Below are 42,663 nucleotides of genomic sequence, written 5' to 3'. Positions count from 1 at the left end.
AGGTTCCCCTCGGGAACGGTCGCCGCCTCAGGATGCTCGGTCGGCATGATCCGCACCGCGTACGCGTTCGGGCCGGCCGTCGCGTCCGGGGTGCGAGGCGGCGCGAACGTCAGCTCCACCGACCCCGTCGTCCCCGGGTACAACCGCAGCGTCTGCGGCTCCACGGTCGTCCACGGCGCGATGTCACCGACCGGCTCGAAGCGGTACTCGTCGACCACGTCACCGGTGTTACGCAGACGCAGCCGTACCGTCGTACTGCTCCCCGGGTCCACAGTCGCGGAGGCGGGTTCGAGAGAAGTCCAAAGGCTCACATAGGGACGCTACCGGGAGTGCGGGAGCCGGGTCAGGAGGAGAAGGTGCACGGTCGCACTGCCCGAAAGGGCATCGTGCGCGGGCACGGGGTGCTCACGGGGGTGCTGCCACCGGGTGGGCGTGAGCAGGCCGCCCGGGAGCGTTTCCGCCGATCGGCCGGACTGCCCCTGGGGGCAACAGACATGCCCCCGATCAGGTACCGGAGGACGTTTCGGGGGACGCGCTTCGCGCGTGAGGGTGAGAGGCGACCTGTCTCGTACCCCAAGGAGAGCAGAGCATGCCGTCCTACCTGTCGCCGGGCGTCTACGTCGAGGAGGTGGCCAGCGGCTCGCGTCCCATCGAGGGTGTGGGCACCTCCGTGGCCGCCTTCGTCGGCCTGGCCCCGACCGGTCCGCTGAACGAGCCGACCCTGGTGACCAACTGGTCCCAGTACGTCGCGGCCTTCGGCGAGTTCACCGACGGCTACTACCTCGCGCACTCGGTGTACGGGTTCTTCAACAACGGCGGCAGCGCCGCGTACGTCGTCCGGGTCGGCGGCACGGAACAGGGCGCCGCGTCCGCCGCCGGTCCGGCCGCCGTCACGGGTTCCGCCGCGCCGGCCGCGCTGCCGCCGGGCGAGCCGAAGCAGCTGGGCACGTTCAGCGTGACCGCCATCGCGGGCGGTTCGCTGAGCGTCGAGGTCGCCGACCCCGAGGGCGAGGGCCCGGCCGAGCGGTTCAAGCTGATCGTCAAGGACGGCGACAAGGCCGTCGAGACGTTCGACGTGACCGCCAAGAAGGGCGGCCGCAACTACGTCGTCACCCAGGTCAAGGAGCGCTCCAAGCTCATCACGGTCCAGGAGACGGCACCGGCCGCGCAGCTCGCGCGCCCCGACAACCAGACCGTGGCCCTGGCGGCCCCCGCCGCCCCCGCCGCCGTCGCGCCCGCCGCGACGGACGACGGCCACCCCGGCCCGGCCAAGTATCTCGGTGACTCCGCCGACCGCACCGGCTTCGGCGGTCTGGAGGCCGTCGACGAGATCTCCATGGTCGCCGTGCCGGACCTGATGGCCGCCTACCAGCGCGGCGCGATCGACCTGGAGGCCGTCAAGGCCGTCCAGCTCGGTCTGATCGCGCACTGCGAGCTGATGGGCGACCGCGTCGCCGTCATCGACCCGCCGCCCGGCCTCAACGCCCGTCAGATCCGGGTCTGGCGCCAGGAGACCGCCGGGTACGACTCCAAGTACGCGGCCCTCTACTACCCCTGGATCAAGGTCTTCGACCCGGCCAGCGGCCAGTCCCGCGTCGTCCCGCCGAGCGGCCACGTCGCCGGCGTCTGGGCCCGCAACGACTTCGAGCGCGGTGTGCACAAGGCGCCCGCCAACGAGGTCGTACGCGGCGCGGTCGACCTGGAGCTGCAGATCACCCGCGGCGAGCAGGACCTGCTCAACCCCATCGGCGTCAACTGCATCCGCGCCTTCCCGGGGCGCGGCATCCGCGTCTGGGGCGCCCGCACCATGTCGTCCGACCCGGCCTGGCGCTACCTCAACATCCGCCGGTACTTCAACTACCTGGAGGAGTCGATCCTGATCGGCACCCAGTGGGTGGTGTTCGAGCCGAACGACCACGCGCTGTGGGCCCGGATCCGGCGCAACGTCTCCGCGTTCCTGGTCAACGAATGGCGCAGCGGCGCCCTCTTCGGCCAGCGGCCCGAGGACGCGTACTACGTCAAGTGCGACGACGAGACCAACCCGCCGGAGTCGGTCGACCTCGGCCGGGTCATCTGCGAGATCGGCATCGCCCCGGTCAAGCCCGCCGAGTTCGTGATCTTCCGGCTGGCCCAGTTCTCCAGCGGCAACGGGGAGCTGGAGGAGTAGAACCTCCAGGACTTCCGGAACTTCCGGGACTACCAGGACTACCAGGACTACCGGGGCTCCCGGGACTTCCGTGCCCGTCCGCCCTCGTACGCCATTTCTCAAGACCCCTAGAAGGACAGAGAACAGATGAGTCTCGCGCCGGGTGACGCCCTTACCTCACACAATTTCGGCCTGCAGATCGACGGGGTGATGGTCGAGTACCTCGCTGAGGTCAGCGGCCTCACCCTCGAACAGGACGTCATCACGTACCAGCAGAACTCCGCCCAGGGCCGGCCCGAGGTCAACCTTCTGCCCGGTGTGCAGAAGAACGGGCAGTGCACCGTGGTCCGCGGTATGACCCAGTCGGCCGCGTTCAACACGTGGATCAACGACTCCATCAACGGTCAGATGGGCTCGGCCCGCAAGAACGCGTCCATCATCATGATGGATTATCAGAACAATCCGGTGAAGCGGTACAACATGCGCAACGCCTGGTGCAGCAAGATCGACGCGAGCACCCTCAAGGCCGGCGAGGCCTCCGCGCTCACCGAGACCGTGACCATCGTCTTCGAAGAACTGGTCATCGAGTAATGCGGCGTACGGCTGCCAGGGCGGGCGCGGGCGCGGGCGTGGGCGCGGGCTCGATCGTGGACGTAACGGGTCCGGAGCCGGTGACGGGGCCGGGCGCGAGCATGGGCGCGGAAGCGGCTGCGGCCGCCTCCGCCCCCGTCTCTGCTCCCGCGCCGGCTCCGGCCGTCGCGCCGGTGGCGCAGCGGCTGCGGACGGAGTTCCCGTTCGAGCTGCCGCGCGGCTACGTCGACGAGGCGGGGAACGTCCACCGGGAGGGCGTGATGCGTCTCGCGACCGCCCGGGACGAGTTGATCCCGCTCCGCGACGTCCGCGTCCAGGAGAACCCGGCGTATCTGTCGGTCGTGCTGCTCGGCCGGGTCATCACCCTGCTGGGCAACCTGCCGATGGTCCACGACGGGATCGTGGAGAACATGTTCGCGTCCGACCTTGCGTTCCTGCAGGACTTCTACCGGCAGGTCAACGCGGAGGGTCACACCCGTGCGGCCGTGGAGTGCCCCCACTGCTCCGAGCCCTTCGAGGTCGAACTCGGCGGGAGCCGCCTGGGGGAATCGTGACGTACGCGACCGACCGGCTGCACGAGGAGATCGCGTACGTCGCCTACCACTTCCACTGGAGCTTCGAGGAGATCCTCGACCTCGAGCACCACGACCGCCGCCGCTACACCGAACAGATCGCGTCCCTCGTGACACGGGGCGGGGCGGAGGGCTGACACGTGGGGTTCTTGGATCGCCTACGGGGTGCCGCCGGGTCGGCGGGGCGCCGGGGTGGGGCCGATGGGGGTGGCTCGGGTGTGGGGAGTGACTTGGGTCGTGGGAGTGGCTCGGGTGACGGGTCCGACTCCCCTACTGGGGTGGGCTTCGTTGCCGGGGATGGCTCGGGCGGTGGGGTGAGGCCTGCCGCCGGGCCTTCCGGGGCCGGCGGGGCCGCTTCGGTCGGTGGTGTCACTTCCGTCGGTGGTGTCACTTCCGTCGGTGGTGTCACTTCCGTCGGTGGTTGGGAGGGGCTCGCTCCGATTCAGCGGGCCACCGGGGGGCGGGCCGTCGTCGCGGACGCCGGGTTCAGCGGACGGTTGAGCACCTGGCAGAACCCGTCCTTCACCGGGACCTTGTCCCATGCTGTCCTGCCCGGAGCGCCGGGCGGGCTGGTCAGAGACGTCCTCACCACGTCGGCGGTACCCGTCGCCGGACTCGAACTGCCTTCGCGCACCCTGCCGGTGGCGAACGACGAGTCCGAGGCCCCCGCCAATGTGCCGGGCGACTCACGACCGGTGCAGCGCGCGCCCTACCAGGTCACGCCGTCCCGCCCGACCGGCCCCCGGGTGACCCCCGTACCGCCCCGCGCCGACCGTCCGACCCCCTTGACCAAGGCCGCTGCCGCGCCTGCCGTCCAACGACGGACCCTGCCGACGGCACGGCCGCAGGCTTCTGGGGCCACCGGGGTGTCGGCGGGTACGGCTTCGGGCGGTACCTCAACCGGGCACACGGCTTCGGGCGGTTCTTCGTCCGTGCATACGGCGTCGGGCGGTTCTTCGTCCGTGCATACGGCGTCGGGCGGGGCCTCGGGCGGTTCTTCGTCCGAGGACTCGATTTCCGGCGGCGCCCTGTCCCGGCACACGCATTCCGGCGGCGCCTCGTCCGGGCACACGGCTTCCGGCGGCGCCTCGTTGCAGCGTTCGGCGTCGGGCGAGACCGCGTCGGGGCGTACGGCGTCCGGGGTTAGCGCGTCGGGCTCGGCCAGTTCGGGTGCGAGTCCGGTCGGCGCGCCCGGCGGCCCGCGTGGGGCGACGGCGCCCGCCGGGGCGGCTGTTGGCTCCGACGCCTCCGGGGGCGGCTTCGCCGACACGGCTGGGGGCGGCTTCGCCGACACGGCTGGGGGCTCCAGCCACGCAGCAGCCGACCTCGGTCGCGCGGGACTCGACATCCAGCGGGCGGCAACCGACTCCGGCCGTACGGCAGCCGACCCAGCCGGGACGGCAACCGGACCCGGCGGCACGGGCACCAGCCCTGGGGGTGCCCCCGTCACCTTCGGACCCGCCGAGGTCAGCGTCCAGCGGGCGGCGACGGAGTCCAGCCGTACGGCAGCCAACGTCGGCGCAACGACCACCGGCTCCGCCGGAGCAACGGCCGGCCCTCGCGGGACCTCGGGCGGCTCCGGCGGCACGACGAACAGCCCGAGCGGCGCGGCGGTCAACGCCCAACGGTCCAGGGCCGGACTCAGCGACACAGCGGGCGAGGCAGCCGGTACGACGACAGGTCACGGCGCGACAACCAACGGCCCTGACGCGCGGGCGACCGCCCCCGGTAACCCGGCGGCCGGCATCCAGCGCGCGGCGGTCAACCCCAGCGGCACGCCGACCCGCCCCACAGGCCCCACGACCAGCCCCTCCGGCTCCGGCTCCGGCTCCGGCTCCGGCTCCGGCTCCGGCTCCGGCGGGACGGTAGGCCGTCCCGGCCGTACAGCAACCGGACCCTCCGGCGGAGCCGTCGACGTCCAACGGGCGACGGCCGGTCCCAGCCGTACTGCAGCCGCGCCCGCCGGAGCCCCGGCCAACCCGTCCGCAACGCCGACCGGCCCCAGCACGGCGGCGGGCGGTCGCGGCACGACGGCGAGCGGTCGCGGCGTGGCGACAGCCGGCTCCGGCAGTGCGGCAGATGGCCCGAGCGGCGCACCCTCCAGCACCGGTGACGCTGTGACGGGCGTCCAAAGGGCGACCCCCGGCCGCAGCGGCACGCCGCACGCCTCCCCCGACGCGGTCTCCCGTCCCGGCGGTACGGCGGCCGCAATCGGCCACACAGCCGTCAACGTCCAACGGGCAAAGGCCGACCCCGGCGGTACGGAAACCATGTCTGCCGCACCCAGGGCGCACTCCCCTGGTGCGGCGAGCAGCCCCGGCAACCCAACCGCCGCCGCGCCCGTACGCCCTGCGACGCCGGACCACGGAACCCCTGCGGCACGCCCGAGTGGAACCGCGGCCGGCCCGGCCGGACAATCAGCTCGTTCCACTCACAAGGCGACCACCACCAACAGCCCATCGACAACCCCCAGCCCCAGCCCCGGCCCGGGCACCGGCATGGGAAGCAGGCCCTCCGCCAGTCCATCAGGCGGCACCCCTGTCGGCCCGCCGGCCCACATCCAACGGGCCGCAGCCAGCCCCAGCAGCCCCAGCAGCCCCACGGCGGCAACGACCGGCTCCGGCGACAACCCCGCAGCCCCAATTGCCCCGCCCGCAACACCCGCCACCGCGAACGCGCCTGCACCCGACCCGATTCGCCCCGCTCCCGCCACCGCCGCCCCCACGCGGGCCCTTCCCCGCACGCCCCCCGCCCCAAGCACCCACCCCGTACAGCGGAGCACCTCCGGCGGAGCAAGGCGCATGGGCCTCGGCGCGCCCACCTCCGGGAACGTACCGACCCCCGGCGCCGCGCCCGCGCACCCGAGTCCGGCACCCTCACCCCCCGCCGCGACCACCCCTCCGCCGTCGCCCCCCTCGCCTCAGCCGACCGGACCGACCACACCCACAGACGGGCCCTCGGCAAGCCGATCCCATACCGCAGCCACCAGCCCGGCCACCCCCTCGGGCCCCCCGGCTCCCCCGATCCAGCGCACCGCCACCACCCCCACCCCCACCCCCCGTCAGCGCCCCCTGCTCGGCGCTCCCCTCTCCACCCCGCCCCGGGACGCGAAGCCCATCTCCGGGCTCACCGCTCCCGGCGGTGCGGGCCCCGCCGGTCCCCCTCCCGTACAGCGAGCGGCCACGGCGCACCAGGCAAAGGCGAGCCACACCTCAGGCCCGCCCCCTCAACTCCTCTCACCTTCCGCACCCACACCGGCAGCCCCGGCCGCACCACTGAAAACCACGGGCCACGGGCAGCAGCGCCACGAAGGAACGCGGGGAACTGCGCGACCAGCCACACACCTGCCCGCCCCCACCCCCGCACGCCCTCTCACCCCCACCCGCGCCCTCGCCCCAGCCCTGCCCACCACCACGCCCCCCGCCGTCCAGCGTCAGGCGACGCCGCCCGCCGTACCCCTGCGCCGTCCCACCCCCACACACGGCCGCCCCTCATCCCCGGGCACCGGCCCCGCCGTACAACGCCTCACGGCCGCCAAGCCCAAGCCCATCTCCCCGTCCCGAACGGCGCTCCCCCTCACCGTCGCCCCCACGACGACCCCGCAGGCGCCCCAGCGACCGAGCACGCTCCCCGCCAGGACAGTCGCCCAGCGCCACGCCCCCAACACCCCCAAGGCACCAGGCACCGCACCCCCCACCTCCCACGCACCCGCACCCGCACCCGCACCCGCAGTCACACCCGCCCCGATCCAGCGAGCCCCAGAGATCTCCCTCCGCCCCACCCCCGCCACCACGACCACAGCCGTCTCACCCGTAACAGCGACCGCAGCCACCACGGGCAGCACGGCCAGCGCAGCTCACCGCACCGCGTCGGCCGACTCCCCACCCCCCTACTCCGCACTGGACAACAACGCCTCCCCCGGAGCCCAGTTCGACCCCCGCGCACTCACCGAGTTCCAGCTCGACGAACTGACGCACAAGCTCATCGGCCGGATCACCCGCCTCGTCCGCACCGAACTCCGTCTCGACCGCGAACGCATCGGCAAGCTCCGCGACCCCCGTCGCTGACCATCCCCGACCCACCGCCGCCCCAGGCACCGACCCACCCCTGACCCGCCACCGACCCGCCGCCCACCCACACCAGCCCCACCGGCCGCCCCGCACCACCAGAAAGGCCCTCCCCGATGCCCCGCGATCTCGACCCGGGCTCCACCATCTTCTTCACGCTGACGATCGACGGCGAGAGCCTCGGTTACTTCAACGGGTGTGAAGGACTGTCTTCGACGGTGGAGATCGAGCACCGCCAGGAGGGCGGGAACAACGGGTTCGTCTGGCAGTTCCCGTCGCGTGTGACGTTCTCGAACATCCGGCTGACGCGGCCGCTGACCCCGGACACCGCGAAGGTCGCGGCGTGGATCTCGTCCGTGGCGACGGGCGTGAAGCGGCCGACGGCCCAGATCGCGGCGCTGCGCGCGGACGGCTCCGAGGTGGCGCACTGGGGACTGATCGACGTCCTGCCGGTGAGCTGGCAGGGACCGTCCCTGGACCCGGCGAACCCGAGCGTGGCGACCGAGGTCCTGGAGATCACGCACCACGGGTTCACGGACTGAGGGGCGGGGACAGAACATGGCGAAGGGCAGCAAGGGCGGCGCGGGCAAGAGTCTCGTGCGGGCCACACTGGCAATTCACGAGCCGCCGGTCGGGACGAGCACCACACCGGGCGCGCTGAAGAAGACGTTCAAATTCGAGTTCAACCCGGCCGAGTTGACGCTGCGCCAGGGCGCCCAGTGGAAGCGGACGACGAGCGCGGCGGTACGCGACGGCGCTCTGCCGGAGTTCATGGGACCCGATCCCCGGGAGATGAACGTCGAGATCTTCCTCGACTCCTCCGACAAGCCGAGCGGCACCACGGTGCTGAAGAAGGTGGACACCCTGCTGTCGTGCTGCGAGGTGACGGCCAAGAGCCTCGCCGCGGACCAGCCGTCGCCGCCCTGGGTGGTGTTCCAGTGGGGGTCGTTCTCGACGGCCCGTTTCACGGCGTACGTCAGTTCCGTGGACGTCACGTACTCCCTGTTCGGGACGACCGGTGTGCCGATCCGGGCCGCCTGCCGGATGACGCTGCACGAGATCCCCGGTCGGGTCGAGGGGCAGAACCCGACGTCGGGCGCGCTCACCGCGCGGAGTGTGCACCGGGTCGTGGCGGGCGACTCGTTGCAGTCGCTGGCGTGGCGGGAGTACGGGAGCGCGTCCGCGTGGCGGGCGATCGCGGAGGCCAACGGCATCGACGACCCCACGCACCTGCCCACCGGCACCGAACTCGTCCTCCCGGCGGCCGGAGAGGTGGGCTACTGATGGGCGCGTCCCAGGCCGGAAACCCGTCTTTCTCCAACATCATCAAAGTCACCATCGACAGCAAGAAGCTGCCGACCGACTGCGCCGATCTGCTGGTCGGCGGCTGGGTCGATCTCGGGGCCGGGGTGCCCGGCGCGTTCCGGCTCACCTTCCGGGACCCGCACGGGCTGGTGCTGGGCAAACTGAACGTCAGGTTCGGCTCCAAGGTGGTCATCTCGCCCGTGGCCGGCGGGAAGGGCGCGGCGTCCCCGGTGTTCACCGGCGAGGTCACCGGCATGGAGACCGACTACGACGGCACGGGCACATTCACCGTCGTGCGCGGCTACGACGCGGGCCACCGGCTGATGCGGGTGCGCAGGGTGGCGGCGTACCGCAACCAGACGGCCGCCGACATCGCCCGCAAGCTGGCCGCGATGAACAGCGTCCCGATCGGCCAGGTGCAGTCCACCAAGACCGTCTACGACTTCATCAGCCAGTCCAATGTGACGGACTGGGACTTCCTCGCGCGGCTCGCCGACGAGAACGAGATGGTGATGTCGCTGGACGCCAAGGGGAAGTTCCAGTTCGTCAAGCCGAAGCCGGCGTCCGGCGCGGCCGCGCCGAGCCCTCCCGGCCAGAAGAGCCCTTACGAGCTCAAGGCCGGTGTGGACATCCTGCGCTGCCGGGCCGCCGTCACCGCCGCGGACCAGGTCGACAAGGTCGAGGCGCGCGGCTGGAACGTCACGACGAAGAAGAAGCTCACCGCGATGACGAAGGCGAGCGCCAACCCCGGTATCGCCATCGGCACGACCCCGCAGAAGGCGGCGAACCCGTTCAAGGCCGCCAAGCTGGTGGAGACCGACACCCCGTACGACCTGCAGAGCGAGGTCACGCACGCCGCCGGTTCCCTCGCCGACGACATCACCTCCTCCTTCGCGGAGCTGGAGGTCATGGTGCGCGGCAACCCGCTACTGCGCCCCGGTGTGCCGATCACCCTCTCCGACGTGGGCGTCCCGTTCGAGGGCAAGTACACCTGTACCTCGGTGCGGCACTCCTTCGGTGACGGCAGCCACTACGAGACCTCGGTGACCGTCAGCGGCCGGCAGTGGCGCTCCCTGTTCGGGCTGACGTCGGGTGGTGGTTCGGCGGCCCCACGGCTGCCCAGTGTGGCCAACGCGCTGGTCACCGACGTACAGGATCCGCTGAAGCAGGGCCGGGTGAAGCTGCAGTTCCCGTGGCTGGACGACACGTACGTCAGCGACTGGACGCGGACCGTGCAGATGGGCGGCAAGGGCGGCGGCGGGATCTTCCCGATGGACGTCGGCGACGAGGTGCTGGTCGCCTTCGACCGGGGCGCGCTCGACCATCCGTTCGTCATCGGCGGCCTCTACAACGGCGTCGACAAGCCGACCCCCGTGAAGGACGTGTGGCTGCACGACCCGGTCAAGAAGAAGGCGATCCGGCACACCCTGTCCGACCGGGAGGGCAACCGGGTCGACCTGCTCAGCCAGCAGACCGGCCTGCGCAAGCAGGGCGTACGCCTCGCCACCGGCAACGACCGGCTGATCATCAACCTGGACCGGACGAAGACCGAGATCACGGTGGACAGCAAGGGTGCCGTCTCCATCACCGGCGGCACCTCGGTGTCCGTGCGGGCCGGTACGGATCTGTCCCTGACCGCGGGCCGGACCCTGACCCTCAGGAGCGGCGGTCCGCTCAACATCCAGGGTGGGGGGCTCGTCAGCGTCAGGGCGGCCGGCGCGGTCAACGTCAACGCGGCGGGCGCCATCAACCTCACCGCGCTCGGCACCGTGCAGGTCACCGCCGCGGGCTTGTTGAACCTCAAGGGCATCAAGGTCGACCTGATGGGCGTGTTCTCCGTCAACACGATCAAGTACCCGTTCGGGTGACCGCCGAGAAGCGCGCCGGGACCCACTCATTTCAGACACTCACACCACTTCAGGAAGGAAGGGTGGCCCACTGATGGCCGAGCAGTTCGTCGGATCCGGCTGGGCGTTCCCGCTGCGCATCGGGCCCACCGGGGGCATCGCCCTCGTCAGCGGGGAGCGCGAGGTCGAGGAGGCCATCCGGCTCGTCCTGGCCACCGCGCCGGGTGAGCGGCCGATGCGCCCCGAGTTCGGCTGCGCCATCCACGACCTGGTGTTCGCGCCGGTCAACGAGGCCACCGCCGGCCGTATCCAGCACGAGGTGTACGCGAGCCTCGACCGCTGGGAGCCGCGGATCGAGGTGACCGACGTCGACGTGACGGCGGGCGCCGACCAGGGCGTCCTCTTCATCGACGTCCGCTACGCGATCCGCGGCACCAACAACCCGCGCAGCCTGGTCTTCCCGTTCTACGTCATCCCCTCCCACGACGAGCCGGACCTCACTTCCGAAGGCTCCGACCGTCCCGAAAGCGACCACTGATGGCCCTGCCCTCCCCGAACCTCGACGACCGCCGCTTCCAGCAGTTCGTCGACGACGCCAAGCGCTACATCCAGCAGCGGGCCCCGGAGTGGACCGACCACAACGTCTCCGACCCCGGCGTCACCCTGGTGGAGACCGTCGCCCACATGGCCGACCAGATCGTCTACCGGCTCAACCGCGTGCCGGAGAAGAACCATCTGGCGTTCCTGGACCTGGTGGGCATCACCCTCTTCCCGCCCTCGGCCGCCCGCACGGATGTGACCTTCTGGCTGTCGGCGCCGCAGGAGGAGCCGGTGCCGCTGCCGGTGGGCACGGAGGTCGCCACCGTGCGCACCGAGAGCGAGGAGGCGGTCGTCTTCGCCACCGAGCGCGAACTGAGCGTCGTACCGTGCGAGTTGCGGCATCTGGTCACCCAGCGGCCCGGTGAGCCGGTCGCCGACCGGACGGCCGACCTCGCCGAGGGCAAGGACCTGATGTGCTTCGCCGAGTCCCCGCGGCCCGGCGACTGCATGCTGTTCGGCCTGACCGCCGCCGTCCCGCACTGCGCGATCGTGCTGGAACTGGACAGCGTCGTCGACGGCGTCGGCGTGGACCCGCGGCAGCCGCCGCTGGTCTGGGAGGCGTGGACCGAGGACGGCTGGACGGAGTGCGAGGTCGACCGCGACGGCACGGGCGGCCTGAACCGCCCGGGCGAGGTGGTCCTCCACATGCCCGGCGGGCACACCCTGTCCCGCACCGGCGGGCAGGAGGCCGGCTGGCTGCGCTGCCGGGTCACCGAACCCCTGCCCGGCCAGCCCTTCTACACCACCTCGCCGACCGTCCGCGCCGCCGAGGCCTTCACCATCGGCGGCACCACCACCGCCGTCCACGCCGAGACCGTGTACGACGAGGCCCTCGGCGAGTCCACCGGCCTGCCCGGACAGCGGCTGCGCCTCGCCCACTTCCCGGTGGTGGGCGACACCCCGCCCGTCCTGCTCCAGACCGCCGAGCACGACGGCTGGACCGACTGGGACGTCGTCCCGTCCTTCGCCGCGTCCACCTCGTACGACCGCCACATCACCCTCGACTCCGCCACCGGTGAGATCGCCTTCGGCCCGGCGGTACGGGAGCCCGACGGCACCCTGCGCGAGTACGGGGCCGTCGCGCCCAAGGGCTCCGTCATCCGCGCCGTCCGCTACCGCACCGGCGGGGGCCGGGCCGGCAACGTCGCCCGGGGCGCCATCCGGGTGCTGCGCACCTCCGTCCCGTACGTCTCCGAGGTCGTCAACCGCGAGGCCGCGCGCGGCGGGGTCGACGCCGAGACCGTGGAGGAGGCGAAGGTCCGGGCGCCGATCACCCTGCGCGCGCAGGAACGCGCGGTGACCCTGCGCGACTACGAGGAACTCGCCCGCCGCGCGGCCCCCGAGACCGCGCGCATCACCTGCCTGGAGGGCGAGGAGGGCGAGCACGGGGCGTACGCGGTACGGGTGTTGGTGGTCCCGCAGGCCGTTCCGGACCCGGGCGGCCGCCTGCGCTTCGAGCAACTGGTCCCCGGCGACGCGCTGTTGCGCCGCATCACCCGTCACCTGGACGAACGCCGCCTGATCGGCACGCGGTTGGCCGTCGGCCCGCCCTTCTACCAGGGCATCACGGTCGTCGCCACGCTGCACGCCTTCCGCGGCACCGACACCGACCGGGTCCGCCGCCAGGCCCACGACGCGCTCTACCGCCACCTCGACCCGCTGACCGGCGGCGCCGACGGCCGGGGCTGGCCCTTCGGCCGTCCCGTGCAGTCCGGCGAGGTCTTCGCCGTCCTCCAGCGCGTCCCCGGCGTCGAACTCGTCGACGACGTCCAACTCCACCCCGCCGACCCCCTCACCGGCAAACGAGGCGACCCCACCAACCGCATCGACCTCTCACCCCCGTCCCTCGTCTTCTCCTTCGACCACCGCGTCCGAGTGATCGGGGACAAGCCGTGAGGCCCGCGCCCCATAAGGGGCGCGGGGCTGTGACATGTGCGGCTCCGCCGCGTGGGCGCCAGCAACCACGGACAACCCGCGGCCGCCGTCCAACGGCAAGCCCCGAGCCAGTGGGCGCATCACCGAGAGGAGGCCGTACATGAGAGGCTCCATCGACGGCCTGGGATCCTCCACCCCCATCGGCACCATGCTCCCCGCCGTGTTCGCCGACGACGACCTCGCCCAACGCTTCGTCGGCGGCCTGGACGACGTACTCGCCCCGATCCTGTCCGTCCTCGACTGCCTCGACTCCTACTTCACCCCGTCGCTCGCCCCCGTGGACTTCACCCAGTGGCTCGCCGGCTGGGTCGGTGCCGAGACCGACGGCTCGGAACCGGAGGCCCGGCTGCGCGCCGCGGTCGCCGCCGCCGCGTACCTGCACCGCGTACGCGGCACCCGGCGCGGACTGTCCGAGGCCGTGCGTCTGGTGTTCGGCGTGACCCCGGAGATCACCGAGAGCGGCGCCGCCACCTGGGACGCCCGCCCCCTCGGCCCGGTCCCGGGCGATGCCCGCCCGCGCCTCCACGTCACCCTGCGCCTGCCCCACCCCACCCCCGCGGACGAACACCGGCTGGACAGCCTCGTGGCCGCCGCCCGCCCCGCCCACATGCCCTACACGGTCCAGGTGACCGCCGCCGAAAGGATCCCCGAGAGATGACCAGCCAGACCCCCGGCACCGGCCAGGCCCAGAGCTGCGCCGAATGCGGAACCCGCGGGGAGCCCGGCCAGTCCTTCTGCGACGCCTGCGGCGCGGTACTCGGCTGGTCCGGAACCCCGGCCCGAGCGACCACGGGCGGCACCAGGAGCGAAGCCACCGACCGACCGGACGCGGGGCGCCCGCGCAGCGAAGCCCCGGCCCCGGCCCCGGCCCCGGCCCCGGCGAACGCCGCGCGCACGACAGACGCGGCCCCCGACCACGCCGCCGCCGGACACCCGAGGGCCGAAGCCCCGGCCCCGGCGAACGCCGGACGCACGACGGCCGACGACGAGCGCGGCTGGGACGCCTTCGCCCTCCCGGGCGCCGGCACGGGTACGGCCCGCACCGGCCACGACCCGGACCAGCCGGGAGCGACCACAGCAGCCGCCACCAACGTCCGCGCCCCGGAGGCCGGCCCGGCGGTCCGCACGGACGCGCCCACCCCCGCCACCCACCCCGGAACCGATCCGTCGCCCGCCGACAGGTCACCGGCGCCCCCCACGGCCCAGGCCGTGACCCAGGCCCCGACCGTGACGGCCACCCCGGCATCCACGCCCGCCGCCCCGCCCACCCACTCCTCCGCCCCCACCTCCGAACCGCCCCACCCGGCCCCCCACCCCCACCACGACGACGAGGCCCCCACCACCCCCCTCCCGACGCCGGCTTCCCCCTACCCCTCCCCCTCCGCCGCCGACCGGGCCAGGTCCCTCCTGGTCCCGGTCGCCGACCCCGAATCCCGTGCCCCGGCGGAGCCGGCCGTCGCGCCCGTGCTACCGGGCCGCCCCGATGTGCAGCGGCCCCAAGTCCGCACTCCCGGCCCGGAGTTCGGCACGGAGGGCGGCGTGCCCTGCCCGTGGTGCGGGACCCCCACCCGACCGGACCGGCACTTCTGCGCGCGCTGCGCGATGCCGATGGCCGGCCGCACGGAGGCACCGGGACGGCTGCCGTGGTGGCGCCGGATGCTGAACGGCCGCGACACGGAGACCCCGTGGGCGGGCGACCGCCCCCGTCTGCGCCGCGGCTTCGGCGCGATCCTCAACTGGGTGGTCGCCGCCCTCGTCCTCACCCTGATCGTCACCCTCGCCTTCCAGGCCGACGACGGCTACCAGGCGGCCCGCGACCACTTCGCCAAGCGCGCCTCGGTCGTCCCGGACACCTTCAAGGCGTCCCGCTCGTTCCCCGGCCACAAGCCGGACCTGGCCTTCGACTCGTACAGCAACACGTGGTGGGGCCCGGGCGTCACGCAGTCCGGCGAGGGGGAGTGGCTGGAGGCCCACTTCGAGCAGCCCGTCCGGCTGCTGGACGTGGTCATCACGCCGGGCGTCTCGAAGAAGCCGGACCAGCGCGCGGAGTCGGCCCGCCCGCACCGCATCGAGGCGAAGATCACCGCCGCCGACGGCTCCACCTCCACCAAGATCCTCACCCTCGACCAGACCGCCGGCGGCCAGAGCCGCAAGTTCCGCGTCGGCAGCGCCGAGACCGTCCGCTTCACCATCCGCTCCGCCTACGGCGCCGACGACAAGAAGCAGGTCGCCATAGCCGAGATCGAGTTCTTCGGCCGCTCGAACAGCAACAGTTAGAACCCGGCCTGTCGCATCCGGCCGTCCCTCGTCGTGACGCGTCCCCAACCCCCTTCTAGGGTGGGCACTTGGAACGGACGAGGGGCGGGTGGGACTGTGGCGAGAAGGCCGGACGGCGCCGATGTCGTGGCAGCGGTGCAGCGGATCTTCCGGGACGGGCTGCTGACCGGGAGGTCCGCGTTCGCACCGGATCCGGCGGCCTGGACCGGCCCGACCGCCTCCGATCTGCGCACCCGCTTCGTCGACCGGCCCGACGAGTCGTCGGACACCTTCCTGGTCAAGCTGAGCCGCCAGCTCGCCGGGGCCCCCGACGAGACGATCGCCCTCGCGGCCGAGCTGCTCTTCGTGAACATGGCCCCGCTGGTGCCGGAGCAGATCGGCCTCCCGAAGAAGCTCCAGATCCTCCGCGAGGTGCTGTCCTGGGCCGACCGTCCGATCGTCGTGCCGGAGACCCTGGAGCCGGGCCTGAAGGGCTTCCTCCACGGCGGCCAGGGCTTCCTCAACTACCGGTGGGCACAGTTCCAGATCCTGGTCCTGCTGGTGGAGCGGCTGGCCACGATGGAACCCCCGCAGCGGGAAGCCCTCCTCAGTGACCCCTGGGGCTTCCGGGATCTCTGCTTCGCCATCCAAAACTCGGTCGGTCACAAGAAGGGCCGCGCCCAGATCCACGTACTCCTCTACACGCTCTTCCCGGACACCTACCAGCCCATCGCCAGCGCCCACCACAAGCACGAGATCCTCAAGGCGTTCACGGACGAACTCCCCGAGTCCACCGGCAACGACGACAAGGACCTGCTGACCTTGAGCAGGACCCTGGAGGCCCAGACAGGCACCCCCGTCGACTTCTACGACGAACCCTGGGTCGCCCGCTGGCGCAAGGGCGCCGTGCAGCACGAACAGCGCGGCTGGCTGGTCCGCGGCCACAACGTGGACGGCCAGAACCTCATCCCGGCCTGGATCCGGCAGGGCTACTGCTCGGTCTCCTGGCGAGAGGCCCCGGAGATCCCCACCGGCGCGACCAAGCACCAGGTCCAGCAGGCCATCGCCGAGGCCATGCCGGATGCCACCGCCCAGATGCGCGCGGCCGCCGCCTACCAGCTGCACGTCTTCCTGACCGTCATGCAGCCGGGCGACCTCGTCGTCACCGTCACCCCGGACGAGGTCCATGTCGGCACGGTCCAGGGCCCGGCGTCGTACGACGCCTCGGACGGACTCGACAACGCCCGCCGCCGCCCGGTGCGCTGGGCCACCGCCGAGCGGCCGCTCGTCCGCGCGGAGCTGCCCGAGAAGGTGCAGGCGCGGCTGCCGCTGCCGCCGACGGTGTACGACATCAGCAGCGTGGCCGCAGAGTTGGCGGAACGCGCGGGTCTGGAGGATGTCGTCGCGGAGGAACTCGCCGAGGTCGACGTGACGAATCCGCTCGAACTGCAGCCCGTCACCGAGGAGTTGGCCGAGCAGCTGCTGATGCCGCTGGACTGGCTGAGCGAGACGGCCCAGCAGCTCCAGGAGCAGCGTCAGCTCGTGTTCCACGGCCCGCCCGGCACCGGGAAGACGTATCTCGCCCGCGCCCTGGCCAGGCATCTTGCGGGACCTGACCGGGTGGAGCTCGTGCAGTTCCACCCCTCGTACACCTACGAGGACTTCTTCGAGGGCTTCCGCCCGGTGCGCGGCGAGGGCGGCAGCCCGGGCGGAGGCTCGGTGGTGTTCGACGTCGTCCCGGGCCCGTTCAAGCTGCTGGCCGAGCGGGCGCGGAAGGACCCGGCGAACCCGTACGTCCTGATCGTCGACGAGATCAACCGGGCCAATCTGGCGAAGGTGTTCGGCGAGCTGTACTACCTGCTGGAGTACCGCGAGGAACCGGTCACCACCCAGTACAGCCCGCACGACCCGTTCCATCTACCGGGCAATCTCTTCCTCATCGGCACGATGAACACGGCCGACCGTTCGATCGCGCTCATCGACGCGGCGATGCGCCGCCGCTTCGCCTTCCGCCGTCTCTCCCCCGAGAAGCAGCCGGTCCACGGCCTCCTGGACCGCTGGCTGCGCCGCCACGGCCTGCCGGAGACCCCCGCCCGCCTCCTGGACGAACTGAACCGGCGCCTCGGCGACGCCGACCGCGCCATCGGCCCGTCGTATCTGATGAAGCCCGGCGCGGCCCGCCCCGAGGGCCTGGACCTGGTCTGGCGTACGCAGATCCTGCCGCTGCTGGAGGACCAGTCGTACGGCACGGGGGTGGACGTCGAGGAGGAGTACGGCCTGGCCTCCCTGCGCGCGGCGCTCGGCTCGTGACCGCCGCGATTCCCGCGATTCCCGCGACCCCTGCGATCACCGTGGCCTCCGCGCTCACGCCCCCGCTCCGGCTCATCGTCGACGAGACCGGCCCCGGCACCGTACGGGAGCTGACGGCCGACCAGGTCGCGGGTCTGCTCTCCGCCCCGGGTCTCGTACGGCTGACCCCGGCCCCCGGCGGGCGCTGGCGCGTGGCCGGAAACCAGAAGGTGGGCCTGGTCCGCCTGCCCACCCCGGCGGGCAGCACGATCGAGCTCCTCCTACGGCCCAAACTCCCGGTCCGCGACCTGCTGTTCCTGCTCTCGTACTCCCCCACCGACCCCTGGCACCCCAACCCGGACCCGGTCACAGCGGCCACCAGCGACGACCTGCTCCCCGCCCTCGCGGACCTCCTCGCCCGCACCACGCGCCGTACCCTGGAGTCCGGCGTCCTGCACGGCTACCGCACGGTCGAGGAGGACCTCCCCCTGGTCAGGGGCCGCATCCGGACGGCGGACCAGCTCCGCCGCGTGGGCCTGCCCCTCCCCGTGGCCGTCCGCTACGACGACCACACCCCGGACATCGCGGAGAACCGCATCCTCCTGGCCGCCCTCCACCTGACCACCCGCCTACCGGGCGTCCCCGCCGCCACCCGACTCACCCTGCGCCACCTCACCGACCACCTCCACGGGGTCCGCCTCCCGCACCCGGGCGCACCGCTCCCCGACTGGACCCCGACCCGCCTCAACTCCCGCTACGCCCCGGCCCTCCGCCTCGCGGAACTGATCCTCTCCCACCGCTCGGCCCGGCCGGAGGGCAGAAGCCCGCTGCCCACCGACGGCTTCCTCCTCGACATGCCGGCGGTCTTCGAACGCTTCCTGACCGTCACCCTCACCGCCGCCCTCGCCCGCCAGGGCATCCGATGCGCCGCCCAGGAGAACCACCACCGCCTCGACGAGGCCGCCCGTGTCCCCTTCCGCCCCGACCTGGTCCTCTACCGCACCGGCCGCCCCGTCTCCGTGGCGGACGCGAAGTACACGTACGTCACCCCCACCTCCCCGCCGACGTCCCACCTCTACCAACTGCTCGCCTACTGCACGGCCCTCGGCCTCCCCCAAGGCCACCTGATCTACGCGGCCTCCGCCGCCGCCCGCACCCCCGGCCCCACCCCCCACGTGATCCGCCGATCCGGCATCACCGTCACCACCCACACCCTCGACCTCGCCGTTCCACCCCCCGCCATCCTCGCGACCATCACGACCCTGGCCGAGCGGATCACCGCCCCCACACCCGACTGACTCCCCCCACCCCCGGAGACCCCATGCTGCGTGGCATCGACGTCAGCTCCTACCAGTCCTCCTCCTACGACACCAGCGGCCTCTCCTTCGTCTTCATCAAGGCCACCGAGGGCCGCACCTACACCAACCCCAAACTCGCCGCCCAGACCAAAACCGCCCGCGACGCAGGCCTGGTCGTCGGCTACTACCACTTCCTCTGGCCCGGCAACCTGACCGCCCAGGCCGAGTACTTCGTCGGCAAGGCCCCGGAGAAGGCGGGCGACATCCTCGCCGTCGACTGGGAGACGACAGGCGAGGGCACCCACGCCGGCAACGCCGAGAAGGACCGCTTCATCCGCAAGGTCAAGGAACTACGGCCGAACCACCGGGTGATCCTCTACTGCAACCGCAGCTACTGGCTGACCGTCGACTCCACGTCCTACGCGGGCGACGGCCTCTGGATCGCCGACTACGTCACCGCCGGCCAACCCCGTATCAAGGCCAAGTGGCGCTTCCACCAGTACACGGACAACCCCGTCGACAAGAACGTGGCGGACTTCGCGAGCAAGGCCGCGTTGCGGAAGTGGGCCGACGGCTGACCGTCGTCCGCTTCCGGCCGTCGGCATGACGAAGGGGCGCCCCCGTCGTACGCGACGGTGGGCGCCCCTCCGTCCTGGCTCAGTTGCCCAGGTGGGCCCAGAACTCGTCGAACGACAGGAGCTTGTCGCCGTTGAGGTCGCGGGTGCGGATGATGACCTCCGCCACGGACTCGGTGACGTTCCAGTCGCCCTCCTGGGCCAGTGCGGTCTTGAACTCCGCGGCGGTGATGAACCCGTCGCCGTCCGCGTCGATCCGCTGGAACTCCTTGCGCGCTGCCTCGATGTCCGCCACCGATCCGCCCCTTCTTGGTGCCCTGCCTGTTCCAGGCAGTCCTGCTGACAGTCCTACTGACGCAGGTCAGATTAACCGGCCACGCGAGCGCGGAGTGCGGCGACCACCCACGCGAACTCCTCGGTGTGCGCCGACAGCGGCTCCACGCCCCGCACCAGCGCGGCCAGCTCCCGGAACCGGGCCAGCTCGGCGTGGGCCGCCGATGTGACGCGTTCCAGCAGGACGGCCCGGTCGGCGTCGCCGAGCAGCCCGGTCAGCACCTCGTCGGCGGCGGGCGAGGCGGGGTCGACGCCCGCCCGCAGCGCCTCCCCCGCGAGCTGCACCAGACGGCTCATGAACCACAGGGAGGTGCCCGACGGCACCTCCGGCCCCCGGTCCGCCGCGTTGAACTCGACGGTCTGCCGCATCCGGGCCCGGAACCCCGGGTCCTGGAGCATCTCGGCGAGCTCCACCCAGGCGTCCACCTGCCCGGGCGTGGGGTCCTCCGGCAGATCCGCGAGGCTGAACCTCAGCCGCGTACGGATGTCGGGGTCGGCGGTGTCGAGTCCCCCGAAGGTCTCCTCCATGAAGTCGTCGATGATCCGTCCTCGTTCGGCGGCGGACAGCCGGGCCAGTCTGTTCATCAGCGTCGTCTCCTCCGCGGTCGAGCCGCGTCGCGCCACGGTCGACAGCACCGCCCGGGTCACCTTCAGGGCACGGATCTGCGCGTCCAGCGCGGCCACATGCGTGGCCGCGACCTCCGCGACGGTCGTCTCGCCCGTGAGCACCTGCCGTACGTGGTCCAGGCCGAGGCCCAGCTCCCGCAGGGTGCGGATGAGTTCGAGCCGGGCCGCGGACTCGGCGTCGTACAGCCGGTAGCCGCCCGCGCTGCGGGTGACCGGGTGCAGGACGCCCTCGTCCGACCAGTAGCGGATCGTGCGGACGGACAGACCGGAGCCGCGGGCGAGCTGCCCGATGGTGAAAAGGCCGGTGCCGTTTTCGATCATGTCTGCGAGTGTGGGCCTTCCAGTGGGTGGAGGCTCAAGGCTGAAGGGTCAAGGAGATTCGGGGAGCACGGTGATGAAGAGCTTGCGGGACATTCTGGATGCGGCGGCCGGGGGTGTCTTCCCACCGGCGGACGGCGGTACCACCGTCGTCTCTCAGCACTCCCCCCGGGACGCGGGCGTCCTGTGCTTCACGGCACACTCCGTCGTCTTCACGGACGAGGATCCACAGTGGGTGTACGAGACCCTGGCGGCGGCGGAGTGCGATGTGCTGTCCGCGAGCATGAACCCACGGTTCCTGGCGGCCTTCATGGAACGGACGGGCCGCACGTCCGAGACCATCGACGCGATGCTGGTCGCCGCACCCCTGCCGGGCGAACCGCCGCTGCCGCTGAAGGAGATCGAGGACGCCGGGCACCCCCGCGTCGCGTACGCGCGGCGACGCCGTGACGACGTACGGGTCTGGACGGCGGACGGCGGTGTCCTGACGACGGGCCGCGGAATCGCCGGGCGGCTGGAGGTCTCGGTCGAGGTGGACGAGGGCGCACGGCACCGGGGGCTGGGCCGGTCGCTGGTGACCGCCGCACGGCATCTCGTCGCCGAGCCGCTGTGGGCGCAGATCGCGCCGGGGAACGCCCGCAGCGTGCGGGCGTTCCAGTCGGCCGGCTATCTGCCGGTGGGCTCCGAGATACTGCTCAGCGCCCGATAGGCACACCCGTCACTGGCGGGGACCCTGGCCGGCCTCAGTGCCAGGGCTCGTAGTGCGGGTTGCTCTCGCACTCGCTCATCTTCTCCGTCCTGGTCGTCTTGTCGACCGGGCAGACGCCGATGACGTACTCCGGCTTGATGCCGCCGGGGAAGGCGACCTCGACCTGGTCCGCCCACTTGTGCCGGTCGCCGATGGTCCTGTTGACGTCCACGCCGCCGGGGGCGTCGATGTAGTAGTTGTAGCCGGACTTGTACCAGGTCTTGTACAGGTCGTGGTCGTACGTCGTGGAGACGTACGGCGAGGGCTGGTTGACCAGGACGTACTGCTCGATGTCGTACTGCCCCTCGATGACGTCCTTGGGGTGGAAGCCCTGCTCGAAGATGGTCGCCGGGACCCGGCTGTCGCTGCGGTACAACGTGCCGCAGGTCTTGCGCCAGACCGGCTCCGGGGTGATGCGGTCGACGTCCACGCGGCGGTCGACGGCGGCGTGGACCGGGTCGTCGAACCGGGGACAGGCAGGGGCGGCCTCGGCCGCGGTCCGGGCCTGGGCCGGGGTCTGGGACTGTGCCGGGGTCCGGGATTGTGCCGGAGCGGTCGCGGCGGAGGTCGCGAGGACGGCGGAGAGGGACAGGACGACGGCGGCGGCCCGGCGCCGCAGACGAGTTGTGATCATGCTGAGCACGATCTCGGCTGCGCGGCGCCGGGCCGGGGACCCTCACTCGTATGGAGGCGTGTCAGCCCGCCCGGTTGTCATGTGTCACCGGAAGATGCCGGTGTGGCCGAGCGAGTAGCGGCCGGGCTGCGGGTACACCGCGAGGCCGTGCGGGCCGCTGCCGACGGGGATGCGGGCGAGCTGCTCCCCGCTGCGGGTGTCGATCGCGTACACCTCGGAGTCGTAGCGGCCGGAGAGCCACAGGACCTTGCCGTCGGCGGAGACTCCGCCCATGTCGGGGCTGCCGCCCTCGGGTAGGTGCCACTTCTTGGTGAGCTTGTTCTCGGTGAAGTCGAAGACGGACACGGAGCCCTCACCGCGGTTGGAGACGTACATCTCGCGGGAGTCGCGGCCGACGTACAGCCCGTGGGTGCCCTTGCCGGTGGGCAGCAGCTTCGGTTCGTCGAACTTGTCGCCGTCCAGGACCCACATGCCGTCGGCCGTCATGTCGGCGATGTAGAAGCGCTCGCCGTCCGGTGAGATCTTCACGTCCTGCGGCATGGCCCCCTCGAACGGCAGCTTCTGCTGCCCGATGACCTTCATCTTCTCGGTGTCGACCTTCAGGAGTTCACCGCTGAACTCGCACGACACGATGAAGTACGTGCCGTCGATCGAGAAGTCGGCGTGGTTGACGCCGTAGCAGGTGACCGGCTCGGTCTTGACCCGCTTCATGGTGTGCGGGTCGCGGAAGACGAGTTCGCGGTCGAGGGAGGCCATGACGACTGCGTACTTGCCGTTCGGGGTGAAGTACAGGTTGTACGGGTCGTGCACCTCGACCGGCTTGCCCGCCTTCCCCGTCTTCGGGTCGATGGGGGTGAGGGTGTGGCCCCGGTTGTTGTTGACCCACAGGGTCTTCAGGTCCCAGGAGGGCACGACGTGCTGGGGCTGGCGGCCCACCGGGATCGTCTCGATGATCTCGTACGTCTTCGGGTCGATGACGGAGACGGTGTCGGACTCGCTGTTGGGGACGTACACCCGGGACGGGAAGTCCTTGACCACCGGGGAGAGCCGGTTCGGGCGGTCGGCGGCGTAGACGTCCTCGGGGTCCAGCACGGGCGGCATGCCGCGCAGTCCCCGGACCGCCGTCCGCTGCTTCTTCTTCCGCTCGGCCGCTTCGGCTTCGGCAGCGGCCCGGTCGGCCCGGATCCGCTGCTCCTGCTCGTTGGTCCTGTTCTCGGAGCCGCACGCGGCCACGGCGGCGAGAACGGCGGCCGCGAGAAGGCCGCGCTGCACGAGGTTGCACTGCATGAGGGGTGTGCGGGGCGTGGTCACGCGACCTTTATAGGGAGGTCGAGCACGAATTCCGGCGATTGGCCCGATCGGCGGAGGTGCGCGTTGCGACATACGGGACGTGGGGTGCCCCTTCAGGCGCGCGGGGCTGTGACATGGGCGGCTCCGCACGCGCGGGCGCGACCACCCACGAACGGTCGCCGGCGGACATCCGGCCTACCGATCCGCGACCCGCATCTCGAACCACGTCGTCTTCCCACGCGGCAGCAGATCGACCCCCCACCGATCCGACAACTCGTCGACCAGAAAAAGCCCTCGCCCGCTGATGTCCATCTCCTGCACCGGCATCAGACAGGGCAACCCCCGCGAGGGATCGCGGACCTCGACCCGGATCCAGCCCGGCCGGCGGCGCATGCGGAGTCCGAAGACGCGGGCCCCGGTGTGCCGCACGGCGTTGCCCACGAGTTCGGAGACGAGCAGGACGGCGTCCTCGGTCATCTTCGGCGACAGCCGCCACTGTCGGAGGACGACGACCTGGGCGAGCCGCCGGGCGGTGGCCGCGGACTCGGGACGGGACGGCAGCGGGACCTCTCCCTCGGTCGGGTCGCCGAACAACTCCAGCGCCTTCTGCGCCCGTTCGTCCTCGATCGCAGGTGACCAACGCGCCGCGGTCGCACTCCCGTGCCGCCGCGGCTGTTCGATACCCTCCAGCCCCGCCATGCCCCCATCATGGCCGCCCCGAGCCCCTTCCGGGGTCGTTCCACAGGAATACAACCCCCGGAACCAACCATTCCGGAGGTTTCGGATGACATATGCCAACGGCAATCAGCCGACCGCGACAGCCCCTCTGACCTGTGCGAACAACCCGAACGTGAGTCAACGCCAAGAGCCTTGGGCAAAGATTACTTAAGGCTGCCTTAAGGCTCGGATAAACCGCTCCTTCGGGGGACGCGGGTAATACATCGCGTCAACTGCAAGTCGATCAGCGGAACTTGTGGGCCGGACTTCGGTGCCCCGGCCCTGACTCCATTGCCGTCAGAGGAACTTCGCCTTGCCCGGCCCCTCCTCCACGAAGCTCCGCATCCCGCGCTCGCGGTCCTCCGTGGCGAACAGCCCCGCGAACCAGTTCCGCTCGATCGCGAGCCCGGTCTCCAGATCGGTCTCCAGACCCGCGTCGATCGACTCCTTGGCCGCCCGCAGCGCGATCGCCGGCCCCCGCGCCAGCCTGGCGGCCCACTCGTGCGCGGCGCTGTACACCTCGTCGGCCGGGACGACCCGGTCCACCAGACCGAGCGCGAGGGCCTCGTCCGCCTTGACCATGCGGCCGGTGAAGATGAGGTCCTTGGCCTTGGAGGGGCCGACGAGGCGGGACAGCCGCTGGGTGCCGCCCGCGCCCGGGATCACCCCGAGCAGGATCTCCGGCTGGCCGAGCTTCGCGTTCTCCCCGGCGATCCGGTGGTCCGCGCACAGCGCCAGCTCGCAACCGCCGCCCAGCGCGTAGCCCGTGACGGCCGCGACGACCGGCTTGGGGATACGGGCCACGGCGCTGAAGGAGTCCTGCAGGGCCCGGGACCGCGCGACCATCGCCGCGTGGTCCATGGCCTGCATCTCCTTGATGTCGGCGCCCGCCGCGAACACCTTCTCGCCGCCGTAGATCACCACCGCGCGTACGTCGTCGCGGCGCGTGGCCTCCTCGGCGACTTCCTTGAGGCGGTCCTGGGTGGCGATGTCCAGGGCGTTCATCGGGGGGCGGTCGAGGCGGATGGTGCCTACGCCTTCGGCGACTTCGAGGTGCACAGTCATGAGGGCAGGTTAACGGCGACTAACGGCAACGGCCCCGGTGCCGTACATCACACCGGGGCCGTACGTCAGGGCTGTCAAGCGGGAGCGCTTACGCCTTCCACCTGTCCCACGCCATGTTCCAGCCGTTGTAGCCGTTGTCCGGGTCCACGGTCCGGTCGTTGGAGTTCTTCACGACCACGACGTCGCCGACCATCGAGTTGTCGAAGAACCAGGCGCCCGGCGCACCGCGGTCGTAGCCGCCGCGGGTGTCGCGCAGGCCGATGCAGCCGTGGCTGGCGTTGTAGTTGCCGAAGGCGTCGCCGCCCCAGTAGTTGCCGTGGATGAAGGTGCCGGAGTTGGTCAGACGCATGGCGTCCGGCACGTCCTTGATGTCGTACTCGCCGCCGTAGCCGACCGTCTCGCCGTTCATCCGGGTCACGCTGAGACGCTCGCTGATGACCATCTGGCCGTTCCAGGTCTCCATGCCGGGCTTGCCGGTGGTGACGGGGATCGTCTTGATGACCTTGCCGTCGCGCGAGACCTTCATCGTGAGCTTCTTGACGTCGACGACGGAGACCTGGCTGCGGCCGATGGTGAAGGAGACCTTCTTGCTCTGCTCGCCGTAGACACCGTCGCGGCCCTCGACGCCGTCGAGGTTGAGGTCGACGGTGACCTTCGTGCCGGCCTTCCAGTACTTCTCCGGGCGGAAGTCGATGCGGTCGTTGCCGAACCAGTGGCCCTCGACGTCGACAGCCGGCTCGGTCTTGATGGTGATGGCCTTCTCGACATCCTCGGGGGCGGTGATGCCCCGCGTGAAGCGGATCGAGAACGGCATGCCGACGCCGACCTTCGAGCCGTCCTCGGGGGTGAAGATGCCGACGAAGGTGTTCTTCGGGGTCAGCGTGGTGAAGGACGAGTCCTCGGCCGCCTCACGCCCCTCGGAGTCCTTCGCGACGGCGTGCACCTTGTACTCGGTGGCCGAGTTGAGGTGGATGGACGGCGTCCAGCCGGTGCCGTCCCCGGATATCTCGCCGGCTATCTTCTCGCCCTTGTCGTTCTCGACCGTGACCTCGGACAGCTTGCCCTTGGTCGCGGTCACCTTGAGGTCGCCGCTGGTGGCCACGTCATCGGCGCCGTTCTTCGGAGCGATGGAGACCACCGCCTCCGAGGCCTTGGTGGCCGCCTTGTCGGAGGCGCTCTTGTCGGAGCCCTTCCCCTTGTCGCCGTCGGAGCCCGAGTCCGAACCCCCGCCTCCGCCGCACGCGGTGACGGCGAGCAGCATCAGGACCGGCAGCATGGCCAGGACCCCTTTGCGCCGCCGAGTCCGCGCGCCAACCGACGCCCCCGATATCGGTCGCCCGTTCAACTTTCTGTTCTCCCCTCGCACGGCCTGATCAGGCCCGCACCCCTACGCGCAGCGCGCGCGTACGCACGTACATTAACCAGATGATCGGGATGGATTGACCTCGGCGAATGTCACCGTTCAGTCCCAACTTGAACAATCCCCAGCCCTGATCCAGTCCTGATCCGGCCCTGATCCAGCCCCGATCCCGCCCTGGTCCCACCCTCACGGGCTCCCCCCGCGCGCGTACACCTATGTCGGTCTACTTCACCGCGGCACCCGCTTTCCATTCATTCCACCCCATGTTCCACCCTCCGAGCCCGTTGTCGGGAGCGACCTTTTTGTCGTTGCTGTTGATCACCTCGACGACGTCCCCGATGAGGCTGCGGTCGAAGAACCAGCCCGCGGGGGTGCCGGAACTGCCGCCCTTCACATCGCGCAGTCCCACGCAGCCGTGGCTGACATTGGTCCTGCCGAAGGCGTCCTGGGCCCAGTAGTTGCCGTGCAGGAAGGTGCCGGAGGTGGTGAGGCGCATGGCGTGCGGGACGTCCGGGATGTCGTACTCGCCCTTGCCGTTCGCCTTCTTGAAGCCGACGGTGGCGCCGTTCATCCGGGTCACCTCCAGCATCTCGGTGACGACCATCTTCCCGTTGTACGTCGTGGTCCTGGGCGCCCCGGCCGTGATGGGGAGCGTGGCGAGCACGCCGTCGCCGCGTTCCACGCGCATGGTGTGCTCCGCCGCGTCGACCACGCTCACCTGGTGGCGGCCGACGGTGAAGGAGAACGTCTTGTACTGCTGCCCGTAGACACCGGGCGCGCCCTCGACGTCCCGCAGCCGCAGGCCGACCGTGACCCTGGTGCCGGGCTTCCAGTACGTCTCGGGGCGGAAGTCGAGGCGTTCCCTGCCGAACCAGTGCGGGCGGACCTCGACGGCCGGTTCGGCGGTCACGTCGACGGCGCGTTCCACGGCGGCGCGATTCGCGATCTCCCGGTTGAACTCCAGGGAGACGATCATCCCGGTGCCGACGGTGGCCCGGTTCTCCGGCGTGACGTACGCGATGAAGCGCTCGTCGGGCACGTACGTGGTGAAGGTGGCATGCCGTGCCGAGCGGCGGCCGTGGCCGTCGAGGGCGACCGCGTCGACGGTGTACCTGGCGGCCAGCGCGAGCTTCGGTGAGCCGGTGGGGCGCCAGGAGAGCCCGTCGGCGGACAGCCTGCCCGGTACGGGTGACTCCTGCGCGTCCTGGGACTTCACGACCTTGACTGACTCCAGGCGCCCACTGGGCACCCGTACTTCGAAGCGCTGCTCCGGGCGCACGCCCTTGCTGCCGTCCTCCGGTGAGACCCGGATGGTGTCGTCGGGCGCCTTTCCGCTGGTCAGCGGCGGTCCGGCGGTGCATCCGGCGGCCCCGGCCAGCAGGCCTGTCCAGGTGAGTGCGGCGGCCAGGGCGGTCACGGCGCGGCGCGCGTGCGTCTGTGCGTGGTTCACGTGCGGCCCAACGACGGCGCACGCCCCCGGGAAACGTGAGTGCGAGGCGTGCTCTGGGCAGAACCCTTGGGAGGACGACTCGGTGGGGAGCAGTGGCAGGGACACGTTGCTCCCCCTTTCCCGTCGCCCCACCGAGCCGCGGGAGGCCTGAGGTGTCGAGCGCAGCCGAGCAGGAGGAAGTGCGGGGGACGCGCGGGGTGCCGGCCGCGCGTCCGGGCACCGTGCTGAACGGGGGTCGGCGCGATGAGGCCGCGCCGGAGACGAGGCCCGTGTGGCCGGGGGCGTCGACGCCGCTCGGCGCGCGGTTCCGGGTGGGCCCCGACGGGGTCGCGGGCACCAACTTCGCGTTGTGGGCGGGCGGGGCGGAGGCCGTGGAGCTGTGCCTCTTCTCCGAGGCGGGCGAGGAGACCCGGCTGAGGCTGACCGAGCTGACCCATGAGATCTGGCACGGCTTCGTGCCGAACGTCCTGCCTGGGCAGCGGTACGGCTACCGCGTGCACGGCCGCTGGGACCCCTGGACCGGCGCCCGCTGGAACCCGGCGAAGCTCCTTCTCGACCCGTACGCGCGTGCCGTGGACGGCGAGTTCAGTCTGCCGCCGGAGGTGTACGCGCACGTCCGGGACTGGCCCGAGCAGCATGTCGCCGACACCGTGCGCGACGAGCGGGACTCGGCGCCGCACGTCCCGAAGGGCGTCGTCGTCCACGATGACGACGACTGGGCCGACGACCGCCGCCCGAAGACCCCGTGGGCGGACTCGGTCATCTACGAGCTGCACGTACGCGGCTTCACCATGACCCATCCGGGCATCCCCGAGGAACTGCGCGGCACCTACGCCGGTCTGGCGCACCCGGCCGCGATCGAGCACCTGGTGAAGCTGGGCGTGACGGCGGTGGAGCTGCTGCCCGTGCACCAGTTCGCCCACGAGGACCATCTGCTGCGCCGGGGCATGCGCAATTACTGGGGCTACAACTCGATCGGCTACTTCGCCCCGCACGCGGCGTACGCGTCGTCGGGCACGGCCGGGCAGCAGGTCGGGGAGTTCAAGCGGATGGTGCGGGCCCTGCACGCCGCCGGTATCGAGGTCGTCCTCGACGTGGTCTACAACCACACGGCCGAGGCCGACGAACGCGGCCCGAGCCTGTCGCTGCGCGGCATCGACAACCGGGGCTACTACCGCCTGCAGAGCGACGCCCGCCGGTACGCGGACTACTCCGGCTGCGGGAACACCCTGCACGTGGTCCAGCCCCACGTCCTGCGCCTGATCACCGACTCGCTGCGGTACTGGGTGACGGAGATGGGCGTGGACGGCTTCCGCTTCGACCTGGCCGCCGCGCTCGCGCGCTCGATGCACGACGTCGACATGCTGTCCCCGTTCCTCGCCGTCATCGCCCAGGATCCCGTGCTGCGGCGGGTGAAGCTGATCGCCGAGCCGTGGGACGTGGGCTCGGGCGGCTACCAGGTCGGGGCCTTCCCTCCCCTCTGGACGGAGTGGAACGACCGCTATCGGGGCGCCGTCCGGGACTTCTGGCGGGGCGCGCTGCCGGACGTACGGGACCTGGGGTACCGGCTGTCGGGGTCGAGCGACCTGTACGCGTGGGGCGGACGGCGGCCGTACGCGTCGGTCAACTTCATCACCGCGCACGACGGTTTCACCCTGCGGGACCTCGTGTCGTACGAGCGCAAGCACAACGAGGCGAACGGGGAGGGGAACCGGGACGGGTCGGACGACAACCGGTCCTGGAACTGCGGTGCCGAGGGCGAGACGGACGATGAGCGCGTAGGGGCGCTGCGGCGGCGGCAGTTGCGGAACCTGCTCACCACGCTGCTGCTGTCCACCGGCGTGCCGATGCTGGTCGCCGGGGACGAACTGGGCCGCACCCAGGGGGGCAACAACAACGCGTACTGCCAGGACAACGAGATCAGCTGGGTCGACTGGGGCCTCATGGAGGACCCCAACTGGAAGGCGCTCTTCGACCTGACGGCCCGTCTGATCGACCTCCGTCACGCGCACCCGGTCCTCCGTCGCCGGGCCTTCTTCTCCGGCCGGGCCCACTCGGCGGACGGGCTGCGGGACCTGGCCTGGTTCACGGCACGCGGCACCGAGATGACCGAACGGGACTGGTACGCGCCGGCCGCGACCCTCGGCATGTACCTCTCCGGCCGCGACATCCCCGGCCGGGACGCCCGAGGCGCCCCGATCCTCGACGACAGCTTCCTCACCGTCCTCCACGCCGGCGACCGCCCGGTGAGCTTCGTCCTGCCGGGGACGCCGTGGGCGGAACGGTACGAGGTGGTCGTCGACACGTCACGGGAGGAACAGGGGGAGGGGCCGGGGGTGGTGCATCGGGCGGGGGCGGCGGTTACGGTCCCGGCGCGGTGCGTGCTGTTGCTCCGGGTGATCGGCTGACAGTGGTCGGCTGAGGCAACGTTTCAGGACTGTGGCAGGTGCGTGAACCCGCGTCGGATCTCTGGTCAGGGGATCGGGCCGGCTGATCAACTCGATCGCATGCCTGAGATATCCCGTCGTGCCTTCGGTGGTCTCGTCGGTGGCGGTGCCGTGACCGCCGTCGCCGGTACGGCCGCCACCGCCGAGGCCGTGCCCGCCGAGGCCGGCCCCACCGAACGCCCCTTCAAGGCCCGCCCCGCAGCCGCCTCCGGCAAGCGTCCCAACTTCCTCGTCATCCTCGGTGACGACCTCGGGTGGGCCGACCTCTCCTCGTACGGGGCACCGCACATCAAGACGCCCAACCTGGACCGGCTGGCCCGGCAGGGGGTGCGGTTCACGGACGCGCACTCGGGGTCGGCGACCTGCTCACCGACCCGGTTCAGCCTCTACACCGGGCGGTTTCCGGGGCGTACGCCGGGCGGGCTCGCCGAGCCGATCGCGAACAGGGCGCAGGGCCTCGACCCGAGCCACCCCACACTGGCCTCCTTGCTGAAGGAGTCGGGCTACGCGACCGCGCTGATCGGCAAGTGGCACTGCGGCTGGCTGCCCGACTACAGCCCCACCAAGTCGGGCTGGGACGAGTTCTTCGGCAACTTCGGGGGCGTGCTGGAGTACTTCTCCAAGCTGGGCCAGCTGGGCGCGTACGACCTTTACGAAGGGGACGCCGAGTACAAGGACCTGCGCTACTACACGGAGGTCCTGACCGAGCGGGCCGTCGAGTACGTCGGACGCAAGCACGACAAGCCGTGGCTGCTGAACCTCAACTTCACCACCCCGCACTGGCCCTGGCTCGCGGAGGACGACCAGGAGACCGGCGCCGAGATCGCGGCGAAGATCCGGGCCGCGAAGACGCAGGCGGAGGTGTCCCGGGCGCTCAACCACTTCGACGGCGGCTCGGTCGAGAAGTACACACAGATGGTGGAGAGCCTGGACGCGGCCGTCGGTGAGGTCCTGGCCGCGCTGCGCCGGTCCGGGCAGGAGGAGAACACGGTTGTGCTGTTCGCCAGCGACAACGGCGGCGAGCGCTACTCCTACAACTGGCCCCTCAGCGGAGAGAAGTTCGTGCTGCTGGAGGGCGGCATCCGGGTGCCGACGATCCTGCGCTGGCCCGCCCGGATCGACGGCCACCAGGTCAGTCACGAGCCGCTGTTCTCCCCCGACTGGACGGCGACCCTCCTGGAACTGGGCGGCGCCCGGCCCGACCCGGCGTACCCGCTCGACGGCAAGAGCCTCGCCGGCCACCTGCTGCGCGGCGAACGGGTGCCCGAGCGCGACCTGTTCTGGCGGGTCCGGGCCAACCGGGCGCTCCGGCGCGGCGACTGGAAGTACTACCGGGACGCCACCGGGGCCGACCACCTGTACAACCTGACCGCCGACTCCCGCGAACAGGCCGACCGCACCCCCGACGAGCCGGAGCTGCTGGCCGAGCTGAAGGCAGCCTGGGAGAGGATCAACGCTGGTCTGTTGCCCTACCCGAGCTAGGCACTGTCCCGTGAATGATCTACGACGTGTCTGTCATGGCCCCGCGTCGGAGTCTCGCGAGTATCCCGCTCAGAGCTCCCCAGGTGTCGCGGCGGGACCGTGGATCGAGGCCGGTGGTCAGCTCGTCCAGGACCACGATCCGTGGGTTGCCGATGAGGGCGAGCGCGATGAACAGACGCTGTTTCTGGCCGCCGCTCAGCTTCGCGAACCGGCTGCGGAGGTGAGCGGTGAGGCCCAGGCGTTCGGTGAGCGGGCGCCGGTCGGCCGGGTTCGGGTAGAAGCCGGCGTACAGCTCCAGCGCCTCGCTGACCTTGAGCTCGGGCTGCAACTCGCTCTGCTGGAACTGGGCGCCCAGGACGCGGACGACCCGCTCGTGCTCGGCGACCGGGTCCGGGCCGGTGACGCGGACCCGGCCCGCGTCGGGCACCCGCAGGCCCTCGACGCATTCGACGGTGGTGGTCTTGCCGGCGCCGTTCGGGCCGAGGGTCCCGAAGATCTCGCCCTCCTCTACGGTGAAGGAAACACCGTCGACGACGTTCCGGCCGCCGTAGGACTTGCGCAGGTCGGTGACCTCGATGACGGGTGTGGACGACTTGTGGTGTGTGTCGAGAATCCCTGCGGAGCGCACGGGAACACATCGGCCATCGCGCTCGAACAGACATCAGCCGATCGGTTGATGTATCGGTACGACCCCCCTGATCTCCCCGTACGCCCCCGCGCCCGCGCAGGTCGTAGGACCGATGACCGATCGCGGTCCGGCCAAAACTCGGTGGGCGATGTCAGTGGCGATCCGTAGGCTCGCTGCTGATGCCCACGACACGTGCAACCGCCGAGGAACCCGACCGGACCCAGGAACCCGAGACCGCCGTGCAGCCCGGTGAGCCCGAGAGGGCCGGGGCCCCCGGGAAGGCCGAGGGGCGGTCCGCCGTACGCACGCTGCTGCGGCTGTGGCCGTACGTGCGGCCCGTGCGGGCGCGGCTGTCCGTCGCCGCGTTCGTCGCGATAGTCGCCTCCTGCGTGGGCCTGTTCATCCCGCTGGTCCTGAAGTGGATGGTGGACGGGCCGGTCGCCGACCGGGACCCGGCCGGCGTGTGGCTCGGGGCGCTGTACCTGCTGCTGCTCGGCCTCGCCGAGGCGCTGCTGTTCGGGTTGCGTCGCTGGCTCGTGGCGCGGCCCCTCGCCGGGGTCGAGGCGTCGATGCGGGCGGATCTCTACCGGCATCTGCAACGCCTCCCGGTCGCCTTCCACGACCGCTGGGCCTCCGGGCAGCTGCTCTCGCGCGGCACGACCGACCTGATGCTGCTGCGGATGTTCCTCGCCTTCCCGCTGACGTTCCTGCTGGTCAACGCGGTGACCATCGTGGTCGGCGTCATCATCATGCTGCTCCAGGACTGGACCCTCGGGCTCGTCATCCTGGGGCCTGTCGTCCCCGTGATCGTCACCTGCGTCCTCTTCGAGAAGAAGTACGCCGCGGTCGCGCGCCTCGCGCAGGACCAGGTCGGCGACCTCACCACGGTCGTCGAGGAGAGCGTCCTCGGGATCCGCATCATCAAGGGGTTCGGGCGGCACCGCAGTCAGGCCCGCGCGTTCCGCGAGCTGTCGCGGACCTTGCGGGGAACGGAGTTGCGCAAGGCCCGCCTCCTGTCGGCGATCTGGGGCGTCATCATCACGCTCCCCGAGCTGGCGATCGGCGCGGCGCTGGTGCTCGGTGTGGTTCAGGTGGCCGACGGGGTGCTGTCGGCGGGGACGTTGGTGGCGTTCCTGTCGACGGCCCTCGCGCTGCGGTGGCCCGTCGACTCGATCGGCTTCCTGCTGGCGATGAGCCAGGAGGCGGCGACGGCGACGGAGCGGTATTTCGAGGTGATGGACGAGAAGCCGGAGTCGACGACGCAGGCCGACGCCCCCGCCGCCCCCGCCGCCCCCGCCGCGGGCAGCGGACTCCGGTTCCACGACGTCACCTTCCGCTACCCCGACGCCGCCCCCGACACCACCCCCACCCTCGACCACATCGACCTGCACATCCGCCCCGGCGAGTCGATGGCCCTGGTCGGCGCCACCGGCTCCGGCAAGACCACCCTCACCGCCCTCGTCCCCCGCCTCCACGAGGTCACGTCGGGCCGCATCACGCTGGACGGCCACGACATCACCGAAATGCCCCGGGAATCGCTGCGCGCCCTGGTGGCGGTGGCCTTCGAGGAACCCACCCTCTTCTCGGCGACCGTCGGCGAGAACGTCCTCATGGGCGGCCGGCCGGACGCGGGCGAACCCGAGCTGGACCGCGCCCTGTCCATCGCACAGGCGGAGTTCGCGCACGCGCTCCCCCAGGGCACCGGCACCCAGGTCGGCGAGCAGGGCCTGAGCCTCTCCGGCGGCCAGCGGCAGCGCCTCGCACTGGCGCGGGCGGTGGTCGGCCGCCCCCGCTTCCTCGTGCTGGACGACCCGCTGTCGGCACTGGACGTGCACACGGAGGCCGCGGTGGAGGCCGCACTGCGCCGCGTGCTCGCGGACACCACCGCGCTGATCGTGGCGCACCGCCCGTCGACGGTGCTGCTCGCGGACCGCGTGGCCCTGCTCTCCGGTGGCCGTGTCACGGCGGTGGGCACCCACCAGGAACTGCTGCGCACGAACACGGAGTACGCCCATCTGATGTCCGGGACCGAGGGGGACGAACGATGACGGCGCCCATGACCGCCGCGCCGAACAAGGAACCGAACGAGGAGCCGAACGAGGAGCTGGACAAGGCGGCGGGCACGACGACGGGCGAGGCGCCCGGCGGCGGACAGCCCCCCGCTCGGCAGGCCGCCGACGGCGACCCGTTCGACCACGACGACCTCCCCACGCCCCCGGGTGCCACCCTCGCGCTGCTGCGCTCCCTGCTCGCGCCCATGCGGGCCCGGGTGGTCATGGCGAGTGTGCTGCTCCTGCTCCAGCAGGCGGCGGTGCAGGCGGGCCCGCTGCTGGTGGCGTACGCCATCGACAGTGCCGTACCGGCGCTCCGGGACGGCCGCCACGGGCCGCTGGTCGCGGTGGGGGTCGGGTATCTGGCGTGCGCGCTGACGGCCGGCGGGCTGCAGTACGCGTTCATCGGGGCGTCCGCGCGGGTGAACCAGGACGTGCTGCTGGATCTGCGCGGCCGGATCTTCCGGCACGCCCAGGCGCTGAGCATCGACTTCCACGAGCGGTACACCTCGGGCCGGCTCATCTCCCGGTCCACCACGGACGTCGAGTCGCTGCGCGAGCTGCTCAACGAGGGTCTGCAGGAACTCATCGGCGTGATCCTCGCCTTCGTCTACATCTCCGCGATGCTGCTCTGGCTGGACCTGGGGCTGGGGGCGGCGGCGCTGGCGTCGTTCGTGCCGCTGTACGGGTTCGTGCGGATGTACCGGCGGCGCGCGGCGAGCGTCTACACGGCCCGGTCCAGCGCGATCGCCGCGGTAATCGTGAAGTTCGCGGAGACGATGAACGGCATCCGCCCGGTGCGGGCGTTTCGCCGGGAGACCGCGAACGACACGGAGTTCGGTGCCCTGAACCGGCACCACGAGCGCAAGAACGGCGACGCCATCCTGGAGATGGCCCGCTATGTGGTCTGCTCCCGTGTCGTCGCCAACATCACGGTCGCGGCGATCGTGCTGTGGGGCGCGTACCGGGTGGCGTCGGAGACGCTGGCGCTGGGTGTGCTGGCGGCGGCGGTGCTGTATCTGCGGCGGCTGTACGACCCGATCGACCGGCTCGGCATGTTCCTCAACTCGTACCAGTCGGCGGCGGCCTCGCTGGAGAAGATCGCGGGCCTGCTGGCCCAGGCCCCGTCGGTGCCCGAGCCCGCCGAGCCCAAGGAGCTGCCGGCGGCGGCCTCCGAAATCCCGGGCCGCGAGGTCGTGTTCGACGACGTGCGGTTCGCGTACCGCACGGGCGGCGAGGTCCTGCCGCGCTTCGACCTCACCCTCGCGGCGGGCAGCACGGTGGCGGTGGTCGGCTCCACCGGCGCCGGCAAGTCGACCCTCGCCAAGCTGGTGGCCCGCTTCTACGACCCCTCGTCCGGGCAGGTCCTCCTGGACGGCGTCGACCTGCGCGACCTCTCGGTGCCCGAGCTGCGGCGCGGGGTGATCATGGTGACCCAGGAGTCGTTCCTGTTCTCCGGCACGGTCGCCGAGAACATCGCCATCGGCCGCCCCGAAGCCACGCGCGAGGACATCGAGCGCGCCGCCAAGGCCATCGGCGCCCACGACTTCATCACCGCCCTGCCCGACGGCTACGACACCGACGTACGCAAGCGCGGTGGCCGTATCTCCGCCGGTCAGCGCCAACTCGTCGCCTTCGCACGGGCGTTGCTCGCCGACCCGGCCGTCCTCATCCTGGACGAGGCGACCAGCTCCCTCGACATCCCGGGCGAACGGGCGGTCCAGCGCGCCATGTCCACGGTCCTGCGCGGCCGCACGGCCGTCGTGATCGCCCACCGCCTCTCCACGGTCGAGATCGCCGACCGGGTCCTGGTGATGGAACACGGCCACATCGTCGAGGACGGCACCCCGGCGGACCTGATCGCGGGAACGGGCAGGTTCGCGGACCTGCACCGGGCATGGCGGGACAGCTTGGCGTAGGGCAGCGCCCCGTCAGGGGCGCGGGGAACCGCGCGACAAGCCACACACAGCCCGCACCCAAGAACGCACCCAGTCAGCCATGTCCACACAGAAATCGGGGGCCGATGATCAACGCGTACGAGGACCCCGGCACACCCGACTGCCGAGGCGGCGCCCGCTACCTGTGGTGGCTGGTCAAGCAACAGGCGGGCCGCTCCGCACTCGGCTCGCTCATCTCCTGCGTATGGATGGTGCTGCTCGCGGCCACCCCGTACCTGCTCTCCCGGGCGATCGACGAGGGACTGGAACCCGGTGACTACCCGGCCCTGGCCGGCTGGACGGCCGCGCTCTTCGGCGTCGGCGCCTTCAACGCCTGGCTGAGCATCATGCGCCACCGCACGATGACCCGTGTGCGGATGGACGCCAACTTCCGCACGGTGAAGGTCGTGATGGCGCACGCGGTCCGGCTGGGGGCGGCGCTGCCCCGCCGCGTCGGCGCCGGGGAGGTCGTCACGATCGGCGTGGGAGACGTCAACACGATCTCCTCCTCCTTGACGGTCATCGGCCCGGGGGTCGGCGCGTTCGCCGCGTACCTGGTGGTCGCCGGGCTGCTCGTGTCGGTCTCCCTCCCCATCGCCGCGGTCGTCCTGCTCGGGATGCCGCTGATGGCCGTGATCGTGGGGCCGTTGATGCGGCGGCTGCAGGGCACGGAGACGGAGTACCGGGAGCGCCAGGGCGTGCTGACCGCGCGGATCGCGGACCTCGCGGGCGGGCTGCGTGTCCTCAACGGGCTCGGCGGCAAGGGGCTGGTCGCCGACGCGTTCCACCGGGACTCGCAGCGGCTGCGGGCGCAGGGGTACCGGGTGGGGGCGGTGACCAGCTGGATGCAGGCGCTCGGGGTGGGGCTGCCGACGCTGTTCCTCGCGGTGGTGACCTGGCTCGCGGCCCGCCTCGCCGCCCAAGGGGCCATCACCGTGGGCGAGTTGGTGGCGGTGTACGGGTACGTCACCGTGCTGGTGCGGCCGGTGTCGTACTTCGTCGACTGGGGGTACGAGGTGAGCCGCGGGGTGGTGGCCGCGCGGCGTGTCATCCGGTTCGTGACCCTGGAGCCGCTGCCGGACCACGGCACCACGGACGCGCCCGCCGAGCCCTGCGCGCTGCACGACCCCGAGTCGGGCGTACGGGTGCCGCCCGGGCGGCTGGTCGCGCTGGCCGCCGACCGGCCGGCCGACGCGGCGGCCGTGGTGGACCGGCTCGGCCGGTACGCGCCGACTGCGGTGACCTGGGGCGGAACCCCGCTGGACGCGATCCCGTTGGCGCAGGTCCGCGCGCGGATCCTGGTCGCCGACCACGAGGCCGACCTGTTCGCGGGCCGGCTGCGCGAACTGCTCGGCGGACACGGCGACATCGACGACGCGACGGCCGGGCGGGTGCTGCGCGCGGCCGTGGCCGAGGACATCGTGCAGGGCCTGTCGGACGGCCTCGACTCGGCGATCGACGCGCAGGGCCGCAACCTCTCCGGCGGCCAGCGGCAGCGCGTACGGCTGGCGCGGGCGCTGGTGGCCGACCCCGAGATCCTGCTCGCCGTCGAGCCGACCTCGGCGCTCGACGCCCACACCGAGGCCCGGGTCGCCCAGCGGCTGCGGGCCGCCCGCGAGGGCCGTACGACCCTCGTCACCAGCACCTCGCCCCTCGTCCTCGACCACGCGGACACCGTCCTCCACCTGGTCGACGGCAAGGTCGCGGCCGGTGGCACCCACCGCGAGCTCCTCGCGGGCGAGCCCGGATACCGGGCGCTGGTGGCCCGGGACGCGGGCGAGGCGGAGGACATGGACAACACCACGACAGAGGAGGCCGTACGGTGACCGCGGTCGAAGCCACCCCCCACTCCTCCGGCCGGCTGCCCATCGCGGAGGCGGCCGCCGTGCGGCGGGCCACCGTACGGCTGGTGCGGGCGGACGGGCGGGCGTTCCTCGCCGTGCTGGGGCTGAACGGGGCGGCCGCCGCGATGGGGCTGGCCGGGCCCTGGCTGCTGGGGCGGATCATCGACGAGGTGCGCGGCGGGGGTGGCGTCGGGGCGGTGGACCGGCTGGCGGCGACGATCCTGCTGTGCGCGGTGGCGCAGTTGCTGCTGGCGCGCTGGGCCCGGTATGTGGGGCACCGGTTCGGGGAGCGGACGCTGGCGCGGGTGCGTGAGGAGTTCGTGGACCGGACGCTGGCGCTGCCGGCGTCGGTCGTGGAGCGGGCCGGGACCGGTGATCTGACGGCGCGCGGCACGGCCGACGTGGACGCGGTCGGCAAGACGCTGCGTGACGTGGGCCCCGAACTGTTGATCAGCTCGGTGCAGGCGTTGTTCCTGATCGGCGCGGTGTTCGCGCTGGACCCGCTGCTCGGGGTGTGCACCCTGTCCGGGCTGAGCGGGATCGGGTTGGTGCTGCGCTGGTATCTGCGCCGGGCGCGCACCGGGTACCTCGCCGAGGGCGCGGCCAATTCCGAGGTCGCGGAGATCGTCGCGGCGACCGCGTCCGGGGCCCGTACGGTCGAGGCGCTGCGGCTGGAGCGGCGGCGGACCACGGCGAGCCGGGACGCGCTGGAAGTGTCCCGGCGGCGGCGGTTCCACACCCTGTTCCTGCGCACGGTGTTCTTCCCGGGCGTCGAGGTCTCGTACTTCGTGCCCCAGGTGCTGGTCCTCCTCCTCGGCGGGGCGCTGCTCGTGCGCGGCTCGGTGAGCCTGGGCGCGGTGGTGTCGGCGGCCCTGTACCTGCAACAGCTCAGCGGCCCGCTCGACGAGATCCTGATGCGGGTCGAGCTGCTGCAGAGCAGCGGCGCCTCGTTCGCCCGGGTGGAGGGGCTGGCCGGTGCCCCGCGCGTCGGCTCCGCCGACACCCCGGAACCGGCGGACGACCGCATCGACGTGACCGGTGTCCGTTACGCCTACGAGCGGGGCGGCGAGGTGCTGCGCGGCGTGGACCTGACGGTCCGCCCCGGAGAACGACTCGCGGTGGTGGGCCCGTCCGGCGCCGGAAAGACGACGCTGAGCCGCCTGCTGGCCGGCATCGACGCGCCGACCGAGGGCACGGTGACGGTCGGCGGGGTCCCCGTCGTCGACCTCGGGCCCGAACGTCTGCGCCGCCAGGTCGTCCTGGTCACCCAGGAGCACCACGTCTTCCTGGGCACGGTCCGCGACAACCTCCTGATCGCCGAACCGGCGGCCACGGACGAGGAGTTGTGGACGGCGCTGACGGCCGTGGGCGCGGACCACTGGGTCCGCGACCTCCCCGACGGCCTCGACACCCGCCTCGGCGAGGGCGGTCGCCGCACCGACGGCGCCCAGGCCCAGCAGCTCGCCCTCGCCCGCGTGGTCCTCGCCGACCCCCACACCCTCATCCTCGACGAGGCCACCGCCCTCCTCGACCCCACCACCGCCCGCCACACCGAACGCGCCCTCGCCGCCGTCCTCCACGGCCGCACCGTCATCGCCATCGCCCACCGCCTCCACACCGCCCACGACGCGGACCGCGTGGCCGTGATGGAGGACGGCCTGCTGACGGAACTCGGCACACACGAGGAGCTGGTGACGGCGAAGGGCGCGTACGCGGCGCTATGGCAGAGGTGGCATGGGGAGGGGGTTGCCTGACGGCAGTCGAGTCGCTGGACCGCATCGAACAGCCCGTATCGCGAACAGCCCGTATCGCGAGCAGCCCGTATCGCGAGCAGCCCGTATCGCGAGCAGCCCACAGAGCAAACAGTCCGTATAGCGAACATGACCAACCGGGCAACGGACCATTTCCGGCCAACTTCTTGACGCGCTCCTGACAGAACCCGCAGTCTCCTGCCACTCTGCCCACAACCGCGACACAGCAACCTCACAAGTAGCTCTGGCCGTGCCGCGAAGCACCCCCGCATGTGGTTTCGCGTTCACAGTTCTCACCTTGTTCTGCCCGGGCGGCCACCAGCCGTCCGGTCTCCCCTGGCCGCGCGAACCGCGGCCATGCAGAAGGAGTCAGTGTTGAGACGCCAGTCCCACAGACGCACCTCCCACACCGGTAACACCTTCGGCCACAGCACCCGTCGGCGCGCGGCCGCCGGCGCGCTCGTCGCCGTCACCGCCCTGTTGGCCGCGGCCGTCCAGTCGGGCGCCGCCACCGCCGCCCCGGAGAAGGCACCGTCGGCCGCGGGCAAGGCCGACCCGGGCGCGCTCTCCGTGAAGCTCACCCCCGCCCAGCGGGCCGAGCTGATACGCGAGGCCAACGCGACGAAGGCGGAGACGGCCGAGGAGCTGAACCTCGGCGCGAAGGAGAAGCTCGTCGTCCGTGACGTGCTGAAGGACCGCGACGGCACCGTGCACACGCGGTACGAGCGGACTTACGACGGCCTCCCGGTCCTCGGCGGCGACCTGGTCGTCGAGACGTCGAAGGCGGGCGAGACCGAGGGCATCGTCAAGGCCACCAAGGCGGCGATCGCGGTCAAGTCGGTGACGCCCGCCGTCGCCGCCTCCAAGGCGGAGAAGCAGGCGCTCGGCGCGGCGAAGGCGGAGGACGCCAAGAGCCCCGAGGTCAACCGCGCACCGCGCAAGGTCGTCTGGGCCGCGAGCGGCAAGCCGGTCCTCGCCTACGAGACGGTCGTCGGCGGCTTCCAGCACGACGGCACCCCGCAGGAGCTGCACGTCATCACCGACGCCACCAGCGGCGCGAAGCTGTACGAGTGGGAGGCGATCGAGACCGGCACCGGCAACACGGTGTACAGCGGCCAGGTGACCCTCGGCACCACGCAGTCCGGCTCGACGTACAACCTCACCGACGGCGCGCGCGGCGGCCACAAGACGTACAACCTGAACCGCGGCACCTCCGGCACCGGGACCCTGTTCTCCGGCGCCGACGACGTGTGGGGCAACGGCGCCCCGTCGAACCTGGAGTCGGCCGCCGCCGACGCCCACTACGGCGCGGCGCTGACCTGGGACTACTACAAGAACGTGCACGGCCGCAGCGGCATCCGCGGTGACGGCGTCGGCGCCTACTCGCGCGTGCACTACGGCAACAACTACGTCAACGCGTTCTGGCAGGACTCCTGCTTCTGCATGACGTACGGCGACGGCTCGGGCAACGCCAACCCGCTGACGTCGATCGACGTGGCCGCGCACGAGATGACCCACGGCCTCACGTCCAACACGGCCGGCCTCAACTACTCCGGTGAGTCCGGCGGTCTGAACGAGGCCACCTCGGACATCTTCGGCTCGACGGTCGAGTTCTACGCGGCGAACTCCTCCGACGTCGGTGACTACCTCATCGGCGAGGAGATCAACATCAACGGCGACGGCACGCCGCTGCGTTACATGGACAAGCCGAGCAAGGACGGCTCGTCCAAGGACGCCTGGTACTCGGGCATCGGCTCGATCGACGTGCACTACTCGTCGGGCCCCGCGAACCACTTCTTCTACCTCCTCTCCGAGGGCAGCGGCGCCAAGACCATCAACGGCGTCAGCTACGACTCGCCCACCTCGGACGGCCTCCCGGTGACGGGCATCGGCCGCGCCAAGGCGGAGCAGATCTGGTTCAAGGCGCTGACCACGAAGTTCACGTCGACGACCAACTACGCGGCGGCCCGCACCGGCACGCTCGCGGTCGCCGGTGAGCTGTACGGCACCACGTCCGCCGAGTACACGGCGGTGCAGAACGCGTGGGCGGGCATCAACGTGGGCACCCGGCCCGGCGGTGGCGGGGGCGGCGGCACGTCGTTCGAGAACACGGCCGACGTATCGATTCCGGACAACGGCGCGGCGGTCACCTCGTCGATCACCGTCTCCGGCCGGACCGGCAACGCGCCCTCGAACCTCGCCGTCGCCGTGGACGTCGTCCACACCTACATCGGTGACCTCCAGGTCCAGCTGGTCGCCCCCGACGGCACGGCGTACACGCTGAAGGCGTACGGCACCGGCGGCAGCACGGACAACATCAACACCACGTACACCGTGAACGCGTCCTCCGAAGTCGCCAACGGTGTCTGGCAGTTGCGGGTCCAGGACAACGCGGCACAGGACACGGGCCGCATCAACAGCTGGAAGCTGACGTTCCCGTAGGACGCAGCACACGGAGAACGCACAGAAACGGCGCCGCCCCGGTGGGTCAACCCCCACC

33 protein-coding genes and 2 pseudogenes are annotated in these 42,663 nt (G+C 71.6%); 23 read left to right on the top strand and 12 right to left on the bottom strand.

The genetic code is table 11. The annotated features are described in order from the left end of the window. Positions 1-311, bottom strand: a pseudogene (locus tag ACFU53_RS20285) (hypothetical protein); the annotation flags it as partial. 278 nt (positions 312-589) lie between these two features. On the opposite strand from ACFU53_RS20285, the gene ACFU53_RS20280 reads away from it, so the two are divergent. The 4 genes from ACFU53_RS20280 (at position 590) to ACFU53_RS20265 (ending at position 3,446) form a co-directional block, all read left to right on the top strand. Continuing rightward, entirely contained in the window at positions 590-2,167 is a 1,578-nt protein-coding gene (locus tag ACFU53_RS20280) for a phage tail sheath subtilisin-like domain-containing protein (protein WP_383993971.1), read from the top strand. 126 nt (positions 2,168-2,293) lie between these two features. Then, positions 2,294-2,737 carry a phage tail protein gene (locus ACFU53_RS20275; RefSeq protein WP_033526822.1) on the top strand — a complete coding sequence of 148 codons (444 nt, stop codon included), beginning with the start codon at positions 2,294-2,296 and terminating at the stop codon, positions 2,735-2,737. Then, entirely contained in the window at positions 2,737-3,291 is a 555-nt protein-coding gene (locus tag ACFU53_RS20270) for a hypothetical protein (RefSeq protein WP_383993968.1), read from the top strand. Before ACFU53_RS20275 ends, ACFU53_RS20270 begins: the two co-directional genes overlap by 1 nt. Then, on the top strand, positions 3,288-3,446 hold the full coding sequence (locus ACFU53_RS20265) for a DUF6760 family protein (RefSeq protein ID WP_086750330.1): 159 nt from the start codon (positions 3,288-3,290) through the stop codon (positions 3,444-3,446). The genes ACFU53_RS20270 and ACFU53_RS20265 overlap by 4 nt, the downstream gene beginning before the upstream one ends. A 305-nt stretch (positions 3,447-3,751) precedes the next feature. Here the strand turns inward: ACFU53_RS20265 and ACFU53_RS20260 are convergent, their stop codons facing one another. Continuing rightward, positions 3,752-3,898: a hypothetical protein gene (locus ACFU53_RS20260; protein WP_383993965.1), complete on the bottom strand. Its 147-nt coding sequence runs from the start codon at positions 3,896-3,898 to the stop codon at positions 3,752-3,754. 120 nt (positions 3,899-4,018) lie between these two features. Further along, positions 4,019-4,927: a hypothetical protein gene (locus tag ACFU53_RS20255; protein WP_383993963.1), complete on the bottom strand. Its 909-nt coding sequence runs from the start codon at positions 4,925-4,927 to the stop codon at positions 4,019-4,021. A 1,183-nt stretch (positions 4,928-6,110) separates the two neighbouring features. On the opposite strand from ACFU53_RS20255, the gene ACFU53_RS20250 reads away from it, so the two are divergent. The 11 genes from ACFU53_RS20250 (at position 6,111) to ACFU53_RS20200 (ending at position 19,484) form a co-directional block, all read left to right on the top strand. Then, entirely contained in the window at positions 6,111-7,376 is a 1,266-nt protein-coding gene (locus ACFU53_RS20250) for a hypothetical protein (protein WP_383993960.1), read from the top strand. A 116-nt stretch (positions 7,377-7,492) separates the two neighbouring features. Next, the gene (locus ACFU53_RS20245; RefSeq protein WP_037695699.1) at positions 7,493-7,918 is read left to right on the top strand and encodes a phage tail protein; all 426 of its coding nucleotides are present in this window, start codon (positions 7,493-7,495) and stop codon (positions 7,916-7,918) included. A gap of 16 nt (positions 7,919-7,934) precedes the next feature. Next, the gene (locus tag ACFU53_RS20240) at positions 7,935-8,660 is read left to right on the top strand and encodes a LysM peptidoglycan-binding domain-containing protein (protein ID WP_383993956.1); all 726 of its coding nucleotides are present in this window, start codon (positions 7,935-7,937) and stop codon (positions 8,658-8,660) included. Further along, positions 8,660-10,549, top strand: a complete 1,890-nt coding sequence (locus tag ACFU53_RS20235) for a VgrG-related protein (protein ID WP_383993953.1) — start codon at positions 8,660-8,662, stop codon at positions 10,547-10,549. Before ACFU53_RS20240 ends, ACFU53_RS20235 begins: the two co-directional genes overlap by 1 nt. Positions 10,550-10,622: 73 nt before the next feature. Further along, positions 10,623-11,066, top strand: coding sequence for a GPW/gp25 family protein (locus tag ACFU53_RS20230; RefSeq protein WP_319133184.1), 444 nt, complete (start codon positions 10,623-10,625; stop codon positions 11,064-11,066). Beyond that, positions 11,066-13,024, top strand: coding sequence for a putative baseplate assembly protein (locus ACFU53_RS20225; protein WP_383993949.1), 1,959 nt, complete (start codon positions 11,066-11,068; stop codon positions 13,022-13,024). Before ACFU53_RS20230 ends, ACFU53_RS20225 begins: the two co-directional genes overlap by 1 nt. Before the next feature lie 139 nt (positions 13,025-13,163). After that, positions 13,164-13,721: a phage tail protein gene (locus tag ACFU53_RS20220; RefSeq protein ID WP_383993946.1), complete on the top strand. Its 558-nt coding sequence runs from the start codon at positions 13,164-13,166 to the stop codon at positions 13,719-13,721. Next, positions 13,718-15,340, top strand: coding sequence for an NADase-type glycan-binding domain-containing protein (locus ACFU53_RS20215; protein WP_383993943.1), 1,623 nt, complete (start codon positions 13,718-13,720; stop codon positions 15,338-15,340). Before ACFU53_RS20220 ends, ACFU53_RS20215 begins: the two co-directional genes overlap by 4 nt. A 96-nt stretch (positions 15,341-15,436) precedes the next feature. Beyond that, a complete protein-coding gene (locus tag ACFU53_RS20210) occupies positions 15,437-17,629 on the top strand; it encodes an McrB family protein (protein ID WP_383993940.1) in 2,193 nt (730 codons plus the stop codon). Beyond that, positions 17,626-18,906, top strand: coding sequence for an McrC family protein (locus ACFU53_RS20205; protein ID WP_383993937.1), 1,281 nt, complete (start codon positions 17,626-17,628; stop codon positions 18,904-18,906). Before ACFU53_RS20210 ends, ACFU53_RS20205 begins: the two co-directional genes overlap by 4 nt. A gap of 23 nt (positions 18,907-18,929) precedes the next feature. Next, the gene (locus tag ACFU53_RS20200) at positions 18,930-19,484 is read left to right on the top strand and encodes a glycoside hydrolase family 25 protein (protein ID WP_383993934.1); all 555 of its coding nucleotides are present in this window, start codon (positions 18,930-18,932) and stop codon (positions 19,482-19,484) included. A 79-nt stretch (positions 19,485-19,563) separates the two neighbouring features. Here ACFU53_RS20200 and ACFU53_RS20195 read toward each other — a convergent pair whose 3' ends face one another. Together ACFU53_RS20195 and ACFU53_RS20190 are read right to left on the bottom strand one after the other, a co-directional pair. Next, positions 19,564-19,776 (bottom strand): EF-hand domain-containing protein, encoded by a 213-nt coding sequence (locus ACFU53_RS20195; protein ID WP_383993931.1) that lies wholly within the window; start codon positions 19,774-19,776, stop codon positions 19,564-19,566. A gap of 71 nt (positions 19,777-19,847) precedes the next feature. Beyond that, positions 19,848-20,762: a MerR family transcriptional regulator gene (locus ACFU53_RS20190; protein ID WP_383993928.1), complete on the bottom strand. Its 915-nt coding sequence runs from the start codon at positions 20,760-20,762 to the stop codon at positions 19,848-19,850. A gap of 73 nt (positions 20,763-20,835) precedes the next feature. Here ACFU53_RS20190 and ACFU53_RS20185 point away from each other — a divergent pair, with 73 nt between their 5' ends. Then, positions 20,836-21,468 carry a GNAT family N-acetyltransferase gene (locus tag ACFU53_RS20185; RefSeq protein ID WP_383993925.1) on the top strand — a complete coding sequence of 211 codons (633 nt, stop codon included), beginning with the start codon at positions 20,836-20,838 and terminating at the stop codon, positions 21,466-21,468. A gap of 34 nt (positions 21,469-21,502) precedes the next feature. Here the strand turns inward: ACFU53_RS20185 and ACFU53_RS20180 are convergent, their stop codons facing one another. From ACFU53_RS20180 to ACFU53_RS20155, 6 genes are all read right to left on the bottom strand, one after another. Then, entirely contained in the window at positions 21,503-22,150 is a 648-nt protein-coding gene (locus ACFU53_RS20180) for an ADP-ribosyltransferase (RefSeq protein WP_383993922.1), read from the bottom strand. Between the two features lie 75 nt (positions 22,151-22,225). After that, entirely contained in the window at positions 22,226-23,452 is a 1,227-nt protein-coding gene (locus ACFU53_RS20175; RefSeq protein ID WP_383993919.1) for a YncE family protein, read from the bottom strand. 174 nt (positions 23,453-23,626) lie between these two features. Beyond that, positions 23,627-24,130, bottom strand: a complete 504-nt coding sequence (locus ACFU53_RS20170) for an ATP-binding protein (protein WP_383993916.1) — start codon at positions 24,128-24,130, stop codon at positions 23,627-23,629. 315 nt (positions 24,131-24,445) lie between these two features. Next, positions 24,446-25,213 (bottom strand): enoyl-CoA hydratase/isomerase family protein, encoded by a 768-nt coding sequence (locus tag ACFU53_RS20165; RefSeq protein ID WP_383993913.1) that lies wholly within the window; start codon positions 25,211-25,213, stop codon positions 24,446-24,448. A gap of 88 nt (positions 25,214-25,301) precedes the next feature. Continuing rightward, entirely contained in the window at positions 25,302-26,558 is a 1,257-nt protein-coding gene (locus tag ACFU53_RS20160) for an Ig-like domain-containing protein (protein ID WP_383993910.1), read from the bottom strand. Positions 26,559-26,796: 238 nt separating this feature from the next. Continuing rightward, a complete protein-coding gene (locus tag ACFU53_RS20155; RefSeq protein ID WP_383993907.1) occupies positions 26,797-28,023 on the bottom strand; it encodes an Ig-like domain-containing protein in 1,227 nt (408 codons plus the stop codon). 152 nt (positions 28,024-28,175) lie between these two features. Between ACFU53_RS20155 and glgX the strand changes: the two genes are divergently transcribed. Both glgX and ACFU53_RS20145 read left to right on the top strand, forming a co-directional pair. Further along, the gene (glgX, locus tag ACFU53_RS20150) at positions 28,176-30,431 is read left to right on the top strand and encodes a glycogen debranching protein GlgX (RefSeq protein ID WP_383993904.1); all 2,256 of its coding nucleotides are present in this window, start codon (positions 28,176-28,178) and stop codon (positions 30,429-30,431) included. Between the two features lie 99 nt (positions 30,432-30,530). After that, positions 30,531-31,952 (top strand): sulfatase, encoded by a 1,422-nt coding sequence (locus ACFU53_RS20145; RefSeq protein ID WP_383993901.1) that lies wholly within the window; start codon positions 30,531-30,533, stop codon positions 31,950-31,952. A gap of 55 nt (positions 31,953-32,007) precedes the next feature. Here ACFU53_RS20145 and ACFU53_RS20140 read toward each other — a convergent pair. Further along, positions 32,008-32,565 (bottom strand): annotated as a pseudogene (locus ACFU53_RS20140) (ABC transporter ATP-binding protein); the annotation flags it as partial. Positions 32,566-32,759: 194 nt separating this feature from the next. On the opposite strand from ACFU53_RS20140, the gene ACFU53_RS20135 reads away from it, so the two are divergent. From ACFU53_RS20135 to ACFU53_RS20115, 5 genes are all read left to right on the top strand, one after another. Next, on the top strand, positions 32,760-34,628 hold the full coding sequence (locus tag ACFU53_RS20135) for an ABC transporter ATP-binding protein (protein ID WP_383993899.1): 1,869 nt from the start codon (positions 32,760-32,762) through the stop codon (positions 34,626-34,628). Then, positions 34,625-36,550 carry an ABC transporter ATP-binding protein gene (locus ACFU53_RS20130; protein WP_383993896.1) on the top strand — a complete coding sequence of 642 codons (1,926 nt, stop codon included), beginning with the start codon at positions 34,625-34,627 and terminating at the stop codon, positions 36,548-36,550. The genes ACFU53_RS20135 and ACFU53_RS20130 overlap by 4 nt, the downstream gene beginning before the upstream one ends. Before the next feature lie 104 nt (positions 36,551-36,654). Further along, positions 36,655-38,394 carry an ABC transporter ATP-binding protein gene (locus ACFU53_RS20125; RefSeq protein WP_383993893.1) on the top strand — a complete coding sequence of 580 codons (1,740 nt, stop codon included), beginning with the start codon at positions 36,655-36,657 and terminating at the stop codon, positions 38,392-38,394. Further along, positions 38,391-40,166 (top strand): ABC transporter ATP-binding protein, encoded by a 1,776-nt coding sequence (locus ACFU53_RS20120; protein WP_383993890.1) that lies wholly within the window; start codon positions 38,391-38,393, stop codon positions 40,164-40,166. Before ACFU53_RS20125 ends, ACFU53_RS20120 begins: the two co-directional genes overlap by 4 nt. 354 nt (positions 40,167-40,520) lie before the next feature. Then, positions 40,521-42,605: a M4 family metallopeptidase gene (locus tag ACFU53_RS20115; protein ID WP_383993887.1), complete on the top strand. Its 2,085-nt coding sequence runs from the start codon at positions 40,521-40,523 to the stop codon at positions 42,603-42,605. Positions 42,606-42,663: the final 58 nt, after the last annotated feature.

This window comes from Streptomyces sp. NPDC057474, from assembly GCF_042802555.1.
Classification (GTDB): Bacteria; Actinomycetota; Actinomycetes; order Streptomycetales; family Streptomycetaceae; genus Streptomyces.
The sequence above is the reverse complement of the archived record's forward strand: the minus strand, read 5'-3'. Positions and strand labels throughout refer to the sequence as shown.

Coding starts and splice junctions, on each gene's coding strand:
- ACFU53_RS20280 (WP_383993971.1), top strand. CDS start 590: ATGCCGTCCTACCTGTCGCCGGGCGTCTACGTCGAGGAGGTGGCCAGC.
- ACFU53_RS20275 (WP_033526822.1), top strand. CDS start 2,294: ATGAGTCTCGCGCCGGGTGACGCCCTTACCTCACACAATTTCGGCCTG.
- ACFU53_RS20270 (WP_383993968.1), top strand. CDS start 2,737: ATGCGGCGTACGGCTGCCAGGGCGGGCGCGGGCGCGGGCGTGGGCGCG.
- ACFU53_RS20250 (WP_383993960.1), top strand. CDS start 6,111: ATGGGCCTCGGCGCGCCCACCTCCGGGAACGTACCGACCCCCGGCGCC.
- ACFU53_RS20245 (WP_037695699.1), top strand. CDS start 7,493: ATGCCCCGCGATCTCGACCCGGGCTCCACCATCTTCTTCACGCTGACG.
- ACFU53_RS20240 (WP_383993956.1), top strand. CDS start 7,935: ATGGCGAAGGGCAGCAAGGGCGGCGCGGGCAAGAGTCTCGTGCGGGCC.
- ACFU53_RS20235 (WP_383993953.1), top strand. CDS start 8,660: ATGGGCGCGTCCCAGGCCGGAAACCCGTCTTTCTCCAACATCATCAAA.
- ACFU53_RS20230 (WP_319133184.1), top strand. CDS start 10,623: ATGGCCGAGCAGTTCGTCGGATCCGGCTGGGCGTTCCCGCTGCGCATC.
- ACFU53_RS20225 (WP_383993949.1), top strand. CDS start 11,066: ATGGCCCTGCCCTCCCCGAACCTCGACGACCGCCGCTTCCAGCAGTTC.
- ACFU53_RS20220 (WP_383993946.1), top strand. CDS start 13,164: ATGAGAGGCTCCATCGACGGCCTGGGATCCTCCACCCCCATCGGCACC.
- ACFU53_RS20215 (WP_383993943.1), top strand. CDS start 13,718: ATGACCAGCCAGACCCCCGGCACCGGCCAGGCCCAGAGCTGCGCCGAA.
- ACFU53_RS20200 (WP_383993934.1), top strand. CDS start 18,930: ATGCTGCGTGGCATCGACGTCAGCTCCTACCAGTCCTCCTCCTACGAC.
- ACFU53_RS20190 (WP_383993928.1), bottom strand. CDS start 20,762: ATGATCGAAAACGGCACCGGCCTTTTCACCATCGGGCAGCTCGCCCGC.
- ACFU53_RS20185 (WP_383993925.1), top strand. CDS start 20,836: ATGAAGAGCTTGCGGGACATTCTGGATGCGGCGGCCGGGGGTGTCTTC.
- ACFU53_RS20170 (WP_383993916.1), bottom strand. CDS start 24,130: ATGGCGGGGCTGGAGGGTATCGAACAGCCGCGGCGGCACGGGAGTGCG.
- ACFU53_RS20165 (WP_383993913.1), bottom strand. CDS start 25,213: ATGACTGTGCACCTCGAAGTCGCCGAAGGCGTAGGCACCATCCGCCTC.
- ACFU53_RS20145 (WP_383993901.1), top strand. CDS start 30,531: ATGCCTGAGATATCCCGTCGTGCCTTCGGTGGTCTCGTCGGTGGCGGT.
- ACFU53_RS20135 (WP_383993899.1), top strand. CDS start 32,760: ATGCCCACGACACGTGCAACCGCCGAGGAACCCGACCGGACCCAGGAA.
- ACFU53_RS20130 (WP_383993896.1), top strand. CDS start 34,625: ATGACGGCGCCCATGACCGCCGCGCCGAACAAGGAACCGAACGAGGAG.
- ACFU53_RS20125 (WP_383993893.1), top strand. CDS start 36,655: ATGATCAACGCGTACGAGGACCCCGGCACACCCGACTGCCGAGGCGGC.
- ACFU53_RS20115 (WP_383993887.1), top strand. CDS start 40,521: ATGCAGAAGGAGTCAGTGTTGAGACGCCAGTCCCACAGACGCACCTCC.